General features: G+C 42.1%; 38 protein-coding genes, 3 tRNA genes and 1 pseudogene (1 of these 42 running past the window's edge). 33 read left to right on the top strand and 9 right to left on the bottom strand.

All coding sequences use genetic code 11. The features are described from left to right. Positions 1-319: 319 nt before the first annotated feature. From K0T93_RS02865 to rplS, 6 genes are all read left to right on the top strand, one after another. The gene (locus tag K0T93_RS02865; RefSeq protein ID WP_225721201.1) at positions 320-1,069 is read left to right on the top strand and encodes an electron transfer flavoprotein subunit beta/FixA family protein; all 750 of its coding nucleotides are present in this window, start codon (positions 320-322) and stop codon (positions 1,067-1,069) included. A 24-nt stretch (positions 1,070-1,093) separates the two neighbouring features. Continuing rightward, a complete protein-coding gene (locus tag K0T93_RS02860) occupies positions 1,094-2,029 on the top strand; it encodes an electron transfer flavoprotein subunit alpha/FixB family protein (protein ID WP_225721200.1) in 936 nt (311 codons plus the stop codon). A 577-nt stretch (positions 2,030-2,606) separates the two neighbouring features. Beyond that, a complete protein-coding gene (gene rpsP / locus K0T93_RS02855) occupies positions 2,607-2,849 on the top strand; it encodes a 30S ribosomal protein S16 (protein WP_225721199.1) in 243 nt (80 codons plus the stop codon). Between the two features lie 51 nt (positions 2,850-2,900). Beyond that, a complete protein-coding gene (gene rimM / locus K0T93_RS02850) occupies positions 2,901-3,506 on the top strand; it encodes a ribosome maturation factor RimM (RefSeq protein ID WP_225721198.1) in 606 nt (201 codons plus the stop codon). Positions 3,507-3,517: 11 nt separating this feature from the next. Next, positions 3,518-4,309, top strand: coding sequence for a tRNA (guanosine(37)-N1)-methyltransferase TrmD (gene trmD / locus K0T93_RS02845; RefSeq protein WP_225721789.1), 792 nt, complete (start codon positions 3,518-3,520; stop codon positions 4,307-4,309). Between the two features lie 104 nt (positions 4,310-4,413). Continuing rightward, complete coding sequence (gene rplS / locus K0T93_RS02840; protein ID WP_225721197.1) at positions 4,414-4,800, top strand: 50S ribosomal protein L19; 387 nt, start codon at positions 4,414-4,416, stop codon at positions 4,798-4,800. Positions 4,801-5,558: 758 nt separating this feature from the next. Here rplS and rsgA read toward each other — a convergent pair. After that, the gene (gene rsgA / locus K0T93_RS02835; RefSeq protein WP_225721788.1) at positions 5,559-6,497 is read right to left on the bottom strand and encodes a ribosome small subunit-dependent GTPase A; all 939 of its coding nucleotides are present in this window, start codon (positions 6,495-6,497) and stop codon (positions 5,559-5,561) included. Positions 6,498-7,521: 1,024 nt separating this feature from the next. Here rsgA and orn point away from each other — a divergent pair. After that, on the top strand, positions 7,522-8,118 hold the full coding sequence (gene orn, locus K0T93_RS02830) for an oligoribonuclease (protein WP_225721196.1): 597 nt from the start codon (positions 7,522-7,524) through the stop codon (positions 8,116-8,118). A gap of 724 nt (positions 8,119-8,842) precedes the next feature. Continuing rightward, entirely contained in the window at positions 8,843-10,237 is a 1,395-nt protein-coding gene (gene pmbA, locus K0T93_RS02825) for a metalloprotease PmbA (protein WP_445082784.1), read from the top strand. Between the two features lie 12 nt (positions 10,238-10,249). Here the strand turns inward: pmbA and K0T93_RS02820 are convergent, their stop codons facing one another. From K0T93_RS02820 to fdxA, 4 genes are all read right to left on the bottom strand, one after another. Beyond that, positions 10,250-10,747: a dihydrofolate reductase gene (locus tag K0T93_RS02820; protein ID WP_225721195.1), complete on the bottom strand. Its 498-nt coding sequence runs from the start codon at positions 10,745-10,747 to the stop codon at positions 10,250-10,252. Between the two features lie 135 nt (positions 10,748-10,882). Next, positions 10,883-11,719, bottom strand: a complete 837-nt coding sequence (locus K0T93_RS02815; protein ID WP_225721194.1) for a thymidylate synthase — start codon at positions 11,717-11,719, stop codon at positions 10,883-10,885. 1,432 nt (positions 11,720-13,151) lie between these two features. Beyond that, positions 13,152-13,227, bottom strand: a tRNA-Asn gene (locus tag K0T93_RS02810). A gap of 110 nt (positions 13,228-13,337) precedes the next feature. Then, positions 13,338-13,661: a ferredoxin FdxA gene (fdxA, locus tag K0T93_RS02805; RefSeq protein WP_225721193.1), complete on the bottom strand. Its 324-nt coding sequence runs from the start codon at positions 13,659-13,661 to the stop codon at positions 13,338-13,340. A 192-nt stretch (positions 13,662-13,853) separates the two neighbouring features. Between fdxA and pncB the strand changes: the two genes are divergently transcribed. Together pncB and K0T93_RS02795 are read left to right on the top strand one after the other, a co-directional pair. Beyond that, positions 13,854-15,053: a nicotinate phosphoribosyltransferase gene (gene pncB, locus K0T93_RS02800; protein ID WP_225721192.1), complete on the top strand. Its 1,200-nt coding sequence runs from the start codon at positions 13,854-13,856 to the stop codon at positions 15,051-15,053. Positions 15,054-15,804: 751 nt separating this feature from the next. Further along, positions 15,805-17,304 carry a DNA recombination protein RmuC gene (locus tag K0T93_RS02795; protein ID WP_225721191.1) on the top strand — a complete coding sequence of 500 codons (1,500 nt, stop codon included), beginning with the start codon at positions 15,805-15,807 and terminating at the stop codon, positions 17,302-17,304. Positions 17,305-18,178: 874 nt separating this feature from the next. On the opposite strand, the gene K0T93_RS02790 is transcribed toward K0T93_RS02795, so the two are convergent. After that, entirely contained in the window at positions 18,179-21,322 is a 3,144-nt protein-coding gene (locus K0T93_RS02790; protein WP_225721190.1) for an Rne/Rng family ribonuclease, read from the bottom strand. Between the two features lie 718 nt (positions 21,323-22,040). Between K0T93_RS02790 and K0T93_RS02785 the strand changes: the two genes are divergently transcribed. Next, positions 22,041-23,048 carry an RluA family pseudouridine synthase gene (locus tag K0T93_RS02785; RefSeq protein ID WP_225721189.1) on the top strand — a complete coding sequence of 336 codons (1,008 nt, stop codon included), beginning with the start codon at positions 22,041-22,043 and terminating at the stop codon, positions 23,046-23,048. Positions 23,049-24,429: 1,381 nt separating this feature from the next. Here K0T93_RS02785 and K0T93_RS02780 read toward each other — a convergent pair. After that, positions 24,430-25,065, bottom strand: a complete 636-nt coding sequence (locus tag K0T93_RS02780; RefSeq protein ID WP_225721786.1) for a Maf family nucleotide pyrophosphatase — start codon at positions 25,063-25,065, stop codon at positions 24,430-24,432. Positions 25,066-25,847: 782 nt separating this feature from the next. Between K0T93_RS02780 and rpmF the strand changes: the two genes are divergently transcribed. The 16 genes and pseudogenes from rpmF to nagZ all read left to right on the top strand — a co-directional run bounded on the left by rpmF (position 25,848) and on the right by nagZ (position 43,622). Continuing rightward, positions 25,848-26,027, top strand: a complete 180-nt coding sequence (gene rpmF, locus K0T93_RS02775; protein WP_225721188.1) for a 50S ribosomal protein L32 — start codon at positions 25,848-25,850, stop codon at positions 26,025-26,027. Between the two features lie 113 nt (positions 26,028-26,140). After that, positions 26,141-27,283, top strand: a complete 1,143-nt coding sequence (gene plsX, locus K0T93_RS02770; protein ID WP_225721187.1) for a phosphate acyltransferase PlsX — start codon at positions 26,141-26,143, stop codon at positions 27,281-27,283. Then, positions 27,280-28,266: a beta-ketoacyl-ACP synthase III gene (locus K0T93_RS02765; RefSeq protein ID WP_445082783.1), complete on the top strand. Its 987-nt coding sequence runs from the start codon at positions 27,280-27,282 to the stop codon at positions 28,264-28,266. The genes plsX and K0T93_RS02765 overlap by 4 nt, the downstream gene beginning before the upstream one ends. A gap of 76 nt (positions 28,267-28,342) precedes the next feature. Further along, the gene (gene fabD / locus K0T93_RS02760; protein WP_225721186.1) at positions 28,343-29,275 is read left to right on the top strand and encodes an ACP S-malonyltransferase; all 933 of its coding nucleotides are present in this window, start codon (positions 28,343-28,345) and stop codon (positions 29,273-29,275) included. Positions 29,276-29,322: 47 nt separating this feature from the next. Beyond that, positions 29,323-30,069, top strand: coding sequence for a 3-oxoacyl-ACP reductase FabG (fabG, locus tag K0T93_RS02755; protein ID WP_225721185.1), 747 nt, complete (start codon positions 29,323-29,325; stop codon positions 30,067-30,069). 133 nt (positions 30,070-30,202) lie between these two features. Next, entirely contained in the window at positions 30,203-30,442 is a 240-nt protein-coding gene (acpP, locus tag K0T93_RS02750) for an acyl carrier protein (RefSeq protein ID WP_225721184.1), read from the top strand. 97 nt (positions 30,443-30,539) lie between these two features. Next, positions 30,540-31,778, top strand: coding sequence for a beta-ketoacyl-ACP synthase II (fabF, locus tag K0T93_RS02745; RefSeq protein ID WP_225721183.1), 1,239 nt, complete (start codon positions 30,540-30,542; stop codon positions 31,776-31,778). Between the two features lie 576 nt (positions 31,779-32,354). Further along, on the top strand, positions 32,355-32,519 hold the full coding sequence (locus K0T93_RS02740) for a sigma factor-like helix-turn-helix DNA-binding protein (RefSeq protein WP_225721784.1): 165 nt from the start codon (positions 32,355-32,357) through the stop codon (positions 32,517-32,519). A 1,414-nt stretch (positions 32,520-33,933) separates the two neighbouring features. Continuing rightward, a complete protein-coding gene (locus K0T93_RS02735) occupies positions 33,934-35,427 on the top strand; it encodes a DegQ family serine endoprotease (protein ID WP_225721182.1) in 1,494 nt (497 codons plus the stop codon). A gap of 414 nt (positions 35,428-35,841) precedes the next feature. Continuing rightward, positions 35,842-37,635, top strand: coding sequence for a translation elongation factor 4 (lepA, locus tag K0T93_RS02730; protein ID WP_225721181.1), 1,794 nt, complete (start codon positions 35,842-35,844; stop codon positions 37,633-37,635). Positions 37,636-37,655: 20 nt separating this feature from the next. After that, a complete protein-coding gene (gene lepB / locus K0T93_RS02725) occupies positions 37,656-38,567 on the top strand; it encodes a signal peptidase I (RefSeq protein ID WP_225721180.1) in 912 nt (303 codons plus the stop codon). 49 nt (positions 38,568-38,616) lie between these two features. Further along, positions 38,617-39,277 (top strand): annotated as a pseudogene (gene rnc / locus K0T93_RS02720) (ribonuclease III); the annotation flags it as partial. 559 nt (positions 39,278-39,836) lie between these two features. After that, positions 39,837-40,721: a GTPase Era gene (gene era, locus K0T93_RS02715; RefSeq protein WP_225721179.1), complete on the top strand. Its 885-nt coding sequence runs from the start codon at positions 39,837-39,839 to the stop codon at positions 40,719-40,721. Continuing rightward, positions 40,714-41,607, top strand: a complete 894-nt coding sequence (gene recO / locus K0T93_RS02710; protein WP_225721178.1) for a DNA repair protein RecO — start codon at positions 40,714-40,716, stop codon at positions 41,605-41,607. The genes era and recO overlap by 8 nt, the downstream gene beginning before the upstream one ends. Beyond that, on the top strand, positions 41,604-42,407 hold the full coding sequence (pdxJ, locus tag K0T93_RS02705) for a pyridoxine 5'-phosphate synthase (protein WP_225721177.1): 804 nt from the start codon (positions 41,604-41,606) through the stop codon (positions 42,405-42,407). Before recO ends, pdxJ begins: the two co-directional genes overlap by 4 nt. A gap of 210 nt (positions 42,408-42,617) precedes the next feature. Further along, positions 42,618-43,622 carry a beta-N-acetylhexosaminidase gene (nagZ, locus tag K0T93_RS02700; RefSeq protein ID WP_225721783.1) on the top strand — a complete coding sequence of 335 codons (1,005 nt, stop codon included), beginning with the start codon at positions 42,618-42,620 and terminating at the stop codon, positions 43,620-43,622. Between the two features lie 417 nt (positions 43,623-44,039). Here nagZ and efp read toward each other — a convergent pair whose 3' ends face one another. Further along, entirely contained in the window at positions 44,040-44,597 is a 558-nt protein-coding gene (gene efp / locus K0T93_RS02695; RefSeq protein WP_225721176.1) for an elongation factor P, read from the bottom strand. Between the two features lie 95 nt (positions 44,598-44,692). After that, positions 44,693-45,916, bottom strand: a complete 1,224-nt coding sequence (gene earP, locus K0T93_RS02690) for an elongation factor P maturation arginine rhamnosyltransferase EarP (protein WP_225721175.1) — start codon at positions 45,914-45,916, stop codon at positions 44,693-44,695. A 2,166-nt stretch (positions 45,917-48,082) separates the two neighbouring features. Here earP and pgsA point away from each other — a divergent pair. The 6 genes from pgsA to K0T93_RS02660 form a co-directional block, all read left to right on the top strand. Beyond that, positions 48,083-48,673, top strand: a complete 591-nt coding sequence (gene pgsA / locus K0T93_RS02685; protein ID WP_225721174.1) for a CDP-diacylglycerol--glycerol-3-phosphate 3-phosphatidyltransferase — start codon at positions 48,083-48,085, stop codon at positions 48,671-48,673. Between the two features lie 127 nt (positions 48,674-48,800). Further along, positions 48,801-48,876, top strand: a tRNA-Gly gene (locus tag K0T93_RS02680). An 8-nt stretch (positions 48,877-48,884) separates the two neighbouring features. After that, positions 48,885-48,958: transfer RNA gene (locus tag K0T93_RS02675), tRNA-Cys, on the top strand. A 1,765-nt stretch (positions 48,959-50,723) separates the two neighbouring features. After that, positions 50,724-51,812: a glycosyltransferase family 4 protein gene (locus K0T93_RS02670; RefSeq protein ID WP_225721173.1), complete on the top strand. Its 1,089-nt coding sequence runs from the start codon at positions 50,724-50,726 to the stop codon at positions 51,810-51,812. Positions 51,813-56,437: 4,625 nt separating this feature from the next. Further along, the gene (locus K0T93_RS02665; protein ID WP_225721172.1) at positions 56,438-57,229 is read left to right on the top strand and encodes an ABC transporter permease; all 792 of its coding nucleotides are present in this window, start codon (positions 56,438-56,440) and stop codon (positions 57,227-57,229) included. A 15-nt stretch (positions 57,230-57,244) separates the two neighbouring features. After that, on the top strand, positions 57,245-57,671 hold the 5' portion of the coding sequence (locus K0T93_RS02660; RefSeq protein ID WP_225721171.1) for an ABC transporter ATP-binding protein. 302 nt of this gene lie beyond the right edge of the window; 427 of the gene's 729 nt are visible here — the first part of the coding sequence; it begins with the start codon at positions 57,245-57,247; the stop codon falls past the right edge of the window.

Genomic DNA, 57,671 nt, shown 5'->3' with positions numbered 1-57,671 from the left:
TAAGCGTCACATTAATAATCGCACTTTGATATTATAGCTTCCAGGTAATAATTTTTAGAAAACTTCTAATGTTAATCTTACAGCAGCGACACAGCTATAAGATGTAGTCAGATAAACAGCGTACACTTTTCGAAAGCAGCATAATAAATCTATGCTAGCCGAGCGTGCTCGGTATTATATAATCTCAGCTTTTTAGACTAAAAGTCCAGGCTAAGATAGCAATTGCTCTTTAGTCTTTTTTCTTCTTCGAAGAAACACCCGCTCACTGTTATAATAGTTGCTAATAGCGCTGCTGTATTTTTGGTTTTAGAGAAAAGAAATGAAAGTTCTTGTGTCCGTCAAAAGAGTTGTAGACCATAACGTGAAAGTCTGCGTGAAATTAGACGGCACAGGCGTGGACATAGAAAACGTAAAAATGTCGATGAACCCGTTCGATGAAATTGCTGTAGAAGAAGCGGTGCGCTTAAAAGAAGCGGGTGTAGTTATGGAGGTAATCGCTGTATCTGCAGGGGTGTCCGCATGCCAAGAAACACTACGTACTGCGCTAGCGATTGGTGCGGATAGAGCGATCCTAATCGAAACTCAGGAGGAGTTACAGCCTCTATCAGTTGCTAAATTACTTAACGCAGTCGTCGCGCGTGAGCGGTCTCAACTTGTAATCCTTGGTAAGCAGGCAATCGACGATGACTCGAATCAAACTGGGCAAATGCTAGCTGCACTAGCCGGATGGTCGCAAGCTACATTTGCTTCGCAGGTAATAGTCAGGGATGGCTGTGCCACGGTGACTCGTGAAGTAGACGACGGCACTGAAACGCTTTCATTAACACTACCGGTGGTGGTGACTACCGATCTACAACTTAATGAACCGCGTTATATAACATTGCCTAATATTATGAAAGCGAAAAAAAAACCGCTTGAGCGCCTGACACCCCAAACCTTAGGTGTGAAAATAGAGAAGCGCCTTAAAACGCTAAGGGTAGTCGAGCCTCACAAGCGAGGAATAGGCATAAAGGTGCCTGATATCGCCACGCTGATCAATAAGCTTACAAGTGAAGCAAAAGTACTCTAACGCTCAATGCGAAAAGAGGTAGATGTGACAATACTAGTCATTGCAGAACATAATAACCAGGCCCTCAAGACAGCGACATTAAACACAGTAGCAGCCGCACAGAAACTAGGCGACGAGATCCATATACTAGTAGCAGGATACAACGCACTCGGCGTAGCTACTGCTGCGGCGAACATAGCTGGAGTCGCGAAGATACTTTTAGCTGATGCACCACAACTAGATAAAGGATTAGCAGAAAATATTGAGGCAACAGTATCCCCGATTGCGCGCCAATATACACATATTGTGCTACCTGCAACTGCATACGGCAAGAACATAGCACCTCGTCTTGCTGCTAAGTTAGACGTTGCGCAAGTGAGCGATATTACAGCAGTAGTAAACATAGATACTTTTGAGCGACCAATCTATGCTGGTAATGCTATCGCAACTGTGCAATCTATAGATCCAATCAAGGTTATTACGATACGATGCGCAGCTTTTGATCCAGTTTCTTCTAACGGCGGGAGTAGTGCACTTATTCATATAATTGAAGCCGCACCAGCAGCACCTGGCGTGAGCGTTATACGCCGTGAGTTAACTAAGCTGGAGCGTCCTGAGCTAACGAGCGCACAGATGATCGTATCAGGCGGCCGAGGGCTGGGAAGCAGAAAACATTATGTGAAAATGCTTGAGCCGCTAGCCGATAAGCTAGGCGCTGCACTAGGCGCTTCACGTGCAGCAGTCGAAGAAGGGTACGCACCTAACGACTATCAGGTAGGACAAAGCGGCAAAATTGTTGCACCGCAGCTATACATCGCTATAGGAATTTCTGGCGCGATCCAGCACTTAGCTGGAATAAAGGATAGTAGAGTTATTGTGGCAATTAACAAAGATCCAGAGGCACCTATTTTCAGCATTGCCGACTATGGCTTAGTAGGCGATCTATTCATACTTGTCCCAGAACTAGTTGATGCTTTATGAGCACTATAAAACAATACATATCATAGATGCATAGCAAGAAAACACATTTGTTCTTTTTTCTGCTTATGCATTTGTAAAATGCTACTTTTACTGGTCAGATGATGATGTGTTATGCTCTAACTGTGCTTACATACCGGTTCCTCTCAGAACAAGTAATATGTAGATAATTCTAAGCGTATAACTTTTATAATCTGCGTGACGTAACCCAGCTAAGGGCGCTTTAACTAATCGGTATTATAGGAGATAAATACTACTCTTCAGCTAATGATCAATATGCTAGAGTCCAGCAGTCATAGCTATTCTCAACATTGCCTCACCATATTACAGTATGATAAGGCAAGCTGAGCTAATAGCAACTCATGCGTCTTGCGAGCGCAGAGCCCCATAATATTTCCAAAATGTTATTTGCATTAATAGTACTTAACAATACCGATTTTCACCTAGATTTTATCTATTAGAGAAGTGCTTCAGTAGGTAGGCATGTAAGCACAAGTATTAATAGGCCATTTCAAGTTATAATCAGTTTTCGCTAAATTAAAAACTTTTATTTTTCTACGGGTTATTAGGTAAAAATAACATGGTTATCATCCGCTTTGCTCGTGGCGGCTCGAAAAAGCGCCCATTCTACAACATCGTTGCAACTGACTCGCGCAATCGACGAGATGGTCGTTTTATCGAGCGTATCGGTTTTTACAATCCACTGTCGACAAAAGGCGAGTATTTGCGCATTGCGCAAGACCGCTTAACATACTGGATAGGAGTCGGCGCACAGCTTTCGACAACTGTGGCTCGCTTAGTTAAGAAATCTAAAATTGCGTAAACATTTATGTATTAACCTATCCTATATTTGTTTAGCTATTCTGTGTATTCTATGCGTTTTCCCGTGAAAAGAGAGCGTGTGGTTTCGTCCGAGTTTAGTGTTAATAGAGTAGAGCTGTTTCCAGATGACGCAATCGAGGTCGGCGTAGTCATTGACGCTTACAGCATCAAAGGCTGGTTAAAAATCACACCATATGCCTGTGTTGATCTAAATAGCGGTGCATTACTGAGTGCTGCATCATGGTGGCTTATTAGGAGCGGGGTCTATAGTGCAGCACGAGTTATATCAAGGAAAAAACATGGCGCCGCTGTAATAGCTCAACTTACCGGATACTCGGATCGAGATCAGGCACTTTCGCTGCGCGGTGCTACGGTGCATGTGCGGCGCGCAGATTTTCCAGTGCTAGAATATAACGAGTACTATTGGGTTGATCTAATTGGTTTAGCGGTGATCACTACTTCTAATGATGTGCTAGGTTATGTTGTGAACCTAGTTAATAACGGTGCACACTCAATCCTATGCGTAGAGTACGAAAAAGTCGCACGAAATGGACGAATCAAAAAGGCGGAGCGGCTAATTCCATTTGTTGATGCTTACGTGAAGACGGTTAATCTGTCAGATCGCTGTATTGTGGTCGACTGGGAGATCGACTATTAATGCAACACAAAATTCGGTTTGATGTCATCACACTTTTCCCTGAGATGTTTCATGCTCTGACTAATTGGGGGATCACTGGTCGAGCCGCTAAGCAACAGCGTTATACACTACGCACGTGGAATCCCCGTGACTTTACGAGAGACAACCACCAGAAAATAGATGCCCGTCCTTACGGGGGCGGGCCAGGTATGGTAATGCTAGCCGGGCCCCTCGCTGATGCGATAGCCGCTGCCCGAGAGGCCCAATGCTTAGATTCAGTTCAATCATCACCAGGTTATTCTCGGGTTGTCCTGATGTCGCCGCAGGGTCGCCCGCTAGATCATGCAAAGGTAGTTGAATATGTGACACTACCTAGTTTAATCGTGTTATGTGGTCGATACGAGTCGATCGATCAGCGGTTGGTTGATCGAGAAGTAGATGATGAAGTAAGTCTCGGTGATTTCGTAATGTCTGGTGGTGAGTTACCTGCAATGGCCTTAATGGATGCGATAATTCGGCAGTTGCCTGGCGTATTGAATGATTCTAAGTCGGTCGCCCAAGAAAGTTTCGTTAATGGACTGCTTGATTGTCCGCATTATACGCGTCCATATGGATACCAAGGCATGCGGGTACCTAACGTTCTAATTACAGGGCATCATACTCAGATTGAGTGTTGGCGCCGCCACGAGGCACTACGCAATACGCTAGTCAAGCGTCCAGACCTTATACAGCTCGCGCGACGTAACAATATGTTGAGCCATGCTGATGAAGCGTGGCTTGCAACTCTCGTAGATCGGAATATTGATAGCCGGTATACGGGGTAAAGCAGTAGCCAAATCCGGCTGCTAGAAGTTAACCCATCCTCTACTGAGACCTCGATCATAATCAAGGCAAGAAAAAAGCAGCAAGATGGTTATAGGAGCCAACTATGAATCTGATTGCAAAACTCGAGCAGGAAGAAATTGAGCGTGTACTTGCCGGAAGGAGTATCCCGGGCTTTACGCCAGGTGATTCAATCATAGTGAACGTCAGCGTAGCCGAGGGTAATCGTAGGCGTATTCAATCTTATGAAGGCGTAGTAATCGCAAAGCGGAATCGGGGCTTGAATTCCTCGTTCATCGTCCGCAAGATTTCTTCAGGTGAAGGCGTCGAGCGGACGTTTCAAATGTATTCACCACTGATTGCTAGCATTATTGTGAAGCGCCGTGGCGCTGTGCGACGTGCAAAGCTATACTATCTACGCGATCGCTCAGGAAAGTCTGCTCGCATTAAAGAAAAGCTTTTATATAAGGAGCGTACAATGCCTAATAAGTAAGCGCACAGCCGGGCAAAGCACCTCTGAAGGTGCTTGCTATTGATAAGCATGCCGCTACAGTAGAGGCTATCTGACTTTTAATGATTATCCATTGATAATTAAGTTAAGCAGATGTATAGATCAGCATTTTGAAAAGTTCTCTCGAAAACCTAGTTAAACTTTAGTTATTCTAAATAAAGTACATCAAGCAAGATAGCTAACTAAAGTAGACCCAGATTCCGGGATCGTGGGTAGTTTACTATGTAGCAGTGTGGTATTGATGCATCGCAAAGATATGTAATCTCATCATATATAAAAGATTAGTTTGCTAGCATCAATAATACAAACTAAAAAATATGAGTACATATCTCGGTATTAAAGATGTTGCCTGACTATTAAATCAGTATAGAATTTTGTGTTAATTCTTTCTTATATCAGTCCACTTATTTTAAGGTAGGACTTATCCCTCATAGATCTAAGTCTACTAAATAGCTTAAGGCAAAGATCTAACCCTGGGTATTATTAGACGTATGCTTAATCTGTATTAGGTTATGCTAGCGTAGCAGTTGGCGTTATCTATTTATAGATTTCAGCTCGCTGTGCTGAGGCATTGTGCTATTTTTAGGATAGCCTTACTGACGTGGATCAAAATATGCCGCCGTGCTACTCGAACAGCGTAAATATCTTATCAAGATCTTACCCCTAGAAAATAGCAACACTGCTTATCATTATTAAACAAGCGGAAAATTTTTAAGCAAGTCACTTATTGCATTCATTAATTAACGAGTTCGACGTACGATAGATTGCCTTGCTTCGCGCAGAAGTTGTGTGTATAACTTATAACGCATTGGTGTAATGCGTCCTTGCTCTAGCGCATCTAGTATCGCGCAGCGCGGCTCGTACAAGTGATGACAATTGTAAAAACTACAAGCGCCTAGCAGTGAGCGGAACTCAGGAAACGCGCCTTTAAGTTGCTTCTCTGTTAAATGATATAGTCCAAATTCTTGAAAACCTGGCGAGTCGATTAATGCCCCGCCATTTGTTAACTCATACCAGCGAGTGAAAGTAGTAGTATGGCGGCCGCTGTTCAACGCAGACGAAATGTCGAGCGTTGCAGCATTTGCATTAGGTACTAGAAGATTTACTAGGGTTGACTTGCCCATACCAGATTGGCCCAGAAGCAAAGTAGCTCGCCGAGCAAGTAGCGGCGCGAGCGTAGCTCGGGTCGCATCAGCAGCATTTGTTGCAGATACCTCGATGACCCAATAGCCGAGTTTAGCATAGAATGCGACACGCTCTCTGGCAAGCGGTAGCGCGTCAGGTAAGTCAGCTTTATTCAGCAGTATCACTGACTGGAGTTGATGAGCTTCGGCAGCCACTAATGCTCGACTGAGTAAATCCTCGCTGAAATACGGTTCGGTGGCTAGTACAATTAGTAATTGATCAAAATTAGCGGCAAAGCGTTTTAATTTTAACTGGTCAGAACGGAAAAGTAGGTTACGTCGTACATCAGTCGCAACAATGATTCCCTGGTCTGCAGATATTATCTTAAAGCTGACACGGTCACCAACAGCGATTTCGCTCTTTTTCCCACGTGAAAAGCACTGTAGTAGCGAATCGCCCCTATCAGGTTGAACCATATAATGCCAGCCATGTACGGCGAAGACTCTACCTTTTCTTAGGTCTTCTTTTTGAGCATAATTGTCACAAAGTTCTATTACTGGGTCTGCATAACTTCTCATATTTACTTACGCTCAGCAGCGGCTCGATATATCTCATCGCGGCACGGGTTAAGGTAATAGAATCTAGAATCAATTTAGTTGGGTATTGGTAACGATATATTATCTTGACAGGACTTAATTAACCAGCGTGCTTATATTAGAGCCTGTTCGTATGCCTGCATTGTGGGAAATGCAGATTTCGAACCTATCTCCCTCAAAAGCAGACTGTTAGGAGTATCCAAAAAATAAAAATAGAATCTGAGCAAAAATCAATACGGAGGCATTGTTAGACCTGTTCATCAGCATCATACGGTCCGAGGGCTATGTAGAAGCGGGCTTTAGACGAAGAGAGCGAGTAACGTAAAATATAATAATTATGTACTTCAGCACGTGCCTATTCTTAGAACGAAAAATGCGCGTACTAGGGTCCTACTCGTACCTATTGGGCTTAAGCTAGCAGAAAAGCGTATCAAAGCTGAAGACTGAAAAATCTTACCTGTTCTAGACAAGAAAAAGCTTGCAAAATATCTGAGGTTGAACCGTGCTTTGATAGCAAAGCACTACGAGTAGTCTACTCGTAAACTAACCAAAATAAGAATGGTAGAGAGAACGGCTTCTAACACCATTTAACTAATCTGAATATCTGTGATTCAAAGACATTCTAATAAATAGAAGACTTGATTATTGAAAGCTATAGATACAGTCAACTCTAGCAGAAATACTATTACAACACTGCACTCTAGCATGGTAATGATTAAGCGATACTTTAGCTGCTTGCTTATAGGTATATAGTGAGATAGTGTCGAGAAGATTTGCTAGAACTATTTTATGATAGCAGGCAAAGTGATAAGTTTGTCGGCTCTATGCATTATAGCTAAGCGACGTGTAATTATAATAAAATCTTCAACATTTTTTATTCATGAGAACGCATATAATATGCTTATAGTTGTATTATTCGAAATAAATCTTGTCACTACTTCGTTTCTATCAAAATAGTAATATACTTTTTTAAAGCGTTTAAATGAGCTTCAAATTTAAACAACCGGATAGCCAGCCTATCTTGGCCAAGAGTGAATTTAACTTGATCTGGCTGGACATGGAGATGACTGGATTAACTCCGAATACCGATCGGATTCTTGAGGTTGCTGTAGTAGTCACTGATTCGAACTTATCAGTAGTTCTCGAAGGTCCAGTATTATCTATTTATCAATCAGATTTAACTTTAGATGCGATGGATAAATGGAATAAAAAGATGCATAGTCGCTCAGGCCTAATCGATCGAGTTCGTATCTCGTTGATTAACGAAGCTGATGCAGCTTCGCAATTGCTCATATTTTTATCTCAATATGTTCCAGCCGGAAAGTCAGCGATGTGTGGCAATTCTATTTGCCAAGACCGTCGTTTTATAGCGCGCTGGATGCCAGAATTAGAAATATTTTTTCATTATCGTAATTTAGATGTAAGCACACTGAAGGAATTGTGCCGACGATGGCATCCAGTGATTTATAAAGGATTCCAAAAGCGTGCATTACACACAGCGCTCGCTGATATTTATGAGTCAATTGACGAGTTAAGGTACTACCGACAGCATTTCTTACGCATACCCGACACCGCCTAAAATAATTTAGCAAGCATAGAGCAAGCTAACCAGAATTTCGTAGCCCATATACTGGGCATCCAGTATTTATAGATCGCGCTTGAGGGCTAAAATGTGCCTCCCTACACCAAGATCTGGTGTTACTGTAAAGCTACTAATTCTTACGGGAGTTTATAGGTTAACTTTAGCTGGATACTAAATTCATGATCAGCGGAATGTAACAGACTACACTTCTTACTAGAAGAATGAAAGGCAGCACATCATAGCTTAATTAAACTATGATTAATTATTTTAGGTATACTGAAGTAGTCCCTTTAAAACAATAGGTGGTGCTAGATTGAATGACGCTCCGTATTGTTTACGTTTAGCCATATGTAATTGTTCTGTCCCAGTTTTACTCTTGCTTTAATATATCTAGAATGGTACACAACGCTACTATACTAGTATTTTTAAGTTGAGGATTAGATGGTACCCCATATAATTACAAACTTATAGTGCCTTCTTTTATAGGACAATGATATTGTGTGTTTCTTTTAGCGCGTTAGTTAGATCCTTCAAGTAACAGTATGCGCTTAAATGATAAATTTATGCATAGTATGTCAAGACAGGTACTCGACGATTGTATAATCGGCGGTAAATTATGCAGTTGGAGAGCGATTTCGGCCGCATTACCGTCGCGATTCGTATCTTACGTGTTACTCGCGTATTTTGGTAGGTTATTTCATGGTTAAGCAGCTAGCTTGCTATGATCGCATTTTTAAAAAACGAGGATCGAACTGATATGGCAGTACAGCAGCACGTGTTTCTACACACTCAAGCGCAATTACAGAATATCGCGTCAGATATTTTGAAATATGCAAAAATGCTTGGTGCAACCGATGCAGCAACCGAGATCTCAGAGAGCGATGGCTTATCAGTATTGGTACGGCAAGGTAAAGTTGAGACGATCGAGCATAGCCGAAACAAGATAATAGGGGTAACCCTTTTCATTGGAAAAAAGTGTGGTAATGCGAGCACTTCCGATTTCTCTCCAGCAGCATTACGCGATACGGTAGATGCCGCGTATAACATTGCTCGGTTCACGGCAGAGGATAGCTGTGCCGGGCTTGCTGAAGAAGAATTACTGGAGACATATCCGCTGAATTTAGATTTGTTTCATCCGTGGGAGCTCCATACTGAAGACGCCGTCGAGATTGCGCAGCGCGCTGAACAGGCAGCTTTTGATACAGACCCACGGATCTGTAACAGCGAAGGTGCAGGCGTATCTACAGAGCATTCACAATTCGTCCTAGCTACTTCACGCGGCTTTGTTGGCGGCTATCCGTATTCCCGTCATTGCATCTCCTGTGTACCAATTGCCAGCAGTAGTCAGAAAATGCAGCGTGATGATTGGTATATGACGTGCCGCTGTTCGGCTGAACTAGCTATGCCTGAGGCTATAGGCCGCTATGCCGCCGAACGTACGCTCGCGCGTCTTGGAGCCCGCCAGCTTAATACCCGAAAGTGTCCGGTATTATTCGAAGCACCGCTCGCCATTAGCATACTTAGTGCTTTCGTACAGGCGACTAGTGGTGGAGCGTTGTACCGTAATATGAGTTTCTTAACTGATTCGCGAGGCGAACTTATATTCGCACCGCATATACGAATCTATGAAGACCCGTATATACCTCGAGGACTCGGCAGTGTCCCATTCGATGCAGAGGGCGTGCGCACTACTAAGCGTGATGTCGTGCAAAACGGTATTGTACAGGGATATTTCCTATCGATGTATTCTGCTCGAAAGCTTGGTCTGAAAACTACCGGTAATGCCGGCGGTTCGCATAATCTATCATTAACTAGTATGCTGACACGCGAGGATGATGATTTCCGGGCGATGTTACGCAAACTCGGAACGGGTCTATTGTTAACTGAGCTGATGGGGCAAGGCGTAAATCTTGTAACAGGCGACTATTCGCGCGGTGCATTCGGATTCTGGGTAGAAAATGGCCAAATCCAATATCCGGTTGAGGAGATTACAGTCGCTAGTACGCTGCAACAAATGTTTTCACAAATCATCGCAATTGGTGCCGATAGAGTAGTGCAGGGAGCGAAAGAAACTGGCTCAGTGCTGATCGAGCAGATGATGATTGCTGGCCAATAAGCCCCCGAGAAATTAGCAGATTCTTTCGTATTCGACGAAAGAGTAAACGAAGTTATTTGGTGAATGCGTTCGACAGGTTTCGCGTGACACCTCTTGCCATTGCTCTAGAGACGGCGCGGGAAACGTTACATCACCCTCGAATATGTAGTCGATCTCAGTAATAATTAATCGTTCAGCATACCGAATTCCCTCCCGATACAACTGGGCGCCACCGATCAGGTATGCAAAAGGCGCGTTCAGCGTTTCGCATAACGCAATCGCTGCGTCCAGGCTTGTGACTGTATTACAACCATCAAAACGCCGACTTGTATCATGGGTCACGACGATATTCCTACGGCCCGGTAGTGCGCGCTGAATAGACTCATGAGTCTTACGCCCCATGATGAGTGGCATACCCATCGTTTTACGCTTGAAATGAGCAAGATCCTCAGGCAGTTTCCATGGAAGTTTATTATTGAGCCCAATCACTCCATTACGCGCATGCGCGACGATTAAGAAAAGAGTTGTCATAATTCACTATAGATTGAGATAAGATAGGTCCTACATTCTTATTTATAGGTTAGTTATAGCTAAATGTCGGATATCGGAAGTAAATATGGAGATGACAATAGCTGTTGATATGATTTGTTCTTTAGTGGTACTAGGCTATATTGCAATAGGTGCAGCAATGTAGGGATGAGGGTCGTAGCCGGCAATCTCAAAGTCTTCAAATCTATAATTAAACAGAGTTTCTGGGCGTCGCTTTATGATTAGCCGAGGCAGAGATCGTGGCGTACGAGTAAGTTGAAGTTGAGCTTGATTAATATGATTTAAATATAAGTGCGCGTCGCCGATTGAATGAATTATTTCGCCAGGTTGCAAGCTAAGTTGCTGCGCGATCATATGAGTTAGAAATGCTACCGACGCGCAATTATATGGAATACCAAGGAACCAATCTCCTGATCGCTGAGTAAGCATGCAACTTAGCTTATTATTAGCGATGTAAAACTGATATAAGATGTGGCATGGCGGTAGTGACATACGACCCTCTAGAGCATTTTGTATAGGAGATTGCGACTCGTCTGGCAGAAATGATACATTCCATGCGCTAATAATATGCCGTCGGCTGTTTGGATTCGTACGCAGTGAGTCGAGTAGTGCCTGCACCTGATCGGTCCAAGTGCCGTCAGGATTGCGCCAGGAGCGCCACTGTGCACCGTAAACAGGCCCAAGCTCTCCGTCAGATGTAGCCCATTCATCCCAAATTGTCACGCCGTTTTCATTTAGGTAGCGAATATTCGTATCGCCTTTTAGGAACCATAATAATTCGTGAAGAATTGATCGTACATGCAGTTTCTTAGTAGTCAGTAACGGAAAGCTAGTAGATAAATTATGTCGATATGACACGCCGAACAACGAGCGTGTACCTGTCCCAGTGCGATCGCTCTTAATTACACCATGTTCGAGTAAATTCTTAAGAAGAGATAAGTATGATACATCCATGGTCTAACACCTAGAGTTACTTACCAAGTAGAATAGTAACTATAAATAGCGAGTGCATTATTCTAAATAATAATAGACTGTCTTAGTCTAGGAGAGAATTCTTACTCGTTCATCTATTATTAGTATAAAGTTATCGTTAGTATTTATACGATTTGCCGTAGTATGCAAAGTCATATGCTTCAGAAAGGGGGCTGGACGTTAGTTTCCTTATACGGAACTGTATAAGTTTGATACTAGTGTTGTCGTTGTGGCGGTCTAGGTAGGTGAAGCTACACCTACATATGGTGTAACCTGCTTTTACACGTAGCAATGTTATGAGGCTTAGCAGCATAAACTCTATAAGCGCTAGTGCTAGCTACAACCTCCAAGGTACCTATATAGCAATGGTAAATAGATGATACGAATAACTTACATAGTACCGTTTGCTTATATTAACTATTCATCTAGACGACTGGAGTAGGTACCCTATAGAGTTCAGGTTATAAAAGCGGCAATAAATTACCGCCGAGTTTTATAATTAATAATCTACTCAATCCAGTAAGTTAAGTGGGATTCCCCAGTAATGTTGAACACTAAAATAATTTGGTCAATTATTACTTAACTGATACAGCAAGATTACTGTGGGAGAAGATGGAATGATGTTTTCAGGTAAGCATACATACAACATACATTATCTTAATAAGAGGTTAGTATTCTTTGTTGTAAGAAGAAAACATCGGTTGTCAATAGCAATAGCGCTCTTACCTTAAAAAGGTAACTTATTAGCAGGGCATTAACGTTTTAGTTTGGATCTTTAGCAAAGTTAATCGCGCCTCTGACTCTTTTTTGTATGCGGGCTAGATATATAATAAACAATATAATTCATGGTTAGATCAGAAAAAGCCTTACCCACAAGTTAATAATCGGAGATTTATATATGCTCACATGTAAGCTTTCGAAAATAAAGCGCGTTAGTGTGGTACGCTAGTAACTAGATGAGTCACCCGTACGTCTACCTAAGTCTATAGTATAAATATTAGGCGATTACGTGGCAAAATAACACACGGCACCAAAATCAAGATAGTAAGACTATCTATCTAAAATAGTCGCCCGCCATAACAAGGTGCTGGTTTAGCATCCTATTTTCTACTAATGCTTTAATGATTGGCCTATTACACGGTATCGTATCGATTTACAGCATCTGCTCACTATAGGAATATTCTAGACTATATTATGCGAAAAACGCCAATTAAAATTTATTTTTAAGTGCTCATAGTTAATTATTACTTTACTCAAAATACGCTGCACAACATGCGGTTGAAGTAGGGTCATAACAACAGATCATGCTCAATATTAGTCGAAGCTCTTTGTAAAAAAAGAATTGCTATGAATGCTTGTGTTTACATTGACGATAACGCTACAACGATTGACTTAGATACTATTTAAGTAGTTTTGGCTCCCCGACCTGGGTTCGAACCAGGGACCTGCGGATTAACAGTCCGACGCTCTACCAGCTGAGCTATCGGGGAAAAAGATAGAAATCTATTCTCTAAGAATATTGTCGTTTTGTCAAAGACAAAAATGGAAGTGGGGTATTAACTTCTATCAATGTACTCGCTCTCTATGCATGCCGTTACGCTTATTTCTCAAGAAGTTTCAGTTTATCTTTTACATCTTTCCACATTTCCGCGTCTGGTAGAGCAAGCTTAGTCCGCGTGATGCTAGGCCAATTCTTTGCTAGCTCCGCGTTCAATTGAATAAATTGTTGCTGGTCTACGGGTATATCTTCTTCTGAATAGATTGCATTAACCGGACATTCTTCCACACAAACAGCACAATCAATGCACTCATCTGGGTCGATCGCAAGGAAGTTCGGACCTTCTCTAAAACAGTCAACCGGGCATACGTCAACGCAATCAGTATAGCGGCATTTAATGCAGTTTTCGGTTACAACGTGAGTCATGAAAGCTCCTGCACTCTATGTATTTCCGGTTTGGCAAGCATAAGATAAAAACACCGCTATTCTACATGATCCGTATTTTATAGCTTACTGCGCTTTTATTTAGCCCCCTCTAATCTAATCTGTTTGTTATACACTTTAATATGTTTTGTACGCAGTGCGTCCACCCTACTGTTTATCTTTGTCTAAGCGATTATGATTATCACTTCGTTGCTCGATACTGATCTCTATAAATTCACGATGATGCAGGTCGTGCTGCATCATTTTCCTGCTGCCAGCGTCGAGTACCGGTTCCATTGTCGCACTCGAGGTATTAATTTGGCATTATATATCGACGAGATTCGGGGGCAAATCAGGCATTTATGCCAGTTACAATTCACTGATGACGAGCTCGATTACTTGCGTCAGTTACGCTTTATTAAGAGCGATTTTGTTGATTTCCTTGCACTATTCGAGCTCAAGGAAAAATATATTCGCATTGAACCCTCCCTGAAGGCTAACGGCGAGATCGAGATCGTTGTGCGCGGGCCATGGCTACATACAATCCTGTTCGAGATTCCCGTACTAGCAATTGTTAACGAGGTCTATTTTCGCAATACGCAGCGCTCACCAGCATACAATGATGGACGCGCGCGCCTGGTAGGTAAGATAGTAATGCTTAACTCTAGGTCTGACTATACCGATTGCAAGATTGCGGACTATGGTACACGCCGCCGTTTTTCGAAGAAGTGGCACGAGGAGGTTATCCTAACGCTGATGTCAGGGCTCAGACAGCAGCTTTCCGGAACGAGCAATGTCTACTACGCGATGAAATATGGGTTAAAGCCACTTGGTACGATGGCGCATGAGTATCTACAGGCATGTCAAGCACTGGGGACCCGTTTGCGCGATTCTCAGATCTTTGGTTTTGAGATATGGTCCAAGGAATATCGAGGTGATCTAGGTATTGCATTGTCCGATGTCTATGGTATGAGCGCATTTCTGCGCGACTTTGATATGTATTTTTGCAAGCTATTTGATGGTGCGCGCCATGATTCAGGAGATCCTTTTAAGTGGGGCGAGCAGCTATTGAAACACTACGAAGTAAATCGCTGCGATCCTCGCACTAAGATCCTAGTCTTTTCTGATGCACTTGATATCCCAAAGGTTCTAAAGTTGTATGAGCGCTTTCGAGGGCGATGCCAACTAGCATTTGGTGTAGGCACTAATTTGACCAATGATTTAGGCTACTTACCGCTTCAGATCGTGATGAAAATAGTCCGCTGTAATGGCCAGCCTGTTGCAAAATTTTCTGACTCGCCGGGAAAAAATATGTGTGAGGATCCCGCGTACATTACATACCTGCGTCAGGTATTCGAGATTAATGTGCCATTAGCGGAGAGTAAGCACGCATAGCGCGGCATTGCCCGACGCGCTTACCGAGATTTTGGTGCGCAGTACATCCGGGAGTTTTCGAACTAAAAAAGCCTGTACTATAATGTGCGTTTATGGGCTTAGTAGATGCTATTTTTATGGTGTTTATTCTACCACCCCACAAGCATAAACTCTCTACAATTTACAATCGCATATTCTAATATGTTAAAGTTAAGTATTATAGATGATTTTGAGTGCCTGTGTTTTGATCGATGAATATAACACGATTGCGCTTAGCCAAGCTAATTTCAAATGTTTAGTGCTGTATAGCATGAAATATTATGTCGGATATATACAGATTTTACGCTTTATCATTTATTTAGAATGAATGTAATTTCAGACAATTTATACTAATATCCTAAAACTCAGTTTAAATTAATTGCTGCTATTTACATTTCCATAATTTTATTATACTTCTTTCTAGATTGATGGAATACTGTGTTTCTCACACGCCAAGGCTAATACTTTAGATTTTATTTAAAGGTTAATCCGACATGATATGTCGATATTTATGATGAAGATAAAGTTTTTCATGGCATGAAACATTATATATACATTTAGACTGGAGTAGTAATGAACTAAATAGTTTAGTATGGCGGATATGCTTCCTAGATATATTCGAAACGTTTGAAGCGTATCATCAAGTTGATGTGAATCGAGATAATTATCTATTTACCCACGTACAAAGCTTGCCGATACCAATTAATCTTGAATTCCTAGGAACATACACTATATGTTAACGGTTATTTTAGTAGTTATAGTGATGGTATTGACTATTACGTTATTTACTCTCGCGTCTGCGATATGGCGGGGCGATGCCGGTAAGATAACTCAGGCAATACTTCAAGCGCTCTCGGAACGACTACGTGAATTGGGCGATGTCAACGCGCGATCCCAGGAAAGGCTAGAGCGCGAGCTACGCACACAGTTAATCGAAAACGCTAGCGTATCCCGAACAGATATAGGTGCCGGTGTTACCCAACTACAAGGGGCACTAGCAGCACAACTCTCCAGTATTGCTACGGTGCAAAATAATCAGATTGATATTTTTTCACAGCAACTAAGTAAACTTACGCAGAGTAATGCACAGCAAATTGATACGTTTCGTTTGTCTGGTCAACAGCAGGCACAATATGCGCGCGAGGAACAGGCGATTGCATGGAAGCGATTCGGCGATACGCTGAATCAGCAATTATCCATGATCTCTGAGGGCAATGAGCGACGTCTTACTGAGGTGCGGGCAACTCTTGAGAAAAAGCTCAAAGATATTGAGGCAAATAATGCAACTAAGCTTGACGAGATGCGATGCGTTGTTGATGAAAAGCTTAACGCCACGTTGGAACAGCGCCTAGGTGAATCGTTCAAGCTAGTATCAGACCGACTTGAACAGGTCCATCGTGGTTTAGGCGAGATGCAAACCCTCGCTATAGGTGTCGGTGACCTAAAAAAAGTATTGACAAACGTCAAGATGCGAGGCAATTGGGGCGAGGTTCAACTTCAGGCTTTACTTGAGCAGATTCTTACGATCGATCAATACGTAAAAAATGTAGCTACGGTGCCGCTCAGCAATGAGCGTGTTGAATTCGCAATTCGGTTACCGGGTCGGAACGCAAGCGATCAATATAATGCACAGCCAGTATGGCTGCCGATCGATGCAAAATTCCCTCGTGAAGACTATGATCGATTAATCGAAGCGCAGGATCGATCCGACCCTATTGGCCTTGAAGAGGCTGCTAGAGCACTAGAAACGCGCGTCAAGCTAGAAGCCAAGTCGATTACGGATAAGTATGTATCACCGCCACATACGACTGACTTCGCCATTTTATTCTTGCCGACAGAAGGGCTCTATGCGGAAATCTTGCGCCGGCCGGGGCTAACTGATGTATTGCAGCGTGACTACCGGGTCATGATTGCAGGACCTACTACACTAGCCGCGTTATTAAATAGCTTACAGATGGGTTTCCATACGCTGGCGATTGAAAAACGCTCAAGCGAAGTATGGCAGGTGCTCAGTGCAGTGAAAACTGAATTCAGAAAATTCGGTGACGTTTTAACAAAAACAAAGAATCAGCTTGCGACCGTTGCTCGATCTATTGAATTAGCTGAAACCCGGACACGGCAGATGAACAAGAAGCTGCGAGTTGTCGAAGCACTGCCTGAAGAGCAGGTCTCAGAACTTCTGGGCGATGATGAACAAGTGCCTGAAACTCTAAAAGATAATAGCGACGAATAAGCTAATTCAGCCGTGCATACTAGTTCTACCAGTGGTACCGCCCATTGTATGCACGGATCCCCGCAAGCTAATACTAGGCTTCTATTTACGCCTATGACGTGCACTCAGTAGCAACGCTACCTCATATGCCGCACGTAGTAGTCCATCACTAGTTATAGACTATTTTAGTTAAGGGAGCGTAGTAAAATACTTGTATTACTTAATATATATACCCCCTAACCAAGAAATTATTTTTCCTTCATCGTATTTAGCACACAATTTTGTTTTTATTAAAAAGCAGTGCGGTACTACCTAGTAGGTATAACATATAATTCAAATGGGTAAACTAAGTATATATTGAGTACTAATGCATGTGACTATATTAATAGAGTATTAATAATACTGTTGTATATAAATACCGCTAATATGCCTAGTAGAATAATAGTAAAAAGGTGGTACATAAAATTAGTATATTAGTTATTATCGCCAAGGAAAATAGATAAAATTATTCGTTAGAAACATAAATAGACTGTGTTTTCTCGCGGCAATCAACCTAGTATTGATATTCCTTAAAATAAGGAAAGAGTTAGAATTATTCGCGAGCCTAGAATATCCGTGTGCTTAAGCGGTAGTGAGCGCAACTTGTATGAAAGGCCTAGGCTAGGCTGATGTACTACAGTTAGTAAAAATTATATGTTAGTAAAAGCGATATATATTCGCATAGCGATAAAATCGTGTACTAGGGTAATTATATCAATTTATATTTTTTATACTAATTAAATATGATGAGTCTGAAAGAGTTTTACTAAAGCATAATGTCTTTATTGTATTACGGGCGAAAAGCGAGCTTTCTAAATAACTGATGAATAGCCCTTGCCGAAGCAAGGGCTATTCATCACGGTCTGGGCCGAGTCTCAACTTGTTGCATAAATTCTATAGATGGCATAAATAACGGCTTACGTTTACGGCTGGTACCCAATAGTTCTTGAGACGGTTTAGGGGCTTTCTCCGCTGCACGTAGCTTATCTGGATCTGTATTAACCCATACCAGTCCAACAGACTCCAGGACTGGGGCTAGAGTGTCGATTGATAGCACACCTGTCACTGTATTGCCGACAGTAGTTTTGCTATAGCACGTTCCAGCGTATCTAGTCACTGTATCCTTCGATTGTGTGTCTGGGGCTTGATCTGATACAACAGACGTGTTGGCGTGAGTTGATATTATTGATGTCGACGTGTCTGAGCTCTTTGAGCTTGCTGGTTCTAGTTTATCACTTCGTACCAGAACCGACTCATCACATTCTACTAATGCTAATGGATCTGATGTCGTAGTAGTTATTGCTACTCTTGATGTTGGCACTGTTCGAGCTTGTTGTCGTGAAATTTCACCGGTCATGCGACAGCCTGTATTTGAATCGATAACAAGAGGCTGTCCTATGAACGCTTCTTGCTGGGTAGTGACTATAGATGCGGGTGGTACTGGGCGATATCCACAAGATTGATTGGCATTTATAGATGTGATAGATCGATCTGTATGTTCAACTACCGCTCCTGATCTAGGGATATTCTGGCGAGTCGACACTGCGTCATCTATCGATTTAGTGGAAGCATTCGTTACAGAGCTCAGTGCTGCGTGATTTATTTTTTCTTTTCTTTCAGCTACTTCTGGAGTATGAGTCATGTTGAGGTTTTCCTCGCCGTGCTCGCCGCGGCGCACACTACGGCGCCCACGCCGTCGCCGTCGACGTTCCTCGCTGTCACGCACAAGATTAGTTCCTGATGTGACGCTAATATTCGTTGCCCTTATTGATTTTCTCTGATCTTGTTCGACCGTCTGCTTATCGCGTAATAAATTAACAGGAAGTTGCTCTAATCTCTTATGCATGACTTGCTCGTCGCGTTCGCGACGATCTGTACATTCATTACTATTCTCATTATGATCAGCCCATTCAGTACGCTCTATATAAGCGGAGGGCGCTGCCTGTTTAATATACGCCGATTGTTTTTCATTTGCGCGAATCTCAGCTTGATGCTCTTGGTAAGAGGTTTGCATATTGCACACATCCCGCTTGTTTCCGTCTGTGTGTTCGGTCTCTTTTATATCGAGTTCATCGTGATGAGTCTCACGGCCTGATTGATCGGCAATATGAGATTTCGGCTCGTTACAATTACTAGGGTAATAACCGCGTTGATATAGTAAATTGTGTTCTGTGCTCTGATGAGCCCCACTACTAACATGTTTCTTAAGAGTCTGTATTGGAGTACTTGCACTAATAGGTTGAGTCGATCTAGTAGCAAGCTTTTTACTAAAAATGCGCTTGAGCCATCTGATTAGTCCTCCGCTTTCTGCGGTTGACAGTGAAATCGATGTATACGGTGCTACCTCTGATATTAAGCATGGTGCGGTGCTAGGTCTAGGTGCACGAACTTCTGGAGTGATGCCCCTGACAGCGGCTTCCTGTTTTGGCTTCATATCATTATCGCGCTTGCTATAACCAGTCTCCAATTCTAACTCGCGAGCCGCCTCTTCAGCCATGCGCCACGACGCACGCGGTTCGTCAAGTCTCGTGTCATGATAACGTAGCCGTTCGAGTTTATAGTGTGGTGTTTCGAGATGTTTATTTGGAATAAGCAATACGTTAACCTTAAAACGCGATTCAACTCTATTAATTTCCTGACGTTTTTCATTCAACAGGAAGGCTGTCACCTCGACTGGAACCTGGCAATAGATTGCTGCAGTATTCTCCTTCATCGCCTCTTCTTGAATAAGTCGCAATACTTGTAGTGCAGACGATTCAGTATCGCGAATGTGGCCAGTTCCGTTACAACGCGGACAGGTTACATGGCTGCTCTCGGATAAGGCTGGACGTAGCCGTTGACGTGACAGCTCCATGAGTCCGAAACGCGAAATCTTGCCCATTTGAACGCGGGCTCGGTCATGCTTAAGTGCGTCCTTAAACCGTTGCTCGACTTCACGCTGGCTTCTAGAAGACTCCATATCGATGAAATCAATCACAATTAGTCCACCCAAATCACGTAGTCGTAACTGGCGTGCTATCTCATCACTCGCCTCTAGGTTTGTGCGCAATGCTGTTTCTTCGATATCGGCACCCCTAGTTGCTCGAGCCGAGTTTACATCAATAGCTACCAATGCTTCCGTGTGGTCGATTACAACAGCGCCGCCTGATAGTAGAGGCAAGATACGAGAATATGCGGTCTCGATCTGGTGCTCAATTTGGAATCGAGAGAACAAAGGCACGTCATCATGATAGCGTTTTATCTTACCAAGATTATCCGGCATTACCACTTCCATAAACGAGCGAGCTTGATCATGGATATCCTGTGTATCAATTAGGATCTCGCCAATATCAGGCTGGAAGCAATCACGAATTGCACGGATTACTAAGCTTGATTCAAGATAGATAAGCAGTGGCGCGCGCGACCCGTTTGCCGTTGTTTCAATAGCACGCCATAATTGCAATAAGTAATTTAAGTCCCACTGAAGTTCTTCAGCAGAACGACCGATGCCCGCGGTTCGCGCGATCATGCTCATACCGTTTGGTAATTCGAGCTGTGCCAGCGTTTTTCGTAATTCTTTTCGATCATCGCCCTCAATACGTCGGGATACACCACCACCCCGTGGATTGTTAGGCATCAGTACTAAATAACGGCCGGCTAATGAGATAAAAGTGGTCAGTGCAGCGCCTTTATTACCGCGCTCTTCTTTTTCAACCTGGACGATTAGCTCCTGACTCTCGCGTAGAGCGTCTTGGATACGTATAGAGCGTATTGCGGTGCAATTCTTAAAATATTGTCGGTCAACCTCTTTAAATGGCAAAAAACCATGTCGATCCTCGCCGTAATTGACGAAGCATGCTTCAAGCGACGGCTCAATTCGTGTGACCACTCCTTTATAGATATTGCCCTTACGCTGCTCGCGTCCGGCGGTTTCAATATCAATGTCGATTAGTTTTTGTCCATCGACGATCGCCACACGCAACTCTTCCTGCTGCGTTGCGTTGAACAACATACGTTTCATTAACGGCTCCAGTGCGGCTCTGCATCCCGTCCGCAGTTCCAGATTAAAACCGGACGAGCAGCAGCACGCCACCTCTTTTTGTCAAAAAAGCACGCTGGAGCGGGAAACTTTGTCTGGCGGGAATTCCCTTGACCTACTCGCGTCTAAACGTAAAAGTAGCGTCCCGGGGGAATTTTCTGCGAATAGTTCAAAAGTACAGCACAGCAAAACCCGGTAGGTGGTGCAACGGCGCATTATGCAATTAAACGCCTGAAGACCAGCATCAAAGCGTATCAGCTACTTCTGCCCGTCGGCAGCCTGAACAAAAATGCACGCGGAAAAGATTTCTTCGGGGTTTCAGACAATTAATTCCGTAACCTCAATGTCTTTCTCGTTCGAGCGTGCAGCTCGTCTAACTGCTTTTCGTATGCTTTTCACAATCTACCTAAGCCTGCGCATGGCGTATTAGCTGATATAGAGTACTGTGATCTAGACACAAAATTCTTTATAACCAAAATTTCCGTTACCAGCTTATCATCGACGATGCCGAATCCACCTGTGGGCGATATCCCTGCACCGTGCAACGACATGCGTGCAACTTGCTGCTCTCATCTTCCAGGCGAGCAGCTGGCCTGGTGTGCGAGATAGAATAATGCACGGGCTCTTGCACTGAAATACCCCGTGGCTTACTGGGCACATCGCTATCAGCGTGCTGCCCATCTTATAAATTATATTCAGAATGAATAAGTTAGGCAAAATTTCGAGAGATGCTTCAGCCGGCAACTGTGTTTCATGCCTGCGCGTAGATGACGTGTCAGCTGGCCAGCGCATCGACAATTTCCTCATACGCATATATAAAAAAATACCCAAAAGTCATATTTATCGAATTTTGCGAAGCGGCGAAGTACGAGTTAATAAAAGCCGGATCGACGCCTCATACCGGCTTAAGTTCTCTGACATTGTGCGTGTGCCGCCAATATGGGTTCAGCCATCTAACTCCATAGTAAGCGCTCCAGCTGCAACATTTCCAGTGCTATATGAGGACGATCACCTGATTGCGTTGAATAAGCCAGCAACCATTGCAGTACACGGCGGCAGTGGAGTAAATTTTGGTGTTATCGAGCAAATGCGAGCGGCGCGTCCCCAGGCTAATATGCTCGAACTAGTGCACAGACTCGACCGGGGAACATCTGGTGTGCTGTTGCTAGCCAAGAAACGTGCTGCACTCATTGGATTACATAAGCAGATTCGCGAAGGTCGGATGGATAAGCGCTACCTGGTGTGTGTATATGGTTCATGGCCGGTAGCGTGGGGTGTGCGCCATGCGGTAAAAGCACCGCTGTTCAAGTACTTGAATGCTAACGGCGAGCGGCGTGTTCGCGTTCAGTTAGATGGGTTAACCTCCTATACAGTCTTTAACCTGCGGCAGCGTTTAGGTAATTATTTATTATTAGAGGGAGAACTAAAGACTGGTAGAACACACCAGATTCGTGCGCATCTTGCGCATCTGTGTTTACCAATTATTGGTGATGACAAATACGGCAATTTTTTATTGAATAAGCATCATGCTCGTCCTGGCGTTCAGCCAGGATTAAGTCGTATGTTCCTTCATGCGTGGCGACTAAATATTAAGCATCCAGCTAATGGTATGCCACTAGCATTTGAGGCGCCTTTGCCGTCGGAGTGCTGTATTTTTTTGCAACAATTAACGGATATGTCGAGTATAAATAATATGAAAACATTTTAACTTGCTCATGTTTGATTGGGATCGAACGTGAGCATTCGGCCACACACATCATATATAATATCTAGCAAGTGTATCAGGACACTAACTGTTAGGTGCTTTATTCATCATCAACGAGATATATTATTAGATTAGGATTACATGATGTGCTATATATCGCTGTACCTAATCTTGATCTGCCTACATATTTTCTCCTTACGAAGCGCATTCGGTTTTATTATATGAGTGGTTATTTCATATCAAACTATCCACGCGCGCGCGAAATGCTAGAGCAATTATATAGTGCAAACCACCTGATCGCAATAGTGACTTGAAAATCAAGAGTAGGCTGAACCGTGCGTTAGATTTGGTTCAGTGAATGACAATGTTCGATGCAACTCGCTGCATAGACGAGTCGTCTTTAGAACTACATTCAGCAATGTTACATAAGTTGGCATAGGAATTGAGGAAGACTTCTATGCAAACTTTGATGATCGATGATACAACATGCGATTAACAAATCGCTACTACTACTATTAGTAGTAGCCGCAGCTTATCATCCAGCCCGAGAAACTAGTAAACTAGAGCCGTCCTTTTTCGCTGAAAATGTTGCATTGCTAACGAATTCGCTACGAGAACGCTGAACTTAATCCATCAGTATACAAACTGTATACCAATTATTACATCTATAACCGTTTTGTGAACTATAACAGTATAGCTTACTTCTATCTGAACAATACATATACAGATGGAGTGAGAGTCATCTGAGAGCGCGTTCTTCGGTGGTTCCGGGTGCACTTGGTGCATATAGGGTAAGACGTGGTTTAGTGTATACCATCGCTAGATAGTATTTACAGCTACGACTACTCTAGATTAAAAAATATGATTGACAGACTAGGCATGTTAATTGCTTCTATACTGAAGTATGTTTAGCTTTTTAGTAAACATTCGCCTATAGTTATACGCCTATTCTTAGTGGGTTTTTACTAAGAAGGTGCGATTAAGATAAACGCAAATACGAGCAGGCAAAATTAATACTTTCTAAAAGAAAACTATGCAAGCAAAACTCTGGTTATTAAGGTTAGAGCCTATCAACCTTAATAGGAAACGAAGCTAGCTGCGACCATCGGTATCACGGGGATGTGCTGATTCTGCGTCTGATACGCTTATTAATGCATTACCGACACTCGCTAGATATTAACCAACTTGCCTAATATCTATATCTCATATAAGAATGTCGATACCTGTTTCCTCAGGAAAATACCGTGTGTTTTTTTAATTTTAATTACACACCTTAGCGCACACTGCACGGTCTGCCTAAGTGCAAGCAACTCGCTAGTTCTACAGTATTATCTAACCTTTTTAATAAAGGCCCATTCATTAGAAAAGGCGAGCTCATAAATCTTTATCTAGTCCTCCGGGCGGTATCGATAGTATTAAACAGCGATATACCGGCCTCACATAGCATACTAGTTAATGCGATTAACGGCAGGCCCATCAAGGCAGTGGGGTCGTCGCTATTGACCTCTTCTAGTAAGGCGATCCCGAGCCCTTCAGATTTAGCACTTCCAGCGACGTCGTAGGGCTGTTCTATCCTCAAGTAAGAGTCTAGTTCAATATCAGACAAGCTTCGAAAGCGTACTCGTGTGACGACATCCACACAGCGTGGTATGTCGTTCTGTTGATCATAGAGGCACAGCGCAGTATGAAAGTCAACGCAGCGCCCTCGCATCATGCAAAGCTGTCTTAGCGCGCTCATATGGTCTCCTGGCTTACCAATTTGTCGTCCGTCAAGCGTGGCAACCTGATCTGCGCTAATTACTAGTGCATCGCGACGGCTTGAATCTATCGCACGGGCCTTAGCCTCGGCTAGTCGTAGGGCGGTATCAGATGGCTTCTCATTTGGGAGAGCAGTTTCATCGATATCTGGCACGTCGATCTCGAAATGTATGCGTAACCGCTTAAGCAACTCACGCCGGTATGGTGAGCTGGAAGCGAGAATTAGCCGGTGATCGGTAAGTGAATGAGTTATAAGCTGCATAGGTAAGGCGGTCGGAATATATGATATGAGTACGGATAGCATCTAGTACATTACCAGATGTCATTGAAGTTTTCGGTACGTAAAAGGCAAAAAACGATATCGGTTTTTATCAATGATTCTGTTTGTTAATAATAGAGGGTCTAAGCGTAAGCGAAAAATTGAACAAATGAGTAGAACTCATAATGGATTATGAGGTGATGATCAATTATCGTAAACCGGATCTATTTTTATTGAATTTTGAGCCAATGGGTTAACAAGTAATATAAAGGTTATATGTTTTCAGATTAAACCAGTTTTTAAATAAAGTACTGCAGATGAGTTAATGCTTTGTACTGAAAAGTAAGCACTGATAGGGGCATGTATAGTATGATTTACCTGTCAATTAATACTGAATTTTTGAAAAAGCTAATAGCTACTTGCCTAATCACTATTAAGTGCTCTGATGGTGCATTAGAGCTAGGTTAGCTTGATTTCTTGAAAAAGATAAAATAAAGAATCTGTTTTTGTTATCTTTATTTGAAAAATAAGATCTGCCCCGCCAGATATATTAAATCTCTTCTATAAATATGGGCGGATTGACCTCTAGTAATAGACTAGAGCGTGCGCACCCCGTTCTTTACACTCGAGGCACTTAGAGGCGATAAGCGCTACTCTATACTGTACCTTGAGTAGGTGGATGTGTTTCGGTAGCTCGACCAGTCTAATCCGCCATGCTAATATGGCCTGTTTAGCAAGTGAATAAGCAGGTTGTGTTAAAATGAACCAAATTTTCCGGAGATTCCATGGCAGTTCAGCAGAATAAAAAATCCGCATCAAAACGTGGTATGCACCGTTCACACGATTTTCTAGATGCGTCCCCTCTGGCTATTGAACCAGGCACTGGTGCAGTTCATCTACGTCATCATATCAGTCCAAACGGCTACTATCGAGGAAAAAAAGTCGTTAAGACTAAGAGCGACTAAGTGTTTAGTTGAAATGGCCGCCTATCTCGTCTTCTTACGATTCTATTACTCTGGCTTTGTCAAAAAGCGGCATTGATCTGCCGCTTTTTTGTATCTAAGATTTGTTGTATTCCATGACTATAATAAAGATCGCAATCGACTGCATGGGGGGTGACCACGGCCCAGCTGTGACGGTTCCTGCCGCAGTTAGTTTTGCGCGGGCGCATCCAGACGCGCAACTTGTACTAGTAGGATTGTATGAGGCAATCCGCGCGCAGCTCAAGCGATATAAGATGTCTGATATACCAACGCTGTCGATCATCAGGGCAAGCGGAGTCGTTGCAATGGACGACTCCGTTGAGATCGCGCTACGGAAGAAGAGAGATTCGTCGATGCGTGTCGCTTTGAATCTAGTTAAGGCAGGTTGCGCGCAAGCATGTATTTCAGCAGGTAATACGGGCGCGTTGATGGCGGTGTCGCGGTACGTTCTTAAAACATTGCCCGGCATTGATCGACCTGCGATCGCTTTTGCCCTGCCGAATCAGGTTGGGTATACAACAATGCTTGACTTGGGTGCGAATGTCGACTGCGGACCGCAGAATTTATTGCAATTTGCTGAAATGGGGCATGCACTCGTGTCTGCGATCGAGGGTAAAGATCGTCCATCTATTGGATTGCTAAACATTGGTGAAGAGGTAATTAAAGGAAACAATACTATTAAGCGTGCTGGCGAGCTATTGAGGGCAAGTACACTTAATTTTCGAGGCAATGTTGAAGGAAACGACATTTATAAAGGCATAGTCGACGTAATCATTTGTGATGGCTTTGTTGGCAACGTCGCATTGAAGACATCCGAGGGACTCGCGCGGATGCTCGCCGATATGATTCTCGAAGAGTTTAATCGCTCATGGGCTACGAAACTAATGGCGCTAATTGCACTTCCAGTACTATCTCGCTTTAAAAAGAGAATCGATGCACGCCAGTATAACGGCGCCGTGCTACTTGGACTATGCGGCCTAGTAATTAAAAGTCACGGTTCAGCTGATGCGTACGCGTTTGAATGGGCTATAAAGCGCGGGTATGATGCCGTCAAGAACGGCGTCCTCCAGCGTCTAAAGTGGGCTTTAGAGGAAAATGCTAATCCGCTTACTCGTTCTGAGAATACCGATTCTAGCGAATCTGATATATCTAGCACACAAGTGCTGTTTAATGCGACTACTGGTCGTCCTGCAAGATTCGCGATTCGGCTGTTGGGCGCGCTATCATCGAACGCATGATGGCTCACTCCTACTCGCGTGTACTTGGCACTGGTAGCTACCTTCCCAGGATTCGCATCACTAACCAGACGCTAGCTGAGCGCCTTGCGCAGTATGGAATTGAGACAAATGATGAATGGATTGTAGCGCGCACGGGGATTCATTCGCGCTACTTTTCCACCCCCGAGCAAGCTACTAGCGATCTTGCACTGATAGCCGCACGCCGCGCACTCGAGGCAGCTAGAATGGATTTACAGGCGATCGAGCTGATTATCGTTGCCACATCAACACCCGATTTCGTATTTCCGAGTACAGCTTGCCTGGTTCAAGATAAACTTGGCATCCGTAATGGAAGCGCAGCATTCGATGTGCAAGCGGTCTGCTCTGGGTTCGTCTATGCATTAGCGGTAGCCGATGGGTTAATTCGTGGTGGCACGTATCGAAATGCCCTAGTGATGGGCGCCGAAACATTTTCCCGTTTGCTCGATTTTAAGGATAGAACTACCTGCGTGTTGTTCGGCGATGGCGCTGGTGCTGTTGTGCTTACTGCATCGGATTATCCGGGATTGCTAGCTAGTGCGCTCCACGCAGATGGTAGCTATGCGCATATCCTATGCGCGCCAGGCAATGTTAATGGTGGTATTGTTCAAGGTAGTGCATTGTTGCATATGGACGGGCCCGCAGTATTTAAGCTTGCAGTGAACGTGCTTGAAAAGGTAGCACGCGAAGCTCTGGCTAAGGCTAACATGTCTGCGGACCAGATCGATTGGTTGATTCCGCATCAGGCCAACATCCGGATTATGCGTGGCACATGCCGCAAGTTGGGTTTACCATTAGAACGTATGGTTGTAACGCTTGGTGAGCATGGTAATACTTCGGCTGCATCGATTCCATTAGCACTAGACGTAGCGGTGCGTGATGGACGTGTTAAGGCTGGTGATCGAATACTAATCGAAGGCGTTGGCGGCGGATTTACTTGGGGCGCAGCAATCATTTGTATGTAGTTGCATACATGACAGTAAGATGTTTGTTGTGCCGCTCCACTACATGCTGTTTCGCTACTTTTTATTCGAGTCCGCCATGAAATTCGCGTTTGTTTTTCCAGGTCAAGGTTCGCAATCAGTCGGTATGCTCGATATATTTCGAGATCACCCTGCTGTAAAGGCGACGCTTGAAGAAGCGTCCGATGCATTACAACAGGATATCGGCCGCTTAATAGAGCGGGGGCCGATCGACCAACTGAACCTTACCACTCATACGCAACCGGTAATGCTTACTGCTGCATATGCAATTTATCGCGTGTGGCAGCAGTCCGGGGGGGCAGTACCGGACATTGTTGCCGGTCATAGTCTTGGCGAATATACAGCGTTAGTCGCTTCAAACGCCATTACATTTCGTGATGCGGTTCTACTGGTTCGCTTTCGTGCGCAGGCGATGCAACAAGCAGTTCAGACGCAGGTTGGGGGCATGGCAGCAATTTTAGGGTTAGATGATGATGCTGTGCTCGACGCTTGCTTTGAAGCGGGGTCTGCTGGGGTCGTCGAGGCAGTCAACTTTAATACGCCAGCACAAGTCGTTATTGCGGGCTATATGACGGCCGTAGAAAAGGCATGCGAGATCGCTAAAGCTAAAGGTGCAAAGCACACGGTATTACTACCGGTATCAGCACCTTTTCATTCATCTCTACTTAAACCAGCGTCTGAACGTTTACGAGAGTATCTAGCTGATGTCAGCATGTGTGTGCCTCAAATTCCAGTGATTAATAATGTCGATGTAGCAATTGTTTCGAATCCAGAGAGTATAAAAGATGCTCTTGTGCGCCAGGCGGCTTCGCCGGTTCGCTGGGTCGAATGTGTACGTGCGATTGCTGCACAGAATATTACGCATATGATCGAATGCGGGCCTGGAAGGATATTGACTAGAATGACACGATGCATTGATACCAGCCTAGTGGCTGGTTCAATCGCTGATTTAGCGTTGCTCAACAATATGTTGAAACTATTGCAGAGTTGATTTTAATCTATCCTCAGGATGAAACATCAACTCGGAGCTAAGACAAAATGGGAAAATTACTCGATAAACAGATTGCATTAATCACCGGCGTGTCGCGCGGCATTGGCCGCGCGATTGCACTTATGCTTGGTCGCGCTGGCGCGACGGTAATCGGTACTACTAGGTCCAATAATAGTGCATTACTAATTAATGATATGTTGCGTGCCGAGAACATTATTGGTCATTGTGCTGTACTGGATGTCAACGATGACTGCGCAGTCGATATATTAGTCGATTCTATAGTTAAAGAGTTTGGGGGATTAAATATCCTTGTAAATAATGCTGGAATTACGCAGGACCAACTTGCGATGCGGATGAAGAATAATGAGTGGGATGCAGTGATTAACACTAATCTTAAGGCCGTATTTTGCTTATCACGTGCTGTACTGCGGCCGATGATTAAAGCGCGTAGCGGACGCATTATTAGCATTACATCAGTTGTTGGCTCAACCGGTAATTCAGGGCAAGTCAATTATGCAGCGGCTAAAGCGGGGGTATCTGGTATGACGCGGGCGCTAGCACGCGAGATCGGCAGTCGTAACATTACCGTTAATTGTGTAGCACCAGGTTTTATTGACACAGATATGACTCGTATAATGCCAGCAGTCCAGCGAGCAGCGCTCGATACCTATATTCCATTAGGCCGGCTAGGTACACCAGAAGACGTCGCTCACGCAGTTGTATTTCTTGCCTCAGAGAAAGCGGGATACATTACGGGTACAACTTTGCATGTTAATGGTGGTATGTACATGTGATAACAGATACCGGGGCGCTTACTACAATGCTCGCAAACATTGTGAGGAATAATCGCGCCTCATTTTATGCCGACTAAACCTGATAAAATGCGCGAACTTGTATTTTTGAACTCACTTTCCCTGGGAGGGATACATGGACAACATGGAACAGCGTGTTAAGAAGATCGTCGCAGAACAACTTGGCGTATCTGAATCAGAAATAAAGAGCGAAGCCTCTTTCATCAACGATTTAGGAGCTGATTCTCTAGATACTGTTGAGCTCGTAATGGCTCTGGAAGACGAGTTCAATATCGAGATTCCAGATGAAGAGGCCGAGAATATCACCACAGTCCAGCAAGCAATTGACTACGCTAAAACAAATATTAAGGTTTAAGTATTTGTATCTTTGCAGGTTATAGCCACAGGACTTACGGATTTTCGTGAAGCTTCTGTGGCTTTTAATTGTCAGTTATCTATAAAAGGATAAGATCTTGAGCGGTCGTCGTGTAGTAGTTACCGGCCTGGGGCTAATTTCGCCCGTTGGCAATAACGTTGCCGACGGTTGGGCGATCCTAGTCGCTGGTAAATCAGGAATTGCAAACATCACAAAGTTTGACGCGTCGAATTTTTCGACGCGTTTCGCTGGCGAAGTTAAGAACTTTAACATTGAGGATTATATCGTAGCTAAAGAAACCCGCCATATGGATACTTTCATACACTACGGTTTTGCAGCTGGTGTTCAGGCTATGACGGATGCTGGTATCAACACGGAAAGCGAGAACCTGGAACGTATCGGCGTCGTAGTTGGCTCAGGAATTGGTGGCTTACCAATGATTGAAGTTACGCAAACTGAAATGCTTAGACGTGGGCCACGACGGATTTCCCCATTTTTTGTTCCAGCCTCAATCATTAATATGATTTCTGGTCATTTATCAATATATTATGGTTTTAAAGGACCAAACCTGGCGATTGTGACTGCATGTACGACTGGACTGCACTGCATAGGTGAGGCGGCGCGGTTAATTGAATATGGCGATGCTGACGTGATGCTAGCCGGCGGCGCTGAAGCGGCTGTTTCTCCACTGGGCATTGGTGGATTTGCTGCCGCTCGCTCGTTGTCGCGCCGCAATGATGATCCGGCTACTGCTAGTCGTCCATGGGATAGAGATCGTGACGGCTTCGCATTGGGTGAGGGCGCTGGAGTCATGGTGCTTGAGGAATACGAACGCGCGAAGGCACGAAGCGCGAAGATCTATGCCGAAGTCGCTGGCTATGGCATGAGCTCTGACGCTTATCATATAACGTCGCCGCTCGAGGATGGCGACGGCGCACGTCGTTGTATGCTGGCAGCATTGAAGAACGCTCGTATAAATTTGGATGAAGTCCACTATCTGAATGCCCATGGCACATCAACATTATTAGGTGATCTAGCGGAAACTATCGGCATTAAGCGCGCGTTTGGTGACCACGTGAAGCATATGGTTGTAAACTCTACAAAATCGATGACCGGCCACTTGCTGGGTGGTGCAGGTGGACTAGAGTCAGTATTTACTGTATTAGCTCTTTATTACCAGGTATCGCCTCCGACAATTAATATTTTCAATCAGGATCCAGAGTGCGATTTAGATTACTGTGCAAATACCGCACGGGATATGCAAATCGATGTTGCGCTAAAGAATTCGTTCGGCTTCGGTGGCACGAATGGAACATTAGTATTCAAGCGAGTTTAACAACATATCGTGACTGCGCTCTGAAAAGCATATTAATGCTATCACTCATTTTTCTATGTTTTTAGATGATATTTCTCGGCACTAAGCGTCATCAATAAGTAGGTGCTAGTTCAATATTACTGCAATGCTGAATATGCTGTCTTCCTAATGCTGTGCTTAGTACAAGCTGACGCACAGGCAATACAGAGCAATGCTAAACTAAGTTAAGATACCAATCTAAGTAGACACAATTAAACATCTTGTTTGGTAGCGACCCAATTAGTCGATCCCATACAGAAAAGTGAAAAGCCACATTGAAATTCTATTTACTAACGATAAGACTATCGGGTTAATTGCGCGCCTTGTACACGATCTAGCTACAATTAAATCCTATACGTGACCGCATAGATTGCTATTGACACCGCCAATAATTATCTTTCAACACAGAGGCTAGATAGGTTAGTTTCTACCGAAATAATGTAGAAAAAGCTGAAATTTTATCCAGTGATTTTTATCTGCCTGAATCAGTGTTAATGGGCAAGCAAATTACACAAATAGTCAACACCGTTATAGCGGCGTTACCCCGGGGAGTTACGAATAGCAATCACGCCACGCGATATTGCAGGATTAAGTTATAAAGAAATTACTAAGATGATCGGTTATTCAATCAGTACTGTTCGATCTCGTATTTTTAGAGCTCGTGAAGCTATCGCGGTAAGATTAAGACTATTTCTGGAAATTTTTATAAGAAAGCGATGGTAGGACAAAGACGTACAGGACTCATCAAAATGATTTGATTATTTAGAATAAAGGAATTTTTAAGATATATATCATTGTAAATAAATGAATTAGAGAGTTACGTTGCGCTTGCCGAGCATTTTTCTTTTGCTCCAGATAATGAGCCATTAGAAGAAGTGGATGCGTAACAAGCGCGCGCATGTCGTACAGATTTATAGATTTCTTATTAAGACTGGATGTTAAAGACAAACTTTACGGGCTGTACATTATTTGATTGGTGATGCTCCCCAAACCTCGTAGAGGTAGATAAAGATACAGCAAGAGAACGCCGTTCTTCGTGCGATTTTCAAGTAGACTTTCCAATAATCCGATCGCATTGGCACCGTTGACATTGCGGAGTATATATCACTTGAATTAATATTATGGCACTGTCACTGTATATCTTGTAGTTGCCGCTAGTACTGCGCTGTTAAGTTCAGCGGCCGTGCAAAATTTAGTGTGCTAAGTAGTGGCAGTATACCAGGATAAAGCACTTTAGTTAGGAACTCAGGTATAGATACAATAAGACGTTTGAATTAGCTTTAACTCCGTTGAATACTCTTATAAAAAGAGTGAAAAATATGGATACTATTGTAATACGGTTTGCGATCAACATGTACTATTTTTAAGTTTAAAAACTGCTTAGGATTTATTAATCAAGACTAAAACACATAGAAATAGTTACATAAAAAGATGTCCATCGTAGAATTATTTATTTCATTCTTCCTGAAATCACACACATTTAGCTTCTTGTAAAGACTAATGCGCGTTGTTAATCGACATAAGGCGGCCAATTTATTTGAATCACATATATCTCAACACATGTGTCTCGAGTGCCATAGCTGTAAGGTCACAAATGGCTTTTGTCTATAAGGGTAATTTAATGATAAATCTATCGCGTATTTCACTGATTATATTGACGACAACACGAATACTTAGAAAGTATAGATAGCAGAGCACATCATGTACTGTGGCATAAAGATAAAGTCTATATCTTTGTACTCGATTTAAGGCTTATATATGTTCGAGCATTAAAAAACAAAAATTCGTTATAAGTCGTAGAACATGTAGGGAGATTCCAGAATTTTGAAAAGCGGTGAAAACTCACCGGTGACAATCTTACCCGATCTGTCAGTATTACCTCTTTCTGCTAATTAGGTAGTATTTTCTGATAGGATTCATGGAACCTTAATTTCTATCGATCTATGTGAGCATAATTCCCCCAATAAAACCTCCGATGAGAGTCAGGTCACATATATCCTAGTCAGACGTAATGATAATTATTAGATTACCGTGTTAGGCGGAGTGCTGATAAGAATGCTTCCATAGTTCATTTCTACTATAGAATACAAAGCTCCTCGATTGAGGTCTCGCACGGTTTTTTCTTCTTGTCGACAATATGAGTATTTATCCTGTGCGCAGATTCCTGCTCGCGGTTGCCGTAACCATCTGTATTCCGTTGGTGTACCTGTGCGCGGCTGGTACGCCATCCGCATCTAACTTACCAGATTTTACTAACCTAGTTGATAAGGTGGGCCCAGCAGTTATTAATATTCATACCGTAACGCATGCGCAGAAACAGGGTTTGACGAGTCCGCCTCTAGGATTAGAGGACAGCGACATGTCCGAATTCTTTAGGCGCTTCTTTGGTATTCCGCTGCCACAACAGCAGGAGAAACCAGATTCTTCTCACGGAGGCGACGGAAAGTCAGCAGATCCTTCAGATTCGGAGCAGAGTAGCGGCGTAGGCTCTGGTTTTATTTTGTCATCTAATGGCTATGTAATGACTAATGCACACGTGGTTCATGATGCGGACACTATTTATGTCACTCTAACTGATAAGCGTGAGTTTAAGGCAAAGTTGATCGGCGTAGATGAACGCACCGATGTAGCGCTTGTAAAGATTAATGCGGAAAATCTGCCGACCGTGATGATCAGCGATTCAAATAAAGTCCGAGTCGGGGAATGGGTCGTAGCGATTGGCTCTCCTTTTGGGCTAGAAAACACAGTTACTGCGGGTATTGTCAGCGCGAAAGGGCGTGATACTGGTGATTATTTACCGTTTATTCAAACTGATGTTGCAGTTAATCCCGGTAATTCAGGTGGGCCCTTGATTAATATGAGGGGTGAAGTAATTGGCATTAACTCGCAAATTTACAGCCGTACCGGCGGTTATATGGGAATCTCTTTTGCTATCCCGATTGATGAGGCGATGCGCGTTGCAGACCAGCTTAAAGTTAACGGGCGTGTCATTCGAGGGCGGATTGGGGTAGCAATTATTGAAGTGACTAAAGAAGTGTCAGATGCGCTAGGTCTAGCAAAAGTGAAGGGTGTACTAGTATCTAGCGTCGAGAGAAACAGCCCGGCCGATAATGCCGGAGTGCAACCCGGGGATATTATCCTGAAGTTTAATGGGCGCAATGTAGATACGACAACAGACCTACCGCGGATGGTTGGTGAAACTAAGCCAGGTATTCGGGCAACACTAACTATCTGGCGTAAGGGTAAAACAAAAAATTTATTGGTTTTTATAGCTGAAATGCAGCCGGATATGACGATGAAAGTAAAAACAAGCCGGCCCGCTCCAGCGCACGAGCGCACATTTAATCAGCTGGGTTTAGCGATTAGTAACCTGTCGCCAGAGCAACTTAAATTGATGCACCTGAAAGGAGGTGTACAGATTGATGAATTATATGGACCGGGGACTCGTACTGGGTTGCAGCGCGGTGATATTATTCTGCGCATTGGCGATACAGACGTCTTAGATACCAAACAATTTGAGTTACTTATACGGCAACTTGATTCCAAGAAGAGCATTGCTTTACTAGTCCGCCGTGGAGATAACACACAGTTTATCCCCGTTCGGCCGCCCGCCGAGCCAGTGCAGAAGTAACGTAGATAATTGAGTATTATAGATTGAGATTTGTGGCACTATCGGCTTCGATTGACCCTGTACAGGGTTGTACCTAGTTGCTTCTATGCTAAAACACTAGGCGTCACTTGAATTCTATAGTTAAGCAAAAAATAGCTAGAGCTATCAGTGTAGACGCATCAATTCAGGGATCTATTAATATAGGTAAAATATAAGAAAATAGTACTCCTATTGCTGTTAGGAAATTTAAGGAAGTCGCTTCCGATTTAACCTTTCTGAATGAAGTAAGACGCTATTTATCTAGCTTCAATACTGGGTAATATATTGCTTATCTAGCTTGGATAGATGCACATTTAGTAAATGTGTGATCCTTGATTTTATCGCAACGCGTAATCCGTTTTTGTTTGCGCCTGCTTTTTGCTTCATTGGCATTAAATGGATGATACTCGTAATTTTGCAATTATTGCGCACATCGATCACGGTAAGTCGACGCTGGCTGACCGTATTATTCAGCTGTGCGGAGGTTTATCGGCTCGCGAAATAGAAACGCAAGTACTCGACTCAATGGACCTGGAGCGGGAGCGTGGTATCACGATTAAGGCGCAGACTGCCGCATTAACTTATCAATCACAAGATGGTCGCATCTATAACCTAAATTTAATTGATACCCCTGGTCATGTTGATTTTTCATATGAGGTAAGTCGTTCATTATCTGCCTGTGAGGGTGCGCTTCTGGTCGTTGATGCAAGCCAGGGAGTTGAAGCACAGACCGTTGCAAACTGCTATACCGCGATTGAGTTAGGTATAGAGGTTGTGCCCGTACTTAATAAGATCGATTTAGCAGCGGCGAATACACATAACGCAATTTCTGAAATTGAGGATGTAATTGGCATCCCTGCTGCGGACGCAGTTCAGTGCAGCGCAAAAACTGGCCTAGGTGTGCGAGATGTGCTTGAAGCGTTGATCGCTAAAGTACCACCGCCCCGCGGAGATTCTCAGGCGCGGCTGCAAGCGCTAATTATTGACTCATGGTTCGACAATTACGTTGGTGTTGTGATGTTAGTGCGAATTATGAATGGCGTGTTGCGCCAGAAGGATAAGATTCGGATGATGGTAACCGGTGCACAACATCTAGTTGAGCGTGTTGGCGTGTTTACGCCAAAGTCACAAAATCGCAATATCTTATCTGCAGGTGAGGTCGGGTTCATAATATCTGGAATTAAAGAGTTAACAGACGCAAAGGTCGGCGACACAATTACTCATTTGAAAAAACCAGCAACTAAACCTTTGCCTGGATTTAAGGAAGTTAAGCCAAAGGTATTTGCTGGACTATATCCAGTCAATGCCAACCAGTACGATATGCTGCGCGAGTCGCTTGAAAAACTCAAGCTTAACGATGCGTCACTGCAATATGAACCTGAAGTTTCTCAAGCGCTAGGCTGTGGCTTTCGCTGTGGCTTCTTAGGCTTACTACATATGGAAATCGTGCAAGAGCGACTCGAGCGTGAATTCAATATGAACCTAATTACGACCGCGCCAACCGTTATTTATCAGGTTCTGATCGAAGATGGCTCGATAGTAACGGTTGAAAACCCAGCGAAGATGCCTGAGCCATCTAGGATTTCTGAGATTCGTGAGCCGATCATGACTATGAATCTATATATGCCTCAAGATTATATCGGTGCAGTTATTAAACTATGCATAGGTAAGCGTGGCAATCAAATTAATATGTTATACCGCGGTCGCCAAGTACAGCTAACATATGAAATACCAATGGCCGAAATTGTCCTAGATTTTTTTGATCGCCTTAAATCTGTATCACGAGGCTATGCATCTATGGACTATGAGTTTAAGGAATACCGGATATCAGATGTTATAAAGATCGATATGCTCATCAATGGTAATAATGTCGACGCGCTATCATTGATAGTCCATCGATCGCAATCCCAGTCTCGAGGCCATCATGTAGCTGCAAAGATGCGCGAAATCATTCCTCGGCAGATGTACGATGTAGCAATACAGGCAGTCGTCGGCTCGAACATTATTGCGCGTGAAAACATTAAAGCGTTACGTAAAAACGTATTAGCTAAGTGCTATGGCGGTGATATTACTCGCAAGAAGAAGCTTCTCGAAAAGCAAAAAGAGGGTAAGAAGAGAATGAAGCGAGTCGGCAGTATTGAGATTCCTCAAGAGGCATTTCTAGCTATCCTAAAAGTTGAAGATAAATAATCCTAAAAATAGAATTCTCTATGAATCTTACGCTTATCTTTTTCATCTTAGTCGTGTTGACGAGTATTACATGGGCAGCAGACAAACTCATTTTTCTACCTCAACGCCAGCGCGCCGCAAATGCTGTAGTATATGAGTTTGATCAACATCAAGAGCAACTAGATAAAAATTTGCTTAGCGAGGATGTCTACCGCGCACGAGCAAAGCTTTTCCAAGAAAAGCTACGTCAGCCGTTATGGCTTCAGTATTCAGCGAGCTTTTTTCCGATGCTCCTGCTTGTTTTCTTGCTGCGTTCCTTTATTATTGAGCCGTTTAAGATTCCATCCGGCTCGATGTCGCCTACGCTGCTTATCGGTGACTTTATTCTAGTTAATAAGTACAATTATGGGATCCGCTTGCCGATTATAAACAAAAAGATTATCTCTGGCCGAGACCCACAGCGAGGCGACGTTATTGTATTTCGCTTTCCCCAGAAAGAGTCTATTGCATATATTAAACGCATTATCGGATTACCCGGAGATATAATCGCGTATCAGAATAAGCGCCTAGTAATCAATGGTAAGATTGTGCCAGAAACGCCGTTTTCAGATTATTTAGATAATAGCCTAATATTGCCCGGGCAGCCGGATAAGTACATTAAGCAGTATGTCGAGACGCTCGGGAATAGGCGCCATGCATTGCTACATGATCCGTCTGCACCGCCTTTTTTGATTAAAACTAACGATTATCCTTATCGCAACAATTGTTACTATAACAGCTACGGTATGATTTGTAAGGTGCCAGCTGGCCACTATTTTGTGATGGGCGATAATCGAGATAATAGTGCAGATAGTCGTTACTGGGGGTTTGTACCTGATCGCAATCTTATCGGTCGTGCTTTTTTTATCTGGCTAAACTTTTCAAGCTTGAAGCGCATTGGCTTCTTTGAATAAAGCAAAGAGTTATTCCACTTAGGCTGTGGCCTACGCTATACTTTCATCTATGTCTTTATTACTGCTGGAAAGCCGACTGTGCTACAAATTTCGCAATGCGAAATTACTGCAGCAGGCTATAACCCATCGAAGCCACAGTGCTACGCATAACGAGCGGCTCGAATTTCTTGGAGATTCGATTCTCAACTGCGTAGTAGCGTCTCTTTTATTTCAGCGTTTTAGTGGGCTTGATGAAGGTGATTTGTCTCGAGTACGGGCAAACTTAGTCAAAGAACAGTCTCTATACGAAATTGCTCAAATTCTAAATATTGCAGAGGCGTTGCGGCTCGGTGAGGGGGAACTCCGTAGCGGCGGTTTTCAACGGCCATCAATTCTAGCTGATACGTTTGAAGCAGTGCTTGGCGCAATTTTTCTGGATGGAGGCTTCTACCCGGTACAGGCAGTGATCAAGCAATTATACGTCCCAATTTTAGATAAAATTGACCTGCGCACTTTAGGCAAGGATGCTAAAACGCTATTGCAAGAGTATTTGCAGGGCAATAAAATTGCGTTACCGCGCTATGCGGTAATCTCAATCTCGGGCGCTGCCCATAAACAGGAATTTAAAGTCGAATGCACAGTGCCTCAGCTCGAGGTCAGGGTATCCGGCACTGGCATCAGTCGGCGTGCAGCCGAGCAAGCTGCCGCAAAAGAGGCGCTCGAAGAAGTGATAGAGATGACACCACATTTGCTCAGGCAGCTAAAGAGATTTCAGAAAACGGAACCCATTGCCAATTTAGAGTCTAATAGTGTACAATTACGCAGCGCTGAATTAAAAAATGCACTAATTCCCCCCCCTGTTTTAGGCCGTAAGGCTAAGCGTCTAGAGAAACTTGCCGAACAAGTAGTGCAAGTACGGGTAGGTCATCACTATAAGTGTGTGAATAGTGCATAGAGTCCAAACGCCGGTGAGATTATGCGTATTAAATATCCTGATAAAGATCTCACTGCGGCTAAAATATCTAATGCTGTATTGACTACGGTAGCTTCGACACTCACCACAACTGCTTCGCCCGATAATCAATCGGGTCGCTACAGACGCTCTATGAGCCCCCTATATAGACCCCCGCGCGCGTATAAGGCGCGATTCTAATGCGTGACTAGCAGCACTTAGTTCTTTATTACAGCATAATCTGCTTCATTCTACTTTGACTGAAACTTAACAAGCGTAGACGCGTATCATGTGCGTATATTAGTAGGTATTTCCTGCGAGTTGCGGGTCCACTTACCATGAATTTGACTCTCGAACAAACTGGTTTCCGTTGCGGCACGATAGCAATTATCGGGTGTCCAAATGTCGGCAAGTCAACGCTTATGAACGCTCTAATTGGTCAAAAAGTTAGCATTACCTCGCGAAAATCACAAACTACGCAGCACCGAATTATCGGTATTCGGACGTTAGATGATGCACAATTTATTTTTAGTGATACCCCTGGTTTCCAGACTCAATATAGCTCAATACTAAACCGTACTCTTATTTCAACGCTGACTTCGGTAGACATCGTATTATTTGTGATTGAGGCGGGCCTATATAGGCTGAACGATCAGCGCGTTCAAGAATTAATTCCAAAGACAGTAAAAGCAGTATTAATTGTAAACAAAGTCGATAAGCTTTTAAATAAAAGCACGCTGCTGTCATTTTTGAGAAATACAGAAACACTACATATGTTCTCTGATGTTATACCGATAAGCGCCAGGCGACCCGCCGATATTACACGGTTATTAAAGATTCTACGGTCGTTACTACCACTTGGTAAACCAAGCTATAGTAAGAATAAGATAACTGACCACAGTGATCAATTCTTAGCGGCAGAGATATTACGAGAAAAAATATTCCGATGGACTGGAGACGAGTTACCATACACAAGTTCAGTGTTGATTGATAAGTTCGAGAAAAAAAACGAGCTGTGTCGAGTTTTCGCGACAATTCTTGTCGATCGTGAAAGCCATAAAGCAATGATCATAGGGAAAAAGGGCGCAAAGTTAAAAAAGATTAGCACCGAAGCACGAATGAATATGATAAAGCTTTTTGATACCCCGGTTTATCTAGAGACGTTCGTGAAAATTAAGAGAAAGCGGGCAGACATAAAGGCGATATCACGCGCTTATGAGTAGAAATGAGATGTGTCCAGGCTATCCAGATAAAGATAAACCAACTTACGCTAGCCCATTGCCTAATAGCGTGCCGTTGGAGATGTCATCAGGCGATCTCGCACAACAGTCCAGGACAGATTATACTGCGCTCATGCGTTACCGTACTAATACGCCGTACTCAGCTAATCGTATAGTTGAGCAGTTAGGCTTCGTGTTGCATACCCACCCTTATCGGGAAACGAGCCTCATCATCGATGCATTTACCCGCTCACATGGTCGTCTTGCGCTCATCGCTAAAGGGGCTAAGAGACCACACTCAGCATTACGCGGCGTGCTTCAGACTTTCCAGCCGCTTACGCTGTCATGGGCTGGAAAGTCTGAAATTCGGACACTTACTAAAGCTGAATGGGTTGGCGGCATGTACCCACTCACCGGAGATGCACTACTGTACGGCTTTTATGTCAATGAGTTGCTTGTCAGGTTTTGTGCACCAGAAGATCCGTATACTGTATTGTTCGATCATTATTTGTTAACGTTGACACGGCTCGCGCATAAAGAACCAGCTGTGCAGGTATTACGCTCCTTCGAGCTTCTATTACTGCGTGAGATTGGCTATGCCTCATCACTTGATCAGACTGCAACGAAACAAAATGTTGTAACCGGTCGATCATATGTGTTTGATCCAGAACGAGGTTTATGCGACGTAGAGATGCTTGAATCTCGGAAGGATGCGTTACGAGGTCCAGTTATTTCTGGACAAACGCTACTCGATATGGAGCGTGATGATTATTCTCGTGCGCAAACTATTATTCAAAGTAAAGCCTTAATGCGTTTTTTATTGAATACTTATCTTGGCGGTACACCGCTTTCGACGCGTCATATCCTGATCGCTCTTAAAAATTTATGAACGTTTTTTTATCGCTAAAACCCTCGCTTAAGTTAGGTGTTAACATCGATCATATTGCCACATTACGTAATGTGCGTGGCACTTCATATCCTGACCCGCTTCGGGCAGCACTTCGGGCTGAGGCCGCTGGTGCGGATGTAATCACGTTGCATTTACGCGAAGATCGCCGCCATATTATTGATGCCGATGTGAGAGCATTGCAACCCTTGCTTAAGACGCGAATGAATCTAGAGTGTGCATTAACTAGAGAAATGCTTGATATCGCCTGTGATGTGCGCCCTTATAGCGTTTGCTTGGTACCAGAAAAACGCGCTGAGTTAACTACTGAAAATGGATTAGACGTGGTTATGCACTTTAACGCAGTTAAGGCAGCAAGACGGCAACTAGCAGATGTAGGCACGCAGGTATCATTATTTATCGACGCGGAGCCAGAGCAAATTCAGGCAGCTTATGAAAGCGGTATAGGTGTAATTGAGCTTCATACTGGATGCTACGCTAACGCGGCTGATAGCGCTCAGGAAAAAGAATTGGAGCGGATTGCTATGGGTGTTGACCTAGGGCAGTCTCTAGGCTTGAAAGTTAATGCTGGTCATGGTCTGCACTACACTAACGTACAGCCTATCGCTGCGCTTAATGGTATTACTGAACTAAATATCGGCCATGCTATCGTTGCGCATGCAATCTTTGCAGGGTGGGAGAATGCCGTGCGTGAGATGAAGGCGATCATCGTTGCGGCGCGCGGGCAGATAGAGTATGCACAGAGCCATTTTTCGAAAAACCGTCGCCCCATAAAGAACTAGTCAATCATCACATGCGGTGATCCAAAGCAGAAACTCGACGACCCCGAACTTAGTGAATGTCTATTAGTAGTAAATGCACTAATACGGCGTCTTTCATCACCTACTACAATTAATACATCGATAAATAAACCTCGATGTTGTGATGGAGCTGTATATAACTGACCCCAGAAACCTAAGTTGAACAATCACAAGTATAAATATACTCCAGTGATGCTCGACATTTCGAATACTTCATTGAGTTATGATGATATCCGCCGGATCCATAATCCTCTGACCGGTGGGGTAATTCTGTTTACTCGTAATTATGCTAACCGTGTGCAACTGCTCGAGCTTACTCACGCTATTCGCGATGTATGCAATGATGTAATTATTGCAGTAGACCAGGAAGGCGGGCGTGTACAGCGTTTCCAGGGCGATGGGTTTACGTCGTTGCCTCCAATGCGCGTCCTTGGTACGTTATGGAATAACGATGCGATTTCAGCAATGAGAATAGCTAAGGCGATTGGCTATATAATAGCAGCGGAGCTGCGCGCGTGCGGCGTTGACTTAAGCTTTACACCTGTTCTTGATCTAGACTATGGATATTCTAAAGTAATTGGAGATCGTGCGCTCCATTCGAATCCTCGAGTCGTTGCGCTCCTGGCTCAAGGCATCGCACATGGTCTGGCACTAGCTGGGATGGCAGCCTGCGGCAAACATTTTCCGGGACATGGCTACGTAAAAGCGGACTCACATGTTTCAGCACCCGTTGACACCCGTACGCTCGACGAGATTCTTGCTTACGATGCACAGCCATATCAGTGGCCTGGACTATCGCTGGATGCGGTGATGCCTGCGCACATTGTATATCCGACTGTTGATACTCAGCCAGCTGGTTTTTCGTCTATTTGGCTGAAGAAGATTCTACGGGGTAAACTTGGATTTAATGGTGTAATTTTTAGCGACGATTTATCAATGGAAGCAGCTCGACAAGCTAGAACTACTGCCGAGGCCGCGCATGCGGCGCTCGATGCCGGATGTAGTATGGTTCTCGTTTGCAATCATCCGGAGGAAACTGATGATGTGTTGCAGTGTTTGCGTACACGTGTTATTGATAATGTCTCGCAGAGACGCATTAAGGGAATAACACCACAAGGTAAATTCCTGAAATGGAATGACTTAATGTGTCAATCCGATTATTGTCAAGCACGAAAGCTAGTTGATAGCCTAGAGTAAACAGGGTAAATCGGCCTGATTCTTTTTTACTGAAACTTATTATTTTTCTGCGATTTATAGTCAATTCTATATAGAAGAACTACTCATTCTAAAGAATGAATGATCCCATTTTAAGTAATTTTATCGTACTTATTTAGTGCGTTTTAGTCCTCAAAATAAATAGTTATCGCTTTGATACTCTTGCTAAATCTGCCAAATAGCAGAAATGTTATCAATAACTCGGGAATTAGTGCTTAGAGATTTATAGATGCCGGGTACCACCTATCCAGCAGAATGTAAGTTCTTTGGAAACTTATCATATAAATGTTTCATTCCCGGCAACATGGAGAAAATTAATACTAATGTATCTTTTTAGGGACCGGGCTGATAGTATCGGCAATTCGGTGCGACCTAGATTTAAGAATAATCAAGACTCTATTATGCGCGGCTGCGATATTCATGAGTACGTGTATCAATCTCAATCTTGTCACCGATATTACAAAATAGCGGAACTTGCAGTTCAAAGCCAGTAGCCAGTTTGGCATTCTTAAGTATTTTTCCAGAAGAGGTATCACCCTTGATTGCCGGTTCTGTGTAGACAATTTCACGTACTAGCATGGTCGGCAACTCCACTGAGATTGCCTTGTTGTTATAGAATATAATCTCACATGTCATGCCATCTTTAAGATAGAGTAACGCATCACCCATCATCTCGCCTTCAACTTCGTACTGATTATAGTCGGCATCCATAAAGACATACATTGGATTAGAAAAATACGAATATGTAACTTTTTTTCGGTCAAGAACGACTACGATAAACTTGTCGTCAGCTTTGTAAACTAATTCGTTTATAGCTCCGGTCAATAAGTTTTCAAGCTTTAGCTTGACGACTGCGGCATTGCGGCCTGATTTATTATACTCAGTCTTTTGAACAACCATAGGATTACCAGTGAGTATTATAACGTTCCCAGTACGCAGCTCTTGAGCAGTCTTCATAACATTGTCTTGTCTGATAAATAGGTACGACGAATAGACTAACCGCATGCCCTGCACTTGGGTAGTCTGGTAATCAATTTAGACCCCTAAACCTATTATTTTAATATATTTTGGACGAATACAGATAGATGTTCAGCTAAGTCACCTATAGAAGACAGCTCATCTGCCCATGTATGTGCACGTGACTCAAAAGCCTCTCGATACTGGATAAAATCTCTCCAATCTGGTAAACCATAGGTTATATTGCCATTCCATGCATGCCAGAAGCGTATTAATGCATCGCGAGGGCATGGTTCTAGTGTCGATCCGATATATGAAAGGGCTGCATCTAATTTTAATAAGTGTACATTATTCGTCTGTGGATACACGTGCCAGATGAATGGTTTACGTGCCCACTGCGCGCGCACAAACGAATCTTCGCCACGCACAAAGTTCACATCGGCGCTCCATAATAGTTTATCGTAGTCAATCTGACTGATAAACGGCAACACATAGGCGCTCAGCGCGCATACGTTTACGCTCGTGCCTGCTGTAAATGTTGAAAGTCCCGCAGAGCGGTTGAAAAACCGGGCCGTAGACTTAGATACCTGCCCCTCTGGAATAAGTAGTACCAGGGGATCTGTTCCATCACGCCATTGCTCAAGTAGCCCGTCAAGGGCAAGATTTTCATAGGAGAATAGGGATACGATTATCGCAGTCGGATCGGGCTTTGGTATCCCAAAAGTTGCCCACCAGCATGATCTTTCAGATTCCGATTCTATAAAAGCACGACGTTGTGCGTCTAAGTTTTGTTCACAAAGCACTCCTCCAGAGTGGGCGTTAAGGCCAGGAAAGAAGAACGTTTTGGTCAGAGCATAGTAAGGATGGGGCGACGTGCGTAAATGAAAATCTGTTACCCAGTTTTCTGATGACAGGTATTCAAGGTTAATCCAAGCCACCCGCGACGGGCGTTGTGCTATTGCAGCAAGATATAACGGCGGCAAGTGGCAAGCAAATGCCTCAATCACAACATCAGCATTATTTATTGAAAACGCGCGGGGCTTAGTAAATCGAAATTTATGCCAGCGTTCAATAAAAACGCCGGCTAGCACCTGCTGATCACACGTAGTATCTAACCCCGGCGCTAAGCACGCTAGTGTAGCTAATTTATCGATAAATAGGTGCACTTGCCATCTATATTGGCTCGCTAACTGCCGAGCAAGCCGCCAGCAGACACCAGCATCGCCAAAATTGTCGATAACTTTGCAAAAAATGTGGCATACGAGTGGCGCACGAGATTTAACGAGTATATTTAGGCAGGAGGATATAGAAGAATGCACATGACTAGCGGGTTTTTGACGAATAATCTAGGCTTCTTATCTTAAAACACAAGTTCTATACAACGTGCAAGTTGCATCTAACATTCTTTACATAACTTAATTATTTATTCATCAATTCGATGATGAGCCTGATATGAGTTGCGATCTTAAATATATCATTATAGTTTTTGTATTTTCTTAGCGTATATCGCTATTACAACGTACAACGTACTGTGTTGTATATGAGTAAAGAAGGAACTTTAAAAAAGCGTACATCTAGATCTCTTTTTGAAAAACGCTAATTACCCCGTGTATCGAATTAATTAATAATCCGGTGTATTATGCACACCACAATCACAGCGCTTTTATCTAAAGCAGAGGCGTTATTTCTAGAGTAATAAAGTCATTACAGAATTAAAGACGAGCTATAGTAGCTTATTTCTCGGTGCCAAATCGTATCCGTATTAAAACTTACTGGGTATTGCCTCCTACGTATGCCATACTGTCCTGGCACGTCAACAAGAATGGCGTAGTATTTCAAACTATTCCTGAGGGAATATAGTGTGCGAGGAAGTATCAGCACCTTTTAATACAAATTTAGATTATACACTTACATCAGTATTTGGCAAACAGACTCGACCCAGTCTGCTGTACTAGATTATCTGCTGTACTGCGCTCTGTATCGGTGCATCTGATATGAAGACCATGCGCGAGACGTGAAAATACGGTACGCTTTCTTGAGGAAAGCTAACATGAGACGATAAAAGATCTGAAAAATAAAACGCATAGTTATGCGTGCCATACTTAAAATTTGAATAAGCGTAACGGTACGCAATCAGATTACTTCACTATCGTATGTGCTGTACTAGTAAGAGTTTAATATTAAAGAAAAGCCTGGAAGCGGCGATGCCGGTATATCCTTGCGGTAGTTTTGTAAATGGGGCATGTATGCATAAATTAGCTATGGTACGTGATAGACGTTATCTTACTGACAAGACTGATTTTCAATCCCTCGTTAAGATCGCACCGGCTATATTCAGATGAAATTGGTTTAGAAAAGACCCTGAAAGCCTCGGAAATTGCTTTAGAAAACGGTAATTGTCCTAAGGACGTCGATGAATCTGAAGGGTGGTACCTTACCTCGATATGCAAGGCTGCGGAAGACACTGTTTTGATAGCGAGCTATAGCATATAGAAGAAAGAGTGGAATTGTATCGAAGCAAAGGTCCAAGCGCACATTGCATAGGTTACTATCTTAGCCATTCGGTTCCACTGGTGATTGTCATCGGCTATGTACCGCTGATAAATAAGCTAATGAACGTTTAGAAGATCAGTACGGGCATGCAGTCTTATTGATTTAGTAGACATAAAATCAGAAGCATACAGATTTTGATAGCGAAAAATGCGCAACTTGTAATAGTTTATCTACTATCCTAACAGGATGCTTAGAAAGCACGCGCTTGCTCATGTGCTATCAATTAGGTTAGAGGACTTATCACCATTGCACATTAAATATTTTAGTATTTTGAATACGATAGTGCGAAGCAACCTAAGCTTTAATATTGTTTACTATCATTAGTACGGTATGCAGCCCGTTGAGCACCATTACTGAATACCATGGGGGTCACACCGAGAATGACTGCCACTGCTATACAGCGGGTGCTTATACAACGCTATAAGAACTATAAGAAGAGAATATCGTAGTTGGCTAGCGCATCACATCTTTGCCTAATAAGGTCTAAACAGCTTCTGATGCTACATCTGACTATGGTGTTCAGCTCATAGTTCAGATAGTTGAAAGTACTAGTTTTCTACTACATATTATCTTAATTTACAGCTGTAAACAGCAGATCGAGACCGGTCGCTAGATTTTCACTGAACTAATGTTGGACGCTAGCGTGTTAGTCGGTATCATGAAAATGAAAGTCACAAAGTTTGTCTAGAGACCCTAGATTTCGCGGGTGGTTGCTCATCGCTTGATTTGAGCCAAGAGCGTGTGTACTAATGCTAGCTCCTCAGATTCGCGATGAGATTTATCATGTTGCTATCACGGTATGCGTCATAAACGCGTCCAAGACACACGTTAATTGTACTAAGAATAGCCAATATCCGATGCTTGCTTGTGAGGCGCTCGATCACGCGGCACAATATCAATTGTGCGTAACTTTTTATCGCTAGTTTGCTTCGATGCCCCTTAATTTACCGATTTTCCTAACGTGGTTACGGATCGTTCTGATCCCGTTAATCGTTGGTATATACTATCTTCCCAATATAATATGCACCCTGCAAAACAAGAATAAGATAGCTGCGGCCATCTTCACTCTAGCAGCGTTAACCGATTGGTTTGATGGATTCTTAGCGCGCAAACTAAATCAAACATCAGTATTCGGCGCCTTTCTTGATCCGGTTGCGGATAAACTAATGGTAACTGCCACACTATTGATCCTAGTGCAGTTGTTTCGCCTTGATGCAGCGGTTGCTCTGGTAATCGTGGGGCGTGAAATTGCGATTTCTGCACTGCGTGAATGGATGGCGCATGTTGGCGCATCCGAGAGAGTCGCCGTTAACTTTTTGGGTAAGTTTAAGACTGTATGCCAGATGATTGCAATCCCGATGTTACTGTACTATGCACCGATTAGCATACTGGGGTGGTTTGCAGTTAACACACGTGTTCTAGGAGCAATGCTGCTCTACCTAGCAGCATTGCTAACAATCTGCTCAATGCTATATTATATGAAATTAGCCTGGCCCCAGATTCGCGATCGAACATCTTGCTGATAGGACTGCCAGCTAATTTTTCTGATCGCACAAATATTTACGTTGACCTTAATTCTTGACACTGTGTTTTACTACTCGCATACTGTCAAAGTTTTCCTGTAAACGCATTAGTGGGGAATGTAATTATGCGGGAGTAGCTCAGCTGGTAGAGCGCAACCTTGCCAAGGTTGAGGTCGCGAGTTCGAGACTCGTCTCCCGCTCCAAATATTACGGCGCGATAGCAAAGCGGTTATGCCGCGGCCTGCAAAGCCGTTTAGGCCGGTTCGACTCCGGCTCGCGCCTCCAAAAACTTTTATTAATTCAATTGCAAGCATTTTAAAAAAGTGTAATACACGGGGCTATGCTTTTCTATCTACTATTAATGTAGCATATAGTGAACGTATATTTAGATGTGTGCTATCCGCAGCTTTGTAGAATAGGTAAAATACTGCAAAGAGTTAATACAATTAATCTAAATTCTTCGGTATGCGTTACCGTGAGTTATAAAACTCAAACACACTTTCTTTGGCTAAAGAAAGTGTGATGCGCATAAAGCGCATGTATCAAGATAAATATATCTCTTAAAAAAGCAACTGCTCAGTCTCTTATTCTTTGATAAGCCGCTACTTGCCCCTATATTGTGCTATTTTATGCGATTATCTAATGCAGAAAATAGCCTTAATATTTATTTTATCAAAGTGGCTACGTTTTAATGTTTTATCTCTCTTGTGTGCTTGCTATTGACTGTCTTTTTATATAGAAAACAGTGCTATCTTGCTTCAAGATAGAAGCCTGTGTATATCGTTAATTATATCTCTAGTTATATCCTTAGTATCGCTTCAACAAAGCCCTCATGTAGAAGAGGGGTCTAAAGTTCTATAGAAAATTTCACACAGCAGGTTAGCTATAGGCTATGTATTTATATAGAGTTTAATATAACAAAGAAATAATCTTTCTTGATTGAGTTAATGATGCCTTATGGAAGTGCTATACCAGATCTGGTATAGCAGATTTATTAACGCTGAACTTGCCTGGCAGTCGGATCCCATTAATACTATTGGATATTTAACGGAGAATAATCGAGAATCAGATGTATCATCGATACAAAAAACACGCTTAAAATTGATGAATTCTTATTTAGGTTTTTCTCCAAAGAATCGTCATTGTTGATACAGTAAAATATACAGCTCAAGCGAGTAACTACACCGCTTCGGACAGACTTGTCATATATCATACATGTGATGCATAACATTTATCAGCACTACAGAAAGATTTGTATGTCCCTGCAGTCTTAAAAATCAGTAAGCTCACTAGCCAGCACGCTGTCTCTGTGTAGTAGTACAGTTTAGGTAAGTAATGCAGTTGAGAGTGATAGGTGTAATTACTATGCACTGCAGCTATAGTCCTTTTAGCATGTTGTCTAGCTCATCATTTATTGATGAGTTGCATATTGCAAAAGGCTAATGATGCAATGGCTCTCTCACTAAACAAGCTTAAGTAGTGCGCACGTCAGAATGTCGGAGATTTCTACTAGCATAATTAAGCATAAAAATAGTTAACCGAGAAAGTTATCAAGATCGCATCCATGCTATTAACAAAATATTTTAAGATACAATGAAAATTAGTCTGTAATAAATGTTTGTTGCATTACGCTAAATCACATAGCTCAACCTCCTAGATTGCATTGCTAGCTCTAAAATATTCTAAAACAGATTTATAGAGCAAGATTTGTAAGGTGCTTAAATATTGTTACAGAGTAAAAACTCTAAAGGCAGGCGTAAATTCTGCTATATAGCCATTTAAATAAAATCTGGGAGAACTTTAGGGAATTTTTTCTGAATAGTGAATAGCTGCATTTCTAGAGTATTTAGAGCTTTCCCTTTACTCGAAGGCAAGCTATCGAGCGCGACAGATAAATCAAGCTGAGAGTAAGCTGTATGCGCTATTGTAAAAAATCGGAACGTGCTCGTATTAATGGCGCTAGCAGGGCGGACCAGATTGCAAATGGGATTCTTAACCCATATTAAACCACAGCAGTCACTTCGCCTGACTTTTTTAGGAGTTTACCGACATGCGAATCGCTCAAATTGCGCCGTTGCACGAGGCCGTTCCACCAAAGCTATATGGTGGGACCGAGCGCGTCGTATCTTATCTTACCGAAGCACTAGTTGAACTCGGACATAATGTGACGCTATTTGCTAGCGGGGATTCGCAGACATCGGCTAAGCTCGATGCAGTATGGCCACAGGCTTTGCGGTTGGATCCATCGATTCGCGACACGATGGCACCACATATGTTACTTCTTGAGCAAGTGCGGCGGCGGTCTGAAGAGTTTGATGTACTGCATTTCCATATTGAATATTATCCGTTCTCATTATTTTCTCGTCAGCTAGTGCCGAATTTGACAACATTACACGGCCGGCTTGACTTGCCTGAGCTACAGCCAATTTTTAATATGTTTCAAGATGTTAAGGTCGTATCAATCTCTGACAACCAGCGTAACTCTCTACCGAAGGCTAATTGGCTCTCAACTGTGCATCACGGTCTACCTATCGATTTGCTAAAGCCACATACCGATATCGAGCCAAGCTATCTAGCTTTTTTAGGTCGTATTTCTCCGGAAAAGCGTTTAGATACCGCGATTCGAATCGCGCAACAGTGCGCTATGAAAATTAAGATTGTTGCGAAGCTTGATAAAACTGATCGTACATATTACGAAGAACAGATTAAGCCCCTGATGTCACTACCACATGTTGAGTATATCGGCGAGATCTCTGAGCTTGAAAAAGCCCAATTTCTATCGGGCGCACATGCGTTACTTTTCCCGATTGACTGGCCGGAGCCATTTGGCCTAGTAATGATTGAAGCAATGGCCTGTGGCACCCCAGTAATAGCGTTCAAACGCGGATCAGTACCAGAAGTAATCGAGAATGGTGTATCTGGCTTTATTGTTGAAGACGAGTTGAGTGCAGTTATCGCAGTGAACCAGCTGCATACGTTATCACGGGCCGGTGTGCGGGCGGCGTTTGAAGCCCGTTTTACATCAAAGGTGATGGCACAGCGTTACGTTCATGTGTATGAGGAACTTCTTCATCACAGCCATCGTACAAGTAGTACACATAGTTATTACCAGCCAAAAAAGAAGCTTAGTAAAGCCTAGATATTCTTTTATCGATTACAGCTATAATATTTAGAGTTTTGCTGATACAGTGACTAATATAGTATACCAAAAATCTTTGTAATGCACTTTTAGTGCAAATTGCAGTAGCCGAACGGCGACTGCTTAACAAACGGGGAGAATAATTTTCCGAAAGTGATGCGGCCAAGGCATAATTTTAGGGCAAACACTGCAAAAATTTTCGCACTGCGCGCGATCGGAGTAGTATTGCTTGCGCGTTGGTTAGATGTAATGTCGCAAATGAGCTTCGCGCTCATCTTAACTAACGTTATATCATCACCGTTAGCATATCTATACATTATTCTACTATTTCTACTAATTATACAGCCCGGTGTGCAAGCACAGGTTAGTCAGTCATTTCATCTATTTCCGCAACTATTGCGGCAGACATTATACTGCTTTTCACTTATTTGTTTTTTATTTAATGTATGGTTAATCGGACAATTTATCCATGCTACCGGACTAAAGTTAGCACTCCACGCGGCAGCCGATAGTAGGGGGTGGTTTATTATATCACCAGGATTGTACATCATAGTGATGTCGATTTGCCGAGCTAGAGTAATATAACAGCCCTACTTTATACGTAGCTTTTATTTATGTGTACTATACAGATTTTATTAAATCTAAAGTAAAAAACTGAGCTAGTACGATATCTAAAATCATTATTAAAATAATAATATTCCTAATCTATATACTTAGTGATTATTACTCAGTACTTTATACTAAGTAATTAAACTTACCTTAATAAGGTTAGACATATCTAAAAATTAGTATAGTTAAAGCTTAACAAAAATATATAAATTAGTTCCACAAAAAATTTTGTTAAAATATTTTATAAATTGAACGTTCATGCATAAAAAAACTAGATTATATCTATATAATCAATATATTTAAATAATCTTTTTATATTAAAAAGATTGATATTATCAAATACTTTTTAAAGTTTTATTTATAACATTTAATGTTACTTACTTTATAAGTATAATATATAATATTTATTATTAATTTAGTTTAAAAGTTAATTTACTAAATTACTTTATATTTTTGATATTAACACCACAAGTAAAGATTATTACTAGTTCCATCATATTATATTTCTAATAACATAGAAATATAATATGTATTATTTTAATTCTTAATAAATGTGCCCTACAAAAGCATAATAATTTTTATCAGATATTCTGAAGAATAATTATTATTTAATATAATTAAAGATGCTAGTCTTCAATAGAAAGTATTTAAGATAACTAGAACTTGCTAATAACTTAATACTACTAATATAGTATATATTAAATAATAATTAAAATTAGATACTAATAATTAGTGTAAAAGTATTACATATATATTTTCATAAATTTTTACATACAAAAAATTGTTTTTTAATTAAAAATTACATATACATAATAATTATGTATGTTTTTATAAAAAAACTTATAATAATACATTGAATTTATATTCAAATATAAAAACTGGGTTTTTGTATTAAAAATAAATTTTTAAAAAAAATTAACTAAGCATTAATTACTACTTGTAAAGTGTTTTTTATAAAAAAGTAGAAGAATATCTACCGAGTAAATGTTTATAACACTCAAAAATAATTTGAACTATAAAATTTACTTAAATTTTTTATACAAAACTAATTAATAATAAGTTAATTAATAAAGTTATTAAATAAAATATATATTTATTTACTACTAATTTAGTAGTTAATACTAAACTAAACTAACTTTTAAGTATTATTCTTAATTTCTTTAAAAGAATTAAATTTTAATATAATTAAATTAATTATTTATTTAAATTTATAAAAATAAAGTTTATAGATTTCTAACGTTTTTTTAAAAAAATGATATTATCATAGCTCTTTAGTAAAAAAATGTTAAGTATGTTTTTTAAAACTTAATTTTTATGTATTCTACACAAAAGAATATTAAATAATTATCTAAAAACGCATAATAGATGTGCTAAAAATATAAGAATTATATTCAGGGATATATACAGTTCAAATCTCTAAAATAGTAAAAATTTTAAATACAGTCTTAAAACTAGACGAAACGTATAAAACGATAATTCTAATTCTAAGTGCATAACCGCGTGAGCGTATTACTATAGTTGATATATGCTTATATAACTTAGGAAGTAAAGCTATGCAATGAGATTCTCAAGCAATCTCAGGAACCAGATCGAAGTCTTTGATCTTTCTTAAGAAGAATATTTCTTTTATTTATAATGTATATATAAGATATGGAGTAATTCCTCCTAATTATAGGAACTATTAATATTTAATAGAGGCAGGTTTGATATATTTGTATGTGATATCTAAATTCTTTTTTTAAAGAAAAGTTTAAGCTTTTTGACAAAAGAAGATGTGAGAATTATTTGAGTGAGTATCGATATAATTTATATTAATATTACAGATAACAATTGACCAGTTTTAAAAACTGTGCTATTTAAATTTATACTGCATTCTAAGAATAAAGATTAACTAAATTTATTATAAATAATAATATTTTTAAAATATAAAATCTTATGGCTGAGGTAAAGGAGCTCTAAAAATAGATACGCATCAAATGTAAGTAGGTTACATACAAATTTACTTGCATGTATTGAATTAAGCAATTATTTAATTAAACTTTTTTTAAAATTTAATGACTTCATTAAATTTTATTAATTATTTATTAAGCATAGTTTAATTCTGAATTAAAATATTTAGATCTAAATTACCCCCCTAAAGAAACTTCCCCTATTTTTAGAGCTGGGTTTGTTAAAACGTGCACTAATTTTAGAAAATTATTTCTTATTAAAAAAATTTTTTGAATGTATTGAGTGCGAGTTTAATACAGCTAAAAACATGCCGCTATTTATTTTAAATTTAATAAAGCTCGCTCAGATTTCAGTACTGACTGAAAGACAGAGGCTGCATAAATTAATAATCTATATTTATGGGAATTCACAATCTGAACGTCTTAAGAAAAAACTGCGCATCTTCTCTATGTTTAGAGAGGTACTTAGCTTATTAGAGTCATGCCACTCCACTTGGTGGCTGAATGAAATGCCGTGTCTCATCTGAGTTAGATCTATAGGCCTGCACGCGATAATTTCTTGCCAACATAGTGCGTTTGACTGGAATATGCTTTCTTATTAGTACTAAATTAAATTTCTATTAAGTTAATAATGCACTATGGTCGACATTCAAACGTAATTTCTATAGAAAAAGGAAGTATAATATTTCATAAACAAGCAAAACTAGATTTTATATATTGCGGTAGTCTTAGTTAGAGCATAATATTAAGACTATAATTTACAGGCATTCTTTGATGAGCGTGGCGTCTGAAATTTATGCAGTTAAAAACTTACAAGTATTTAACACTAATAGTGTGTCACGATTACCTATACTATCACTTAATGCGATGTGTGCTTAATATTTAACTAGCATCGGCTAAATTAGAAAGTCATCGGGCAAACGGGCAAGCCTTATAATACGCTGTCTATGTAATACATATCTTGGATAGGTATATTTCCCGTTTTAGATATGTAGTCTCCGCTATAATTTTCCATCGTCTTTTAAAGACGGCTTATTTAGCGCGATAGTATAAATATATATTGCGTAAAAGCTTTAAGCATGTCTAACTCAGAGAGTTATTGCTACTTTAGCGGTCCTATAATTTTTGAAAAAGTGCTTACTGCAGAATATTGTGCTATCTCTCTGGTCCTAGCTTAATGAGGTAATCATACACAGTAAAAAATCCCCGGATTCTTTCTTCTGTTGCTATTTATCAGCTGTATTCTTTACTGAGTAAGAAAGCACGTATTTATGCACTAGATAAATTCCAGAATAAGCTCCAGACTAATCGTATTTTTGAAATGTGTGGATCATTGATAATGATGAGATGCAATTGTTAGTCTATATGATTGGATATTTCAGTCATAGGAAGCCTTGAAAGAACTTACCGGAGTTTTATATATAACAACGTGAGTTATAGCTAGGGTCGTAGCCTTACTATTATATTACTCAATAGTTTATTCTATTGGGTAATAAGTCTCGATATGCGCTTAGGCAGGGATATACTCGCTAAAAGTGTTGTATTCGTAAGGCTGCGGTCAGCTATTAGCATGTGTAACTCTATGTACTCACAGTTTAGGCGATAATTAGTAGTACCTATGTTGTAGAGGTCTCCTGAGAGGGGCTAATCAGCTACCGAATAGTCTCATGCCGCGTGTTGTTTAGAAAATGTTCAATTAACATCTTAATTGCTATGAAACGTATAGAAAACATCGCATTACCGGACGTGAATAATATGCTACACGCGGTGTGCAAATTCGGTCTATGCTTCCTTTGGATCCTTGCTTTAAAAGTTACTACTGAAATTTAGACGTTTCGTATATTGTTTCACCAAAATATTCCTCATTTAGAGGGGCACGGATACACAAGGAAATAGTCTATTAACGCCTCCGGTAAGGGGAGCTTGTTTAACTAAGGGGAGCTATGAAAGAGCAGAACGTTTATCCTTGCAGACACTTCGTGATCGTGAAGTGATAATGCCAGTCTTCGGAAGAATTTTATTCATTATCGTCGAATAAAAAGAACAGAACTAACCATACCTCAATTTATGAGACAAATAAATTTTTGTAGGAACGAGCTCTGGGATACCGTAAAAGCCCCTCATCTGTGGGGCTTGCTCGCATGGTACGACATTAAGCAGCGCTATCGCCGTTCGGTGCTCGGCCCGTTCTGGATGACGCTTAGTACCAGTATCTTGATTGCAACGCTCGGTGTAGTCTGGTCGATGATCTTCAATATGAAGATTCAAGAATACTTGCCTTTCTACGCAGTAGGACAAGTAATCTGGTCATTTTACTCAATGCAAATTAATGAATCGTGTGTAGGCTTTATACAGTTTACAGGGATAATGAAGCAGACGCGCTTACCGATTCCATCCTATATCTTGCGGCTCGTTACACGCAATTTGATTATCTTCGCGCATAATTTCCTTGTTGTCGCGATTGTAATCTCATTTATCGGGCCAGGGTGGTCGTGGACGGCGCTAGTGGCAATTCCAGGTTTACTGCTTTCTACTATGGCGATTTATTTTGCTTCACTATGCATCGCTATCCCGTGCACGCGTTTTCGCGATCTGCAGCCGGTTGTCCAAAATCTCATAATGATTGGATTTTATGTCACACCTATCCTGTGGCAACCGAAAACGCTTGGCGACCAGTTCTTATGGCTTGTGAATTTGAACCCAGCGACACACCTTATTAATGTGGTGCGCGATCCGCTTCTTGGTCGTCTGCCCACTCTCCAGTCCTGGTCCTGGATGTTGGGAGCAGTCGTATTTTTTTTTGTAATGGCTTCGTCGTTGCTGTCTCATTACCGGCATCGCATCGCGTACTGGCTTTGACAACAGGATTGTTGAATGAATTCCGTACATATTTTCGCCGAACATATCACGATAGAATTTCCAATTTTTAATGTATCACACCGCTCTTTAAAAAAAGTTGTGTTACGCGCGACTACTGGTGGCCGTGTCGCCCGCGATGCGGGTAAGTACGTAATTGTACGTGCTGTGAGCGACGCGAGCTTCGAATTTAGAGCTGGTGATAGGGTTGCCTTAGTGGGCCATAATGGTGCAGGCAAAACTACGTTGCTGCGGGTTTTATCCGGGGTTTATGCATCCGCATCGGGAACACTTAATGTTCAAGGTAAGATTAGCTCTCTGCTCGATATATCGCTCGGTATGGATCCTGAGGCGACTGGATATGAAAATATTTTTCTGCGCGGGATTGTAATGGGGCTACATCCAAGGGAGATCGAAGAGAAAATCGATGAGATTGCAGTGTTCA

This window comes from Candidatus Vallotiella sp. (ex Adelges kitamiensis), from assembly GCF_020342435.1.
Taxonomy (GTDB): domain Bacteria; phylum Pseudomonadota; class Gammaproteobacteria; order Burkholderiales; family Burkholderiaceae; genus Mycetohabitans.
This window is presented reverse-complemented; position numbering and strand designations above follow the sequence as displayed.

What these genes read in the sequence shown, in the direction of transcription:
- K0T93_RS02865 (WP_225721201.1), top strand. Translation starts at nt 320, where the DNA reads ATGAAAGTTCTTGTGTCCGTCAAAAGAGTTGTAGACCATAACGTGAAA.
- rpsP (WP_225721199.1), top strand. Translation starts at nt 2,607, where the DNA reads ATGGTTATCATCCGCTTTGCTCGTGGCGGCTCGAAAAAGCGCCCATTC.
- rimM (WP_225721198.1), top strand. Translation starts at nt 2,901, where the DNA reads ATGCGTTTTCCCGTGAAAAGAGAGCGTGTGGTTTCGTCCGAGTTTAGT.
- rplS (WP_225721197.1), top strand. Translation starts at nt 4,414, where the DNA reads ATGAATCTGATTGCAAAACTCGAGCAGGAAGAAATTGAGCGTGTACTT.
- orn (WP_225721196.1), top strand. Translation starts at nt 7,522, where the DNA reads ATGAGCTTCAAATTTAAACAACCGGATAGCCAGCCTATCTTGGCCAAG.
- pmbA (WP_445082784.1), top strand. Translation starts at nt 8,843, where the DNA reads ATGATCGCATTTTTAAAAAACGAGGATCGAACTGATATGGCAGTACAG.
- K0T93_RS02820 (WP_225721195.1), bottom strand. Translation starts at nt 10,747, where the DNA reads ATGACAACTCTTTTCTTAATCGTCGCGCATGCGCGTAATGGAGTGATT.
- K0T93_RS02815 (WP_225721194.1), bottom strand. Translation starts at nt 11,719, where the DNA reads ATGGATGTATCATACTTATCTCTTCTTAAGAATTTACTCGAACATGGT.
- fdxA (WP_225721193.1), bottom strand. Translation starts at nt 13,661, where the DNA reads ATGACTCACGTTGTAACCGAAAACTGCATTAAATGCCGCTATACTGAT.
- pncB (WP_225721192.1), top strand. Translation starts at nt 13,854, where the DNA reads ATGATTATCACTTCGTTGCTCGATACTGATCTCTATAAATTCACGATG.
- K0T93_RS02795 (WP_225721191.1), top strand. Translation starts at nt 15,805, where the DNA reads ATGTTAACGGTTATTTTAGTAGTTATAGTGATGGTATTGACTATTACG.
- K0T93_RS02790 (WP_225721190.1), bottom strand. Translation starts at nt 21,322, where the DNA reads ATGAAACGTATGTTGTTCAACGCAACGCAGCAGGAAGAGTTGCGTGTG.
- K0T93_RS02785 (WP_225721189.1), top strand. Translation starts at nt 22,041, where the DNA reads ATGAATAAGTTAGGCAAAATTTCGAGAGATGCTTCAGCCGGCAACTGT.
- K0T93_RS02780 (WP_225721786.1), bottom strand. Translation starts at nt 25,065, where the DNA reads ATGCAGCTTATAACTCATTCACTTACCGATCACCGGCTAATTCTCGCT.
- rpmF (WP_225721188.1), top strand. Translation starts at nt 25,848, where the DNA reads ATGGCAGTTCAGCAGAATAAAAAATCCGCATCAAAACGTGGTATGCAC.
- plsX (WP_225721187.1), top strand. Translation starts at nt 26,141, where the DNA reads ATGACTATAATAAAGATCGCAATCGACTGCATGGGGGGTGACCACGGC.
- K0T93_RS02765 (WP_445082783.1), top strand. Translation starts at nt 27,280, where the DNA reads ATGATGGCTCACTCCTACTCGCGTGTACTTGGCACTGGTAGCTACCTT.
- fabD (WP_225721186.1), top strand. Translation starts at nt 28,343, where the DNA reads ATGAAATTCGCGTTTGTTTTTCCAGGTCAAGGTTCGCAATCAGTCGGT.
- fabG (WP_225721185.1), top strand. Translation starts at nt 29,323, where the DNA reads ATGGGAAAATTACTCGATAAACAGATTGCATTAATCACCGGCGTGTCG.
- acpP (WP_225721184.1), top strand. Translation starts at nt 30,203, where the DNA reads ATGGACAACATGGAACAGCGTGTTAAGAAGATCGTCGCAGAACAACTT.
- K0T93_RS02735 (WP_225721182.1), top strand. Translation starts at nt 33,934, where the DNA reads ATGAGTATTTATCCTGTGCGCAGATTCCTGCTCGCGGTTGCCGTAACC.
- lepA (WP_225721181.1), top strand. Translation starts at nt 35,842, where the DNA reads ATGGATGATACTCGTAATTTTGCAATTATTGCGCACATCGATCACGGT.
- lepB (WP_225721180.1), top strand. Translation starts at nt 37,656, where the DNA reads ATGAATCTTACGCTTATCTTTTTCATCTTAGTCGTGTTGACGAGTATT.
- era (WP_225721179.1), top strand. Translation starts at nt 39,837, where the DNA reads ATGAATTTGACTCTCGAACAAACTGGTTTCCGTTGCGGCACGATAGCA.
- recO (WP_225721178.1), top strand. Translation starts at nt 40,714, where the DNA reads ATGAGTAGAAATGAGATGTGTCCAGGCTATCCAGATAAAGATAAACCA.
- pdxJ (WP_225721177.1), top strand. Translation starts at nt 41,604, where the DNA reads ATGAACGTTTTTTTATCGCTAAAACCCTCGCTTAAGTTAGGTGTTAAC.
- nagZ (WP_225721783.1), top strand. Translation starts at nt 42,618, where the DNA reads ATGCTCGACATTTCGAATACTTCATTGAGTTATGATGATATCCGCCGG.
- efp (WP_225721176.1), bottom strand. Translation starts at nt 44,597, where the DNA reads ATGAAGACTGCTCAAGAGCTGCGTACTGGGAACGTTATAATACTCACT.
- pgsA (WP_225721174.1), top strand. Translation starts at nt 48,083, where the DNA reads ATGCCCCTTAATTTACCGATTTTCCTAACGTGGTTACGGATCGTTCTG.
- K0T93_RS02670 (WP_225721173.1), top strand. Translation starts at nt 50,724, where the DNA reads ATGCGAATCGCTCAAATTGCGCCGTTGCACGAGGCCGTTCCACCAAAG.
- K0T93_RS02665 (WP_225721172.1), top strand. Translation starts at nt 56,438, where the DNA reads ATGAGACAAATAAATTTTTGTAGGAACGAGCTCTGGGATACCGTAAAA.